Here is a 57,535-nt window from a genome sequence, read left to right on the forward strand (position 1 = left end):
CGCAAGCGGCCTCCAACAGGCCTTCGTTCGGGCGTTGCGCTGGCTTCGCCTGTTGGAGGGCGCTTGCGCGCGAACCGGTCGGGCCACCCTTCGCCTGCAAGCAGCCTCCAACAGGCCTTCGGTCGGGCGTTGCGCTGGCTTCGCCTGTTGGAGGGCGCTTGCGCGCGAACCGCCCCGGCCACCCTTCGCCCGCAAGCGGCCTCCAACAGGCCTTCGGTCGGGCGTTGCGCTGGCTTCGCCTGTTGGAGGGCGCTTGCGCGCGAACCGGTCGGGCCGCCCTTCGCCCGCAAGCGGCCTCCAACAGGCCTTCGTTCGGGCGTTACGCTGGCTTCGCCTGTTGGAGGGCGCTTGCTCGCGAACCGGTCGGGCCACCCTTCGCCCGCAAGCGGCCTCCAACAGGCCTTCGTTCGGGCGTTGCGCTGGCTTCGCCTGTTGGAGGGCGCTTGCGCGCGAACCGGTCGGGCCACCCTTCGCCCGCAAGCGGCCTCCAACAGGCCTTCGATCCGGCACCGGCGCTGATTCACCTGTTGGAGGGCGCTTGCGCGCGAACCGGTCGGGCCGCCCTTCGCCCGCAAGCGGCCTCCAACAGACCTTCGATCCGGCCCCGGCAGTGGGCTCGTCAGTCGCCGCTTCGGCTGGCCCGCTTGCGCTCGTGCTCCTTCAGCAGGCGCTTGCGGATGCGGATGTGCTCGGGCGTGACTTCCAGCAGCTCGTCGTCGGCCAGAAACTCCAGCGCCTGCTCCAGGCTCATCTTGACCGGCGGGGTCAGCAACAGGGCATCGTCCTTGCCGGCCGCTCGCACGTTCGACAGTTTCTTGGTCTTCAGCGGGTTCACGACCAGGTCGTTGTCCCGGCTGTGCAGCCCGATGACCTGGCCCTCGTAGAGCTCTTCACCGGGACCGACGAACAGCTTGCCGCGATCCTGCAGATTGAACAGCGCATAGGCATTGGTCGTGCCCTGGTCCATGCTGATCAGGGTGCCGTTGATGCGCTGGCCGATCCGGTCGGTGGCCGGGCCCCAGTGGTCGAACACGCGGAAGAACAGGCCCGTGCCGGCGGTCATCGTGCGATAGGCGCTCTGGAAGCCGATCAGGCCGCGCGCCGGCGCGATGTAGTCCAGCCGCACCCGGCCCCTGCCGTCCGGCGTCATGTTCTCGAGCTGCGCCTTGCGCTCGCCCATCGCCTGCATCACCGCGCCCTGGTACTGCTCGTCGAGGTCGAGCACGACCTGCTCCCAGGGCTCCTGGGTCTGGCCGTCGATCTGGCGCTTGCGAACGCGCGGACGCGAGACCGCCAGCTCGTAGCCCTCGCGGCGCATCGTCTCGATCAGCACCGAAAGATGCAGCTCGCCGCGGCCGGCCACGTCGAACTGGTCGGGATCGGCGGTGTCGCTGACCTGCAGCGCCACGTTGTGACTGGCCTCCTGGAACAGCCGCGAGCGGATCTGGCGGCTGGTCAGGAACTTGCCGTCCTGGCCGGCGAACGGCGAATCGTTGACCTGGAAAGTCATGTGGATGGTCGGCTCGTCGACCGTCAGCGGCGGCAGCCCCTCGACCGTGTTCGGGTCGCACAGCGTGTCGGAAATCCCGATGTCGCCGATGCCCGAGATCGCTACGATGTCGCCGGCGGCGGCCGACTCGATTTCCTCGCGCTTCAGGCCCGAGTAGCCCAGCACCTGCATCACCCGGCCGCTGCGCACCTTGCCCTCGCGGTCGACGATCTTCACCGCCTGGTTCGTCGCCACCCGGCCGCGCTTGATCCGGCCCACGCCGATCAGGCCGACGTAGCTGGAGTAGCCGAGGCTGGAGATCTGCATCTGGAACGGCCCGTCGGGGTCGACGTCCGGCGCCGGCACGTGCTGGATCAGCGCCTCGAACAGCGGCGTCATGTCGCCGTCGCGGGCCTCGGAATCCAGGTTGGCGTAGCCGTTCAGCGCCGAGGCGTAGATGACCGGGAAGTCCAGCTGCTCGTCGGTCGCGCCCAGCTTGTCGAACAGCTCGAAGGTCTGGTCCACCACCCAGTCCGGGCGCGCGCCCGGGCGGTCGACCTTGTTGACCACCACCAGCGGCTTGAAGCCCATCGCGAAGGCCTTCTGGGTGACGAAGCGCGTCTGCGGCATCGGCCCGTCGACCGCGTCGACCAGCAGCAGCACCGAGTCGACCATGGACAGCACGCGCTCGACTTCGCCGCCGAAATCGGCGTGGCCCGGGGTGTCGACGATGTTGATCCGGTAGTCCTCGTTCGACGGACCGCCGGTCCAGGTCACCGCAGTGTTCTTCGACAGGATCGTGATCCCGCGCTCGCGCTCCTGGTCGTTCGAGTCCATGACCCGCTCGCCGACCTTCTCGTGGGCGGCGAACTCGCCGGACTGACGCAGCAGTTGATCCACGAGGGTGGTCTTGCCGTGGTCGACGTGCGCGATGATGGCGACGTTGCGGAGGTTCATGGGTTCAGGCTCTCGACCGGGCACCCGGTCCGTGATGAAGGCAGCCGGGCATTATACGCCCGGGGCGAGCCCGGCGGATTTCCTGCCGAGCCCCGACCCCTGTGCGGCGAACCCCCTGGCCTGCGGGTGGTCCAGGCGCTGCACCGCTCCGACCGATCCCCCGAGCGCGGGTTTCAGCGCGGCAGCTCACCGTTGCTGCAGCCGCCCTGCACGCCGTTGTCGCAGTGGGCCTGCAGGCGCTCGGTCTCGGCCGGCGTCCAGCCCTCGGGTTCGGTGACCGCGGCCCAGGGTCCGATGTAGTCGCGGGCGTAGTAGGCATGGCCGTGCCCGGGTGGCGAGCCGAACGACAGCGCCAGGTCGACGGCGAGCTGGAACTGGGTGACCACCGGCATGAAGAAGAAGTGCTCCGACATGTCCTCGGCCGGCGGATCGCGCATCCAGCGCGGCGCGCGCCACAGCGAGGCCGGGTCGTAGAACACCACCGGGTCGCTGGAATACTGCAGGAAGACGATCCGCATGCGGCCCCAGTCGGCCTCGGCCTCGGCGGCGCTGGCGGTGTGCGAGGCGTAGCGGACCAGGGAGCCGTCACCGATCGTCGGCCGCACCCAGGGGCTGCCGGGTATCCGCTGCCGCTGGACGTGGTTCCAGAACGCCGACGGGAACGGCGGCCCGGCCCAGAACGCACCGCCGATGGGGTCGTCCAGCAGCCGGAACATGTTGGTCGCGTGCATCGACGACCAGGCGCCCAGGCTCAGGCCGTGCACGTACAGCCGCGGGCGATCGTCCTCCGGCAGGGTCTTCCAGTGGCCGTGCACTGCGTCCTGCAGCGCGGTGGCCTGCTCCAGGCCGGTCTCGGTCTCGAGGATCAGCGCCAGCGGCGACTGCAGGTAGGAGTACTGCGCGGCCACGGTGGCGATGTCGCCGTCGTGCATGTACTCGACCGGGTCGTGCGAGCCCGGGTCCATCCAGCCGGTACCGGTCGGGCTGGCGATGATCAGCACCTCGCGCTCGAACCCGCCCTGCCGCTTCAGCTCGGCCAGGGCGAGTTCGGCGCGCGCCCGCGGCGTCTCGCCGTTGGCGCGGCCGACGTAGACCCGGATCGGATCGAGCGCCGGCCGGCCGGTGAACGCAGCGATCGCCGCGGCGTCGGGGCCGGAGGTGATGAACTCGCGCCCGGGCGCGCCGATCAGGCGCCAGTCGACGAGCGACTCGGCGCTGCCGGTCATGCGCGGATCGTCCGGCGCCGGCGGCGCCTCGTCGAACAGCGCCTGGGCCGTTTCGTAGCTCTCGTCGAGGCCGGCGATCACCCGATCGAGGATGCCGTCGCGGGTCACGACCAAAAGGATCACCGCCACCGCCACCAGGCCCAGCACGTTGGCGCGACGCGGCGGCATCACGCGGTAGAAGCCGCCGCGGACCCAGCGGAACAGCCCGGCCACCAGCCGCCCGAGCGCGAACGCGCCGGCGAAGGTCACCAGCGCCACCAGGCCGATCCGGACGAGGCGCAGCGCGTCGGCCGGCGCCATGCCCATCTTCTCGCGCAAGTCGTTCTGCCAGGCCAGGCTGGAGCCGAGCACCCAGAGGAAGAAGCCGATGACCGCGATCGCGCAGATCCCGGTCAGGATCCGGGCCGGCCGGCCGGACAGGCGCGGCAGGTCGGCCGCCCGCCACAGCAGCGCGACGACCTGTCCGAGCAGGTAGCCCAGGGCCGTGACCAACCCGCCGAGCACGCCCTGGATCTCCGGCCCGCGCGGAATCAGCGAAGGCGTCAGCGAGGCGGCGAAGAACAGCAGGCCCAGCAGCAGGGACGGCACGGACACGGGGCCGACGACCCTCGACAGCACAACGCGGAATCGGCGCATGGACGACCGCTACCCGGACGAAACGTCCCGGAACGATAGCACCCCGCCCGGCGCCCGGCGAGACCCGCGGCGGGCGGCCTCACGCCCGCATCGACGAAGGACCGAACACCGGGTCGTATATTCTGCTGCGGGAGTCTCCCCGCGAACGGGTGCAACATGGACGAACAGGAACTCTCTCGGCTTTCGGACGATGAGTTCCGGGCCAGGCGCAAGGAAATGAAGACCGCCGAAATCGCGCACGCGGTGCTGATCGGTTTCATGGTCGGAATCATCGTCTACAGCGTCGCGAAGAACACCTGGGGACTGGTGACGCTCATCCCGTTGTTCTTCATCTTCAAGGTCCTGCACAGACCCGAGCGGAACCGGGCACTGAAGAAGGTGCTGGCCGAGCGGGGCCTGGACCGCTGACTCCGGCGCCGCCGAGCAATGCACGTCCGGCGTGAAACCGCGTCCGGGACCGCGATGTCGTGGCTCGAGCCCGGGGCGGGCTCCCGTCAGAACCGAAGCTGCACGCCGACCAGCGCCGTATGCAGCCAGGCGAAGCTGTAGACGTCATCGGTATCGGCGCCCCCTTCCAGCCCGCGGTAGCCGGCGATGATGCGCCATCGATCGTCGAGCGCGTAGCCGAACTTCGCGGCCAGATCGATCGCCCGACCGGGGCCGCCGGCCAGGCCGTCGACATCGAACTCGAAATGCCATCGGTCGCTCAGTCGATACTCCCCGGCCAGGTGCAGCAGGGGCACGAGGCCGAGATCGTCGTCGCTGGCCCGCGTCTCGCCCTGGCGCAGCGCGATCTCTGCATCGCGCAGCTTGAGCGTCGCGCCGGCCCACAACCTCCAGCCGTTCGCGTCGTAGTACCGGTATCGATAACCGATTCGCCACGAGTCGAAACGATAGCGCGCGTCCAGGGTTTCGCCGGCCACGAAGGTTTCACCGTCGAAGCGGGTGTCGGTGTCGAAACGTCCGGTGCCGTCGATCGTCAGCGGCGCCAGCACCACGCGAAGCCCGTGTCGCTCGTTGATGTTCCAGGTCCCGTTGAGCCGGAACGCCGCCGCAGGCCCCGAACCGAGGACGTCGGTCAGGTCGAACCGGTCCGCGGTCGCATCGTTGGGAATCTGCACGTCGTTCCGGGTCTGCCAGGTCGGCCCGACTTCGAGCTCGAGCCGGAACGCTTCTGCCTCGCCGAAACTGTCTGCCGTCAGCGCCACGCACAGCGCGGCCGGAAGCCACAGCGTCTTCCTGGTCATGGTCTGCATCCGCGGTGAATTCGAGGCGGGAAGTATGCCAGAGCCCGTTGAACGGACCCGGTGAACGCCTACGGCACCTCCCACCCCCACGGCGGCGCGGGCGCTTCGACCGTCGCGGCCAGATCGAAGTCCACCCGGAACACGCGCCCTGTCCCCAGCCGCTGCAGGTGGTAACTGAACCGCTCCCCGGGCAGAACTTCGATCCGCCAGACGTTCGCGTGGGCCGGTTCAATCAGTTCACGCGTGTGCTGGTCGGCCGGGAAGACCTGCTGGGTGGCCAGGCCGAGGTTCGTCGTCGTGCCGCCGTACATCGTGATCTCGTCGTCACTGCCGTCCTCGTGCCGGTGGTCGTGCTTCAGTTCCAGGCGCGGCTCGCCGTCGACGGTCACGCGCGTCAGCACCCAGGTCCGGGAGCGGTCCTCGCCGACGACGAACGGGATGCGGATGCGGTCGGGCGTGCATTCGCGGACGTGCATGACCAGTGTCCGGCCGGAAAACGAGTCGTCGCCTTCGGGCGCGGCGATCAGTTCACCGGCATGGGCCTTGCCGCAGAGGGCCTGGAGGTCGGCCCAGAACGCGTCGAGGGGCCCGGCGATGGCCGGCGCGGTCATGGCGAGGCCGATCGCGATCAGGGAGAAGCGAATCATCGGGCGGTTCCGGTGGCGGTCCAGGGGCGCATCGTCGCACAGGTGGCCGAGAAAACATCCGGTTTCCGTTTCTGGAATCAGGAAGCGCACAGGCAGCCCCGATCCGGCAACGGTGCAGGAGCCGATGCCGGGCCGCTCTCCGATCCGGTGCGTACGGCACGACCTGTACCTTGCCGCTGGCGGGCCGCAGGACGCGCTGGTACTCTGGCGCCGAGTCGTTGGCTCGACGACCGGCCGCCGCTTCGTCCCGACGACGTCGAGCCGAACCAGGGAGAACGGGAATGACGCTTCTGATCCGCACCTCGATCCTGGCGCTCTGCGCCGCAGCTTCCGTATCGGTGGAGGCCTCGGGCCGGGTCGACAATTTCAGGCTGCTGGATCAGGACCGCCTGGCCCACGAGCTGTACTACTACGAGGACGCTTCGGCCATCGTGCTGATGGTGCAGATGAACGGCTGCCCGATCGTGCGCAATCTGCTGAGCGATTTCCGCGCGCTGCGCGACGACTACGCCGGGCGCGGGGTCGAGTTCGCGATGATCAACCCGACACTGCAGGACACGCGCGAGGCGATCCGGCAGGAGGCCGACGAGTTCGGCATCGACGTGCCGATCCTGGTCGACGAAACGCAGCTGATCGGCGAGGGCCTGGGCATCGACCGCAGTGGCGAAGTGTTCGTCATCGACCCGAAGTCCTGGACGGTGGCCTACCGCGGCCCGTTGAATGACCGGGTCGGCTACGAGACGCAGCGTAACGATGCGAGCGAGCACTACGTGGCCGATGCGCTCGACCGGGTGCTGGCCGGCGAGCCGGTCGAACAGGCACGTCGCCGCACGCAGGGCTGCATCATCAACTTCCCGGAACGCCAGCGCCAGGAAGCGCACGCGCAGATCAGCTATTCCGAGACCATCGCACCGCTTCTGAAGAAGCGCTGCGTGACCTGCCACAGCCCCGGCGGCATCGGCCCCTGGGCGATGACCGGCTACGACATGGTGCGCGGCTTCGCGCCGATGATCCGCGAAGTCGTGCGCACCCGACGGATGCCGCCATGGGAAGTGGCGACCGACTACCCGGCGCTCCATGGCGACCGGGCGCTGACCGTCGAGGAGAAACGGACGCTGGTGCACTGGATCGAAGCCGGCGCGCCGCGCGGCGACGGCCCCGATCCGTTGACCGAGGTCGAACCGATTTCCGAAGAATGGGCGCTGGGCGAACCCGACCTGGTCGTCACCTCGCCCCCGTTCACGCTGCCGGCCACCGGCGTGGTCGACTACCAGTTCCAGGCCATCCCCAACCCGCTGGACCGCGATGTCTGGGTGCGTGCCGTCAGCATCCACCCGGGCGACCGCAAGGTGGTCCACCACGTGCTGATCGGGACCACCGAAGAGGTCATTCCGGAGGGCGACGACCGCCGCTTCAACGCCGTGTTCGACAATTATCTTTGGGGCTATGCGCCGGGCGCCGACTACTACGAGTATCCCGAGGGCGCCGGGGTCCTGGTCCGCAAGGGCGGTCAGATCCACCTGCAGATGCACTACACGACCTATGGCCGCGAGACCGTCGACGAAACCCGGATCGCGCTCTACTTCCACGACGAGCCGCCGAAGTACCACCTGCGCCAGCAGGTCGTCATGGGCACCGACCTGGCGATCCCGGCTGGCGAGGCACGCCACGAGGAGACCGGCTACTTCGAGTTCGACCGGGAGGCGGAGATCTACAGCCTGTTCCCCCACGCCCACTTCCGCGGTATCGCCACCGGGTTCGACCTGGTCTATCCGGACGGGCGCCGCGAGGGGCTGCTGCAGGTGCCGCGCTACGACTTCAACTGGCAGCACACCTATACGCTGGCCGAGCCGGTCATCGTTCCCGCGGGCACGCGCATCGTGCACACCACGATCTACGACAACAGCGCCCGCAACCCGGCCAACCCCGACCCGGAGAAGACCGTGACCTGGGGGCTGCAATCGTGGGACGAGATGCTCTACGGCGGGTTCTTCTTCCGCTGGACCGAGGGCACGGCCGAAAATCCGGCTCACGACGACCTGGCCTTCCGGATCGGCCAGTTCTTCGGCGGCTGGGACGACGATTTCGACGGCGTGCTGCAGGCTGCGGAAATGCCGGACCGTACGCGCGAAGCGTTCGAGGGCGGTCAGTTGGACCCCTTCAATGTCGACGGTGACGATGGGCTGTCGCCGGCCGAGTATCGAGCGTTCGTCGAATACCGGCGGCAGCAGCGCGCGGAACAGGAGGCTTCGGCCGCGGGCAACTGAGCGGAACCCGCCTCCCACAGGCCTTCGGTCTGACTCCGGCAATCGTTCCGACTGTGGGCGGGCGCTTGCGCGCGAACCGGCCGGACCACCCTTCGCCTGCAAGCAGCCTCCAACAGCTCTTCGATCGGGTGGCGGCGCTGGAATCGACTGTTGGAGGGCGCTCGCGCGCGAACCGGTCGGGCCACCCTTCGCCTGCAAGCAGCCTCCAACAGGCCATCGATCCGGCGCCCTGCCCACCCCGACGGTCGGAGGGCGCTTGCGCGCGAATCGGCCGGAGTTGTAGAAGGGGCTGCGCTCAATTCTCGTGTTGGAGGGCGCTTGCGCGCGAACCGGCCGGAGTTGTAGAAGGGGCTGCGCTCAATTCTCCTGTTGGAGGGCGCTTGCGCGCGAACCGGCCGGAGTTGTAGAAGGGGCTGCGCTCAATTCTCCTGTTGGAGGGCGCTTGCGCGCGAACCGGCCGGGCCACCCTTCGCCCGCAAGCAGCCTCCAGCAGGCCTTCGATCCGGCGCCGGCGATGAATTCGACTGTAGGAGGGCGGATTTCCGCGCGAACCGGTGGGGTGATTCCTTTTCCTGCCCGGGTTCAAAGGGCGATTTCGTCACGAGGTCCCGGGTTCGCCTTCGGCGCCCCGGGATGACGGAGTTGTAGAAGGGGCTGCGCTCAATTCTCCTGTTGGAGGGCGCTTGCGCGCGAACCGGCCGGAGTTGTAGAAGGGGCTGCGCTCAATTCTCCTGTTGGAGGGCGCTTGCTCGCGAACCGGCCGAGCCACCCTTCGCCCGCAAGCGGCCTCCAACAGGCCTTCGATCCGGCGCCGGCGATGAATTCGACTGTAGGAGGGCGGATTTCCGCGCGAACCGGTGGGGTGATTCCTTTTCCTGCCCGGGTTCAAAGGGCGATTTCGTCACGAGGTCCCGGGTTCGCCTTCGGCGCCCCGGGATGACGGAGTTGTAGAAGGGCTGCGCTCAATTCTCCTGTTGGAGGGCGCTTGCGCGCGAACCGGCCGGGCCACCCTTCGCCCGCAAGCGGCCTCCAACAGGCCTTCGGTCCGGCACTGACCAAACTCCGGCCAGGTTTTTTACTGAAAACTGCTCACTGAAAACTGCTCACTCCGCTCGCACCGCGAGCGGCCCGCCACCCCTCGCCCGGCATAGCCGGCCGCTCCCGGTGCCGATCCGGCTCAGTAGCCGGCGGCCTGGCCGTCCTTCCGCACTTCCGTGGCGCCGCGGTAGGTGCCGAACTCCGGGTCGACCATGATCGCCTGGTAGCCGCCGTAGGGGCCCAGCGCATACTGGATCCGGTGGCCTTTCTTCATCAGCGCGCGGACGGTGTCGTAGGAAAAGCCGGACTCCAGGTTGACGATGCCGCCGTCGGTCATCTGCAGGTTCTGGCCCGTCGGTTCGGTCGAGCCGCGGTGGTGGATGCGCGGCGCGTCGCCGGCTTCCTGCAGGCCCATGCCGAAATCGACCAGGTTCATGACGATCTGCGCATGGCCCTGCGGCTGCATGCCGCCGCCCATCAGGCCGAAGCTGACCCAAGGCTTGCCGTCCTTGGTGATGAAGGCCGGAATGATCGTCGTGAACGGGCGCTTGCCCGGCTCGAAGGCGTTCGGGTGACCTTCCTTCAGCACGAACATCTCGCCGCGGTCCTGCAGGATGAAGCCGAGGCCCGGCGGGGTCATGCCGGAGCCCATGCCGCGGTAGTTCGACTGGATCAGCGAGACCATGTTGCCGTCCTTGTCCGCCGTCGTGAGATAGATCGTATCGCCGTCGTCGAGGGCGCGCGTGCCCGGCTCGACGGCGCGGGCGGCGCGGTCCATGTCGATCGTCGCGCGGCGCTCGGCGGCGTAGTCCTCGCTGATCAGCCAGTCGACGTCGACATCGGCGAAGTCCGGGTCGGCGTAGTAGCGGGCGCGGTCCTCGAAGGCCAGCTTCTTGGCCTCGATGAACAGGTGCACATGCTCCGGCGAGCCGAAGCCGTAGGACGCCATGTCGTAGCCTTCGAGGATGTTGAGGATCTGCAGCGCGGCGATGCCCTGCCCGTTCGGCGGCAGTTCCCAGACGTCGTATCCACGATAGTTGCTGCTGACCGGCTCGACCCAGTTGCCCTCGTGGGCGGCCATGTCCTCGTAGCTGAGGAATCCGCCGTTGGCGGCCATGTACTCGCCGATGGTGCGCGCGATGTCACCCTTGTAGAAGGCGTCGCGACCGCCTTCGGCGATCTTCCCGAGCGTATCGGCCAGGTACGGGTTGCGCCAGATCTCGCCCTCGCGCGGCGCCCGGCCGTCGATCGTGAACTGCTCGGTGAAGCCCGGGAATTCCGAGAGAATCGGCACGGAGCGGTCCCAGTAGTAGGCGATGATCTCGCTGACCGGGAAGCCCTCGCGGGCGTAGTCGATGGCCGGCTGCAGGATCTCGGCCATGGCCATCTCGCCGAAGCGCTCGTGCAGCGCGAACCAGCCGTCGACGGTGCCCGGCACCGACACCGGCAGCGGGCCGTGGGACGGAATGTCCTCGTAGCCGTTGTCGATGAACCACTGCAATGTCAGCGACTGCGGCGAACGGCCGGAGCCGTTGTAGCCGTACAGCCGCTCGCTTTCGGCGTCCCAGACGATGGCGAAGAAATCGCCGCCGATGCCGTTGCCGGTCGGCTCCATCAGCCCGATCGCGGCGTTCGCGGCAATCGCCGCGTCGATCGCGTTGCCGCCGTCCTTGAGCACCTGCAGCCCGACCTGCGTGGCCAGCGGCTGCGAGGTCGCGACCATCCCGTTGGCCGCGATCACGTCCGGCCTGGAGGCATGCGTCGCCCCGACCACGCGGTCATAACTAGCCACCGGCGGCGTCCAGCCGGCCAGCAGCGCCAGGGCTGCGACGAAAAGCGCTCGAATCAACATGGGCGAAACTCCGCTCGAATCGTGTGAATTGCATTCGCCGAGGATACCAAGGGCCTGACCGACGTTTCGTCATCGATCTTCGGAGGACAGGCGCGAAGCGGGGACGGAGCGAAGAACGCAAAGCAGGATGGATCTGCCGGGCAATCGATTGCGAAACCACCCTTGCGCCAGACCTCGCCTTGGCAAAGTGGTGGTTTCATGCAACGTTCTTTTCCGGAAAACGTCCACTGCTGGTACCACAGGGCAACTCTTGGCGTTCTTCGGCCCTTTCTCCTCGCTGCGCCCACCATCCAACGGATCGGGCCACCTGCCGTTCCCACAACACCCCGGGCACGGAGCGCATGCAAGGGCGCTAAAATAGGCGGCTGATTTTCATTCCCACCGGAGAATTCCATGAAACGTCCCGTTCGCGTGGCCATTACCGGCGCTGCCGGCCAGATCGGTTACCAGCTCTGCTTCCGCATCGCCGCCGGCGACATGCTCGGCCCGGATCAGCCGGTCATCCTGCAGATGATCGAGATTCCGCCGGCCGTCGACGCGCTCAAGGGCGTGGCCATGGAGCTCGAGGACGCCGCGCTGCCGCTGCTGGCCGGCATCGAGACGACCACCGACATCAACGAAGGCTTCACCGACACCGACTACGCGATCCTGGTCGGCGCCAAGCCGCGCGGGCCCGGCATGGAGCGCGCGGACCTGCTGGCCGAGAACGGCAAGATCTTCGGCCCGCAGGGCAAGGCCCTGAACGACCATGCCTCGCGCGACGTCAAGGTGCTGGTCGTCGGCAACCCGGCCAACACCAATGCCTTGATCGCCCAGGCCAATGCGCCGGACCTGCCGGCCGAGAACTTCACCGCGATGACCCGGCTCGACCACAACCGGGCGCTGGCCCAGCTGGCCGGCAAGACCGGCACCCACCACACCCGGATCCGCAACATGACGATCTGGGGCAACCACAGCTCGACCCAGTACCCGGACCTGCACCACGCGCTGGTCGACGGGAAGGACGCGCTGGACCAGGTCGAGCAGGACTGGTACGAGAACGACTTCATCCCGACGGTGCAGCAGCGCGGCGCGGCGATCATCAAGGCGCGCGGCGCCTCCAGCGCGGCCTCGGCGGCCTCCTCGGCAATCGACCACATCCGCGACTGGGCGCTGGGCACCAGCGATTCCTGGGTGTCGATGGCGGTACCGTCCGACGGCAGCTACGGCATCGAAAAGGGCGTGATCTACTCGTTTCCCTGCACCTGCGAGGCCGGCCGCTGGAAGATCGTCCAGGGCCTGGAAATCAACGAGTTCTCGCGTGCCCGCATGGACGCCTCCGACGCCGAACTGCGCGAAGAGCGCGAGGCCGTGAGTGCGCTGCTCTGATCCAAAGCGGCGATCCCTTCGCTGTCTGCAGACGCAAAGAACCCCGCGGCCACGCGGGGTTCTTTGCATTTCAGCCGCCGAAGCGTCCGGCCCGTGCCGTGCACTTCGGCTGCGATCCGAACGATGGCAACCGGCATCGGCTTCAAGCGATTGCCGCCGGATCGTCAGCCCTCGCCCAGCACGGCACAGGCAATCCGCGCGCCGGCGCCGCCGATCGGCTGGCTGATGTGATCGTCGGGGCCTTCGTGGATGACCAGCGCCGAGCCGTCGTCGTCGAGCAGGTCCTCACCGGTCGAGCCGTCCAGGCTGACCCGGGCGTTGAAGAACTCGGCCCAGGCATAGCCGCTGTCGTGGACGTAGAAGTTCGGGAAGTCGCCGGCACCTGGTCCGTCGGGATTGAGCAGGCCGTGCGGCACGCCGTCGGGGTTGACGTGGCTGCCGGAGGCCTTGAAGCCTTCGGCGTGGTCGTGGCAGGTGCCGGTGCGATGCAGGTGGATCGCCTTCGGACCTTCCGGCAGGCCTTCGAGCTCGATCCGGACCAGCACGCCGTGCGGCCCCTGGGTCAGCGTCGCGCTGCCGATCCGCTCACCGGCGTTGTCGATGAAGCCGGCGTCGACGACGTGCTCGTCGGCCTGGGCCAGGCCGGCTGCGGCCAGCAGCGCGGCGGCCAGCAGGGTTCGATTCGGTCGGTTCATGGTTCGGGGCTCCGGGTACGGAAAGGCTGAAGGCTAACAGACCCGACGCGAATTCGGCGGTGCCGTGCTCGACGACGGCACCGATGACCCCGTGGACGATCTCATCGACGACCGCGCTGGAGTCGGCGATGCGCACCGTCGGCGTAGGCACGCGCGGCGGCCAGCAGCACCTCCGGCGCCAGGCGCACCGAATAGTCCGGGTTGACGTAGGCGAACTGGATGATGCCGTCGGTACCGACCAGGAAGGTTGCCGGAGCCGGCAGGCCGCCGTGATCGGCACCCGAGCGATCGGCCAGGTCCACGCCGAAGCCGGCATAGCGCTCCAGCGTGTCGTCGTCGAGCCGGAACGCGATGCCGAAGGCCCGCGCCGCCGCCAGCTCTGGATCGGACAGCAGACGATAGCCGGACGCTTCGGTCTCGCCCTCGGCCAGCATCTCGGGCCGGTCCGGCGAGACGAACCAGACCTCGAAGCCCAGCTCGCGCAGCTCGGCCTCGGCGGTGCGCAATTCGGCCAGGTGCAGGTTGCAGTAGGGGCACCAACCGCCGCGGTAGAACGTCAGCACCACCGGCGCGCCGTGCCGGCCGGGCGTGAAATCGATGGTCGCGCCGTCGGTCGCGGTCAGGGCCAGCGCCGGGGCCTGCATGCCGGGCAGCAGCGGCCGGACCGACTCGGCGTCGGAATGGAAGGCGGTGCGGTCGTCGGCGTGGGCCGGCGTGACGGCGGCCAGCACAAGGGCCAGCAGGACGTTCGATACGAGGGTCTTCATCGGAACTCTCCGGAGTCGGTGGACGGTCCGGAGAGCGGACCGGGCCGGGCCCGGTTCGCTTTCAGCGCAACGCGCCGGTCGCCTCAGCCGCGCAGCCGCTGGTGCTTGGCCACGATCAGCATCGACAGCTCGAGCGCCTGTTCGTAGTTCAGGCGCGGGTCCACGGTGGTCTTGTAGGCCCGCTTCAGGTCGTGCTCGCCCAGCTCGCGGGCGCCGCCGATGCACTCGGTGACGTTCTCGCCGGTCAGTTCCAGGTGCACCCCGCCCAGCCTCGAACCACAGGCAGCGTGGATGTCGAAGGCCTGCTCGAGCTCGGCCTGGATGTTGGCGAAGCGCCGGGTCTTGTAGCCCGACTCGGTCTTCTCGGTGTTGCCGTGCATCGGATCGGCGATCCACAGTACCGGTGAGCCGGTGGCCTTGACCGCCTCGATCAGAGACGGCAGCGTGTCGGCCACCTTGCCGGCGCCCATGCGATGAATCAGCACCAGGCGGCCCGGCTCGTCGTCGGGGTTCAGCGTGCGGATCAGCGACTTCAGCCAGTCCGCCGACATGCCCGGCCCGACCTTGATGCCGATCGGGTTGCGGATGCCGCGGAACATTTCCACGTGCGCGCCGTCGGCGGCCGCGGTGCGCATACCGATCCACGGGAAGTGGGTCGACAGGTTGAACCAGCCCCACTGGCGCGGCACCTGCCGGGTCAGGGCCTGCTCGTAGTGCAGGTGCAGGGCCTCGTGCGAGGTGAAGAAATCGACCCGACGCACGCTGCCCGGGGTCTGGCCGGTGACGGTTTCCATGAACCGGACCGAGTGGCCGATCGAGTCGGCGATGCGGTGGAACTGCTCGGCCAGCGGCGAGTGCTCGACCCAGCCCAGGTCCCAGTATTCGGGGTGGTGCAGGTCGGCGAAGCCGCCGTCGACCAGCGCCCGGACGAAGTTCATCGACATCGCCGAGCGGGCGTAGGCCTTGATCATGCGCTCGGGGTCGGGCCGGCGCGCCTCGGCCTCGAAGGCCGGGGCATTGACGATGTCGCCGCGGTAGCTCGGCAGCCTCACATCGCCGCGCACTTCGAAATCGTCGGAACGCGGCTTGGCGTACTGGCCGGCGAAGCGGCCGACCCGGACCACCGGCATCTCCATGCCGTGGACCATGACCAGCGACATCTGCAGCAGAACCTTCAGCCGGTTGGTGATGATCTCCGGCGCGCACTCATCGAAGACCTCGGCGCAGTCGCCGCCCTGCAGGAAGAACCGCTTGCCGGCCTGGGCCTCGGCGATCTGTTCCTTCAGGTTCAGGATCTCCCAGGAGGTGACCAGCGGCGGCAGCGTCGCGAGACGGGCCTGCGCGTCGGCCAGCGCTTCGCCGTCGTCGTACTTCGCCTGCTGCAGCGCCTCGAACTTCTGCCACGAGTCCCGCGACCAGTCCCTGGCCGGGGTGATCGATTTCAGGTTCGTCTTCAGGGTGTCGCTCATTGCTTGTTCACTCGGGCCACGGCCACGATCAGGAATACCGTCAGGGCAACATACCAGATGAGCGTCCACCACGGCATCGACAGGCCGAGGAAGGACCAGCTGATCTCGGCGCAGTCGCCGGAGCCAGCGAAGGCCGAGCGCAGCGCTTCGCCCAGGCCGAACATCTGCATGTTGTATTCGAAGCCGCCGCCGCAGTCCGGCACCTGGTCGGGCGGCAGGTTCTGGATCCAGATGTGTCGAATGGCCGTCACCGCGCCCCAGACGCTACCGAGGCCGACGCCGGCCGTCCAGACCCAGCGCATCGCGCCGCGCGCGCCGTGGATCAGACCGATCAACGCGAACAGCGCCATGACCATGAAGGCGAAGCGTTGCAGATAGCACATCGGACAGGGATCCAGGTACATCACGTACTGGGCGTAGTAGGCGAAACCGAGCAGCCCGGCGCAGGCAAGGAAGACCCCGGCAAAGCCGGCTCGGGGGTGTTCGAGGAGTTCGAGAATCTTCATGCGCATAGTCTGCCATGTCGGGTGCATCGGGGGCGTTCGACCGCAGCAGGCGATCGCGGTTCACGGCCGTGATGCGCGAGCCGGTATGCGATCATCGGCGCGGGAGATCGAAAGGAATCGAGATCATGTCGCAGTCCCCGTCGGACATCGTCCGGATCGCCACGCTTCGGACCGACCTCGACGCCCGGATGACCGGCTTGCGCGAGAACGCATCGACCGTCGCGCGGTCGCGTGCGCACGTCGAGGCCGCACTGTCGGGCGAAGCCAGCATCTACGGCATCAATACCGGCTTCGGCGCGCTGGCGCACAAGCGCATCGCGCCGGATCGCCTGGCCCAGCTGCAGAAGAACCTGCTGCTGTCGCACGCCTGCGGCACCGGTGACCCGCTGCCGATGCCGATCACGCGCTTGATGCTGCAGCTCAAGATCCACGCGCTGGGGCTGGGCCAGTCGGGCATCTCGCAGCCGGTGTTCGAGCAATTGCTGGCGCTGGACGCCGCCGGCATCGTGCCCTACGTGCCCAGCCGCGGCAGCGTCGGCGCATCCGGCGACCTGGCCCCGCTGGCCCACATGAGCCTGCCGCTGATCGGCGCCGGCCAGTGCTGGAACGCAGCCGGCAGCGGCCCGGAACCGGCCTCCGAGGCGCTGGCCCGGGCCGGGCTGCAGCCGGTCGAGCTGGCGGCCAAGGACGGCCTGGCGCTGATCAACGGGACCCAGATGATGGCCGCCTGCGGCGCTTTCGTGCTGCACCGGGCGATCGCGCTGCTGCGCAATGCCGACATCCTGGGCGCGATGAGTCTCGAGGCGCTGCAGGGTTCGGCCCGGCCGTTCGATGCGCGGATCCACGCGGTCCGCCCGCACCCCGGCCAAGTCGCGGTGGCGGCCAACATCCGCCGGCTGCTGCGCGACAGCGAGATTCTCGAGTCGCACCGCGACTGCGGCAAGGTCCAGGACCCGTATTCGCTGCGCTGCATTCCGCAGGTCCACGGCGCCAGCCGCGATGCGCTGGCCCACTGCGCCGAGGTGGTCGAACGCGAGCTGAACTCGGTCACCGACAACCCGCTGGTGTTCGACGACGGCGACATCGTCTCCGGCGGCAATTTCCACGGCCAGCCGCTGGCCCTGGTGCTCGACTACGCCGCCATCGCGCTGGCCGAGCTGGCCTCGATCTCCGAGCGCCGCACCTACCTGCTGCTGGCCGGCCACGACGGCCTGCCGACGCTGCTGATGTCGGATACCGGCATCAATTCCGGCTTCATGATTCCGCAGTACACCGCCGCGGCGCTGGTCAGCGAGAACAAGGTGCTGGCCCACCCGGCGAGCGTCGATTCCATCCCGACCAGTCTCGGGCAGGAAGACCACGTGTCGATGGGCTCGATCGGCGCGCTGAAGCTGCTGCAGGTGCTCGAGAACGTCGAGCGGGTGCTGGCCGTGGAACTGCTGACCGCGGCCCAGGCGCTGGACTTCCGCGATCCGCTGAAGCCCGGCCTCGGTGTCAGGCGAGCCCACGCGGCGGTACGCGACGCCATCGGCCACGCCGAGCAGGACTACGAGGTGGGGGCCGATATCGAGCGCTGCGCGGCGCTGCTGCGCGACCAGCGCCTGCTCGACGCGCTCGGCGAGGACCTGGTGCTGGACTGACCCGACGGGCGGTTCAGTCGTCGGCCGGGGCTTCGGTGACCGTCATCTCCACGAACAGCCGGGCGGTTTCCGGCGTGGCGATCTCGATGTCGGGCTCGACCACCGAAAAGCTGCCGGTGGCACCGCGTCGTACACCGAGCATCGAGTCGGTCAGGAAGATCCATTCCTCGCCGATGCGCTCGGAGATCCCGACCCGGACCCAGATCGCGTCGCTGGCCGCGCCCTCCTCGGCCATCGGCGGCTCGACCACCACGCTCATCCGCCAGGCCACGTCGCCCTGTTCGACTTCGATCGAGGCCGCCCGGTCGGCTTCGACCAGCAGGCGAGGCGAGCCGCTGAGCTCGCCGTCGATCCAGACCCGGGACTCGACCAGGTACTCGGTGGCGACCGCCGGCAGTGCGGCGGTCAGCAGGATCAGTAGCGGTACCCAACGAAGCATGTGACGTCCCTCCATCGATGACTCCGGACCCGATTATGCCGCGACCGACGGCTCCGCACTCAGTTGTTGCGGAACCGCGCCGGCAGCACTTCCGTGTCGGGCTGGTCTTCGCCTTCCTTGACCACCGGCATCAGGTCCTGCTTCGAAACGCCGAGCAGGATGGCGGCGTTGCTGGCCACGAAGATCGACGAGTAGGTCCCGACGATCACGCCGACGATCAGCGTGTAGGCGAAGGCATGGATGATCTCGCCGCCGAAGTAGAACAGCGCGATCAGCACCAGCAGCGTGGTCATCGAGGTCATCACCGTGCGCGACAGCATCTGGTTGATCGACAGGTTGGTCAGCTCGATCGCCGTGCCCTTGCGCTTGATCCGGAAGTTCTCGCGCAGCCGGTCGTAGACCACGATCGTGTCGTTCAGCGAATAGCCGACCACGGCCAGCAGGGCCGCGACCACGGTCAGGTCGAAGTTGATCCGGAACAGCGAGATCATGCCGACCACGATCAGCACGTCGTGGACCAGCGCGGCCACGGCCCCGACGGCGAAGCGCCACTGGAAGCGGAACGAGACGTACAGCAGGATCCCGGCCAGCGCATACAGCATGGCCAGGCCGCCCTGCTCGGCCAGCTCCTCACCGACCTGCGGGCCGACGAACTCGACCCGGCGCATCTCGATGCCCGCGGCCGATTCCGACAGCGCATCCAGGACCTGGGTCGAGATGTCGGCGCCCGCTTCGGCGGCCTGGTCGGCCGGCAGGCGCACGACGATGTCGCGCGAGGTGCCGAAGGTCTGGACGGTGTAGTCGGTGTAGCCGGCCAGGTCCAGCGCGCCGCGCACGTCGCCCAGGTCGGGCGCTTCGGGGTAGTTGACCTCGATCAGCGTACCGCCGGTGAAGTCCAGGCCGAACTCCAGCCCGCGCGTGACCAGCGAGCCGATGCTGACCAGGATCAGCACCGCGGAGAACAGCAGCGCGATTTTGCGCCGGCCCATGAAGTCGATCTTCGTGTCGTTGCGAATGATATCCATCGTCGAATCCTCAGATCGAGAGCGCGGCCAGCTTCTTCTTGCGGCCGTAGATCAGGTTGACCACACCGCGGGTTCCGAAGATGGCGGTGAACATCGACGTCACGATGCCGATCGACAGCGTGACCGCGAAGCCCTTGACCGGGCCGGTGCCGAACATGAACAGCACCAGTGCCGCGATCAGCGTGGTGACGTTGGCGTCGGCGATCGTCGAGAAGGCCTTTTCGTAGCCGGCCCGGATCGAGGACTGCGGCGAGTTGCCGAGCCTCAGTTCTTCCTTGATGCGCTCGAAGATCAGCACGTTGGCATCGACCGCCATGCCGACGGTCAGCACGATGCCGGCGATGCCGGGCAGCGTCAGCGTGGCGCCGAGCATCGACAGCATGGCGACGATCAGGACCAGGTTGACGGTCAGGGCCAGGTTGGCGACCAGGCCGAACACGCGGTAATAGATCGCCATCAGCACCAGCACCAGGCAGAAGCCGATGATCACCGAGCGGAAGCCCTGGTCGATGTTGTCGCGGCCCAGGCTCGGGCCGACCGTACGCTCCTCGATGATCTCGACCGGCGCGGCCAGCGCGCCGGCGCGCAGCAGCAGCGCGAGCTGGCTGGCTTCGCGGGCGCCGTCCAGGCCGGTGGTCTGGAAACGACGGCCGAAGGGTTCACGGACCACGGCCACCGAGATCACCTCCTGGACCTCGCGCATTTCGCGGACTTCCTCGCCGTCGACGATGCGGGTCTCGGGGCGGCGCTCGATGAACACGACGGCCATCCGGTTGCCGACGTTCTCGGTCGTGAAGTTCAGCATCCGGCGCGCAGCACCACCATCGAGCGTCACCGACACCATGGGTGAGCCGGAGGTCTGATCGAAACCGGCGGCGGCGTTCAGCAGCTCATCGCCGGTCGCGATCTTGCTGCGAGACAACAGGATCGGAGTGCCTTCGCGATCGAAGAACAGCTGCGATCGCGGTGGAATCCGCCCGGTCCGCTGCGCCTCGAAGGGGTCGTTCTCCTCGTCCACGGCGCGGTATTCCAGCGTGGCCGTCGCACCCAGGATGCGCTTGGCCTCGGCCGTGTCCTGCACGCCGGGCAGCTGGACGACGATGCGGTCGGCGCCCTGCTGCTGGATGATCGGTTCGGCCACGCCGAGCTCGTTGACGCGGTTGCGCAGCGTGGTGATGTTCTGCTGCAGCGCGGTCTGCTGCATTTCGACCATCACCTCCGGCAGCACGGTTGCGCGGATGTTGAAGGTCTCGACGCCGTCGGCCGCCTCGAGTTCCAGCTCCGGCAGCTCGCCGGTGATCTGGGCCAGGGCCTCGTCGCGGTCTTCCGGCGTGCGCAGCTCGGCGACCAGGGTCTCGCCCTCGCGGCGCACCGAGCGGTAGCGGATGCGCTCGTCGCGCAGCAGGTTGCGGATGTCGTCGACGAAGGCTTCCAGCCGCGCGCTGCGGGCGGCGTCCATATCGACTTCCATCAGGAAGTGCACGCCGCCCTGCAGGTCCAGGCCCAGCACCATCGGCTCGGCGCCGAGCGCCTCGAGCCAGCCGGGCGTGGCCGGGGCCAGGTTCAGCGCGACCACGTAGGCGTCACCGAGCCCTTCACGCAGCGCATCGGCGGCACGCAGCTGCTGTTCCGGGTCGCCGAAGCGCAACAGCAGGCGCTCCGGTTCGAAGGTGGTGTCGCGCGGGGCGATCTCCTGTTCGCCGAGCACATCGGCGGCGACCTCGGTCAGGGCCGGATCGAGCTCGAAGCCGCGCGCCGACGAAACCTGCACCGACGGGTCGTCGCCGAACAGGTTGGGCGCGGCATAGATCGCGCCGATCACCAGCACGGCGATCAACACCAGGTATTTCCAAGCGGGGTAACGATTCATCGTGGAACGAGTCCTGAACTGATGGCGAGGACCGGGCCGGCGCGACGGCGCGGCGGCGATCCGGTCAATACAGCGGGTGCGCGCTCAGGGCGCGGCATCGAAGGTGCCCTTGGGCACGACCTGGCTGACCGAGGCCCGCTGGAGCTTCACCGAGGTTCCGCTGGCCAGTTCGACGGCGATGAAGCTGTCGCCGACCTCGGTGATCTTGCCGAGCAGGCCGCCGGCGGTGACGATCTCGTCGCCGACCGCCAGGCTCGAGACCAGCTCGCGGTGCTGCTTGTTGCGCTTCATCTGCGGCCGGATGATCAACAGCCAGAAGATGACGATGATGAACACCAGCGGCAGCAGCGAGCCGAGCAGACTGGGCTGCTCGCCGGCCGCCTGGGCCATTGCCGATGGAATCAGGAATTCGGACAGGGTTTCCAGCATGGCGGCGGGACTCCTAATGGTCGACGGATTCTCTCGTGGTCGCTCGCCGGGCTCGATGCAGCGGCTCGGCAGGGCGGAAAGCGCCGGATTATCCCATATCGAATCGGTGGCTGCCGATCATGTGGCCAATCCTCCGACCAATCGTCTGGCCGGTCGGATGGCCGACGGTCCGGCAGCCCGGCGGGCCGGTCGCGTTTCGAAGAATGGGGACGATCGGCGACGAATCCCAGCCCGGACAACCGCGCGCCACCGGCTGCAGGGCGGCCGATGGCGCGGGATCCGGACGGCCGCAGCGGGTCGGCGGCAGGGGCTGCGCCCCTCAGAACGCGTACTTGCCCGAGAACTGGAGGCGATTCATCGAGCCGGACAGGCCGCTCTCGATCTCGCGCTCGGCGAGGATGTACTCGATGCCGAAGGTCAGCGGCGGTTTCGGGCTGTAGAGCAGGTTGACATGGCCGCTCCAGGCGCTTTGGCTGACCGCCTCGCCGGTCAGCGCGACCGGGTTGTCGACCTGGATGTAGCTCAATACCGCGGTCGAGCGCCAGCGCTCGTTCCACCAGTGCCGGTAGGCGGCGAAGCCACCGGTCGAGGAAATCGCCTCGAGGTCGCCGGCCGCGTCGAGCACCGCGCCGTTGGCGAAGTTGATGCCGACGTAGCGGCCCTGGCCGTCGCCGTGGTTGATCATCCAGCGCAGGTCGTTGCGGCCGAAGTTCAGCTTGCCCGACAGGCTCAGGCCCCAGCCGAGCGTCGAATCGTCGATGCCGCTGGCCGGGTCCTCGTAGTTCAGCTGGCGCAGCAGGCCGCCGAGCTGGACGTGGCCCCAGTCGCCGGTCCAGGTGTAGCGCGCAGCGAGATCGGGCACCAGGCCGTCGTCGGTGACGATCCGCCCGCCTCCGCCGAACGGCGTGACGGTGGTCTCCGGGTTCTCGAGGGCAACCGCGAAGTTGCCGTTCTGGTAGCGGATCTGGGTCTGGCGGACGAAACTGGTGCCGTCGGCCGGACCGATGAAATCGAGCACCTCGGGCAGCGTGGCGACGTCCATGTAGGTCGACCAGGTCTGCCCGACCAGCCACTCGTTCCAGGTCAGGAAGGCATGCCGCATGCGCGGCTCGTAGGAATTGCTGACCCGCTCGTCGCCGTCGGGCGTGACCAGGAAGTCCATTTCGATGTAGGCGCCGAGCCGATGATCCTCGTCGATCTGCCAGCGGCTGCCGGCGTGGATCCGGCTCTGGCGGGCGTGGAAGTCCAGGTCGCTGCTCTCGTCGAGGCCGCCGACCGGGATGGTGCCGGGAATGTAGAAGTCCCGGCCGATCGACCCGGCGGCCAGGTCGCCGTCGGAGTAGCGCGAAGCGATCACGTCGGCCTTGACGTAGCCGCCCCAGTAGAACGACGGGCCGTCGGCCTTCTCCTCGGCCGCGGCGACCAGCGGATCGATCTTCTCGACGATCTCGCGGACCTGCTGGCGGGTGGCGACGGTCTCGGCGCGGACCTCTTCGATCTCGGGCGCGATGACCGGCGCGCGGCGGGTCTCGACCAGCTGCTGGACCAGCGCTTCGAGTTCGGCGACGCGCGCTTCGAGCTCGGCCACGCGGTCGGCTTCGGCCAGCGCCGGCGTGGCGCAGAAGATCGCCACGAACAGGCTCAGTCGCCAGCCGGCGCGGCGCGGTGGGGTCGGTCGGGTCGGGTTCGAGTGCATGTCGGCTTCTCCCTGGCCGCGCTGCGCGGCATGTTCGATCACGGGGTTCGGGAGCGATCATGCGCGGCCGTGTCGAAGGCCCGCAATTCGCCTTTGGTCGAATGCAGCGGCGGCCCGGGCCACGGGCGTGCGACCAAAGTCGTAGCGCCCCGGCCGGGTTTCGTCTTTACTTGCCGGGCCGGCTTGATGGACACTGGAACAACGCTGAACCGATGTTCGAGACCAAGGAGCCGAACCATGTCCGATGCCCTTCCCCACCAGGACCGCTACCCCGTTCCCGACGCGCTTGCCGATCGGGCGCACGTCGATCCAGCGACGTACGAAGAACTGGCCGAACGGGCCCGGACCGATCCGGAAGGCTTCTGGGGCGAGGTCGGCCGGCGGCTGGACTGGATCCGGCCCTACAGCCGGGTCAAGGACGTCTCGTTCGATCTCGACGACCTGCACATCCGCTGGTACGACGACGGCACGCTGAACGTCTGCGCCAACTGCGTCGACCGTCACCTCGAAACGCGCGGCGACCAGGTCGCGATCCTGTGGGAAGGCGACGACCCGGACCGCGATGCGCGCATCACCTACCGCGAGCTGCACGATCGCGTCTGCCGCTTCGCCAACGTGCTGAAGCGGACCGGAGTCGGCAAGGGCGACCGCGTCACGCTCTACCTGCCGATGATTCCGGACGCGGCGATCGCGATGCTGGCCTGCGCCCGGATCGGCGCGGTCCATTCGGTGGTGTTCGGCGGCTTTTCGCCGGACGCGCTGGCCGGACGCATCATCGACTGCGACTCCAATGTCGTCATCACCGCCGATTTCGGCCGGCGCGGGGGCCGTTCCACGCCGCTGAAGGCGAACGTCGATGCCGCGCTGAACAACCCGGAGGCCGCCGCGCGGGTCGAGGCGGTGCTGGTGGTTCGCAATACCGGCGACGAGGTCGCCTGGAACGGCGAGCGCGACCGCTGGCTGCACGAGGAACTCGAACACGTCGACGGCGAGTGCGAACCGGAAGAAATGAATGCCGAGGACCCGCTGTTCATCCTCTACACCTCGGGCTCGACCGGCAAGCCGAAAGGCGTGCTGCACACCTCGGGCGGCTACCTGGTCTTCGCCAGCTACACCCACGAGATCGTGTTCGACTACCACGACGGCGACATCTACTGGTGCACCGCCGACGTCGGCTGGGTGACCGGCCACAGCTACATCGTCTACGGCCCGCTGGCCAACGGTGCGACCACGCTGATGTTCGAAGGCGTGCCGAACTACCCCGACCACAGCCGCTTCTGGCAGGTCTGCGACAAGCACCGGGTGAACATCTTCTACACCGCGCCGACCGCGATCCGGGCGCTGATGCGCGAAGGCGACGACCCGGTCAAGGCGACCTCGCGCGACTCGCTGCGCATCCTCGGCACGGTCGGCGAGCCGATCAACCCCGAGGCCTGGCACTGGTACCACTCGGTGGTCGGCGACGAGCGCTGCCCGATCGTCGATACCTGGTGGCAGACCGAGACCGGCGGCATCCTGATCAGCCCGCTGCCCGGCGCGACCGATCTCAAGCCCGGCTCGGCGACCCGGCCGCTGCCCGGCATCCAGCCGGCCCTGCTCGGCCCGGAAGGCGAAACCCTGGAGGGCGCCGCTGCCGGCAACCTGGTCATCACCGACAGCTGGCCCGGCCAGATGCGCACCGTCTACGGCGACCACAAGCGCTTCGGCGAGACCTATTTCGCGACCTACAAGGGCTGTTACTTCACCGGCGACGGCGCCCGGCGCGACGCCGACGGCTACTACTGGATCACCGGCCGGGTCGACGACGTGATCAACGTTTCCGGTCACCGGCTCGGCACCGCCGAGGTCGAGTCGGCGCTGGTCGCGCACGAGGCCGTGGCCGAGGCCGCCGTGGTCGGCTTCCCGCACGACATCAAGGGCCAGGGCGTGTACGCCTATGTCACCCTGATGGAAGGTCGCGAGGGCGACGATGCGCTGGCCGGGGAACTGGTGAAGTGGGTCCGCAACGAGATCGGCCCGATCGCCACCATCGACCACCTGCAGTGGGCGCCCGGGCTGCCGAAGACCCGCTCGGGCAAGATCATGCGCCGCATCCTGCGCAAGATCGCCGCCGACGAGAGCGACCAGCTCGGCGACACCTCGACACTGGCCGATCCGGACGTGGTCGACCACCTGGTGGCCAACCGGAAGAGCGCCGGCTGAACGGCTGCAACCGGCCCGGGCACGCCTCGTGTCCAGGCGTCGAAGCCGCTATCATCCGGCCATGGAGTCGATTTCCGCCGGATCCGAAGAGCGCCTCGTCGTCGTCGACGACCATCCCTTGTTCCGCGATGCGCTGAGCGCCGCGCTGGGCCGTCATCGGCCAGCGTGCCGGATCGAGGCCCTGGCCAGCTTCGATGCGCTGCAGCAACGCCTGGGCCGCGACGCCGAGTTGGACCTGATCCTGCTCGACCTCCACCTGCCCGACAGCCACGGCTTGTCGGGACTGGCCTGGCTGCGCGGCCATCACCCGGAGCTTCCGGTGCTGATGATCTCGGCCCACGACGACCCGGACATCGTCCAGCGCGCGCTCGCCGACGGCGCGGCCGGCTTCCTGTCGAAGTCCGCCGATGCCGAAACGCTGAGCCATGCCATCGACCAGGTGCTGGCCGGCGAGACCTGGGTCCCCGACGGCTTCGATCCGGCGTCCAGTGAAAGCGAAGAATCGGCCCTGGCCCAGCGCGTCGGCGAACTGACCCCGCAGCAGTACCGGATCCTGTGCATGCTCGGCGACGGCCTGCTGAACAAGCAGATCGCCTGGGAGCTCGACATCACCGAAGCCACCGTCAAGGCCCACATGACCGCGATCATGCGGAAACTGGCTGTGAACAACCGGACCCAGGCGGTGACGCTGTTCAATCGGCTGGCCGTGCGGAAGCAGGACGTGGACTGACGGTTTCCGGTTTCCGGGTTCAGGTTTCAGGGTTCAGGGTTCAGGTTTCAGGTTTCAGGTTGCAGGTTTCAGGTTTCCGAAAAACCTTTCGAATCCGCTCGCTGGCAACCGAAACGCAGGACCGCTCTACATCCTCGCAAGCCCCCTTAACCCTTAACCCTTAACCCTTAACCCTTAACCCTGAAACCGGAAACCGGAAACCGGAAACCGGAAACCGGGTTCATCATCTCCTCAGAAGATGCTTCATCACCGCCCGTAGCGCGGCCGGTTTGACCGGTTTGAACAGCCGTCGGTCGCCGCGCTCGGCGATGGCCTGGCCCAGCGCTTCGTCGCGGTCGGCGGTGACGACGAGCACCGGGACGCGGCGCCCGATGGCGTCGCGCACCGCGTCGCTGACGTCGAGTCCGTTCTCGCCGCGGCCCAGGTGGTGGTCGGCGATGATCAGGTCGGGCGGCGGGTCGCAGGCCGTCAGCGCCTCGCGGCTGCGGCTGGCGGTCGCCACGCTGCAGCCCCAGCGCTCGAGCATGGCGCGCATGCCGTCGAGGATGTCCGGGTCGTCGTCGATGCACAGCACCCGGAGCCCGTCGAAATCGGTACCGGTCGGCGCCGCGACCGCAGCCGGCGGCTCGGCGGCGACCGCGGCGGCGGCGACCGCGGCGGCGTCGACCCGGCCGACCACCGGCACTTCGACGGCGAACACGGTACCGCGGCCGGTCGCCGAGCGCAGCGTCAGCGGCGCATCGAGCATGCGGCTGATCCGCCGGCAGATCGACAGCCCCAGCCCGAGGCCCTGGTCGTAGGGATCGGACGGCTCGGGCTGGCTGGCGTCCTCGATCCGCTCGAATTCCTCGAAGATCCGGGCCTGCTCGTGCTCGGGAATGCCCGGCCCGGTGTCCCAGACCTCGATGACGACCCGCGGCGCATCCGGCCCGCCGCGCAGCCGCGCGCCGACCAGCACGCCGCCGTCGCGGGTATAGCGCAGCGCGTTGCCGACCAGGTTGAACAGCACCCGCTGCAGCAACCGGGCGTCGGAGCGGACCCGGTACCGGCCCGGCCGGACCCGCAACTTCAGGCCGCGCCGCTGGGCCAGCGCGCCGAACTGGCGTTCGACCCGGTCGAACAGCGACTGCAGCGGGAACGAGGTCCAGTTCGGCTTGAGCGCACCCTGGTCCAGGCGGCTGATGTCGAGCAGCGACGACAGCAGCTCCTCGGCCACGCCGAGGCTGTGGTCGACCCGTCGGACGAGTCGGGCTTCGTCGGCGGGCAGGCGGTCGGCCGACTGCTTCAGCGACGAGGAGAACAACCGCGCCGCGTTGAGCGGCTGCAGCAGGTCGTGGCTGGCTGCGGCCAGGAACTTCGTCTTGCCGTGATTGGCCGCCTCGGCGTCGCGCTTGGCCTCGCTCAGGGCCTCCATCGCGGCGTTGAGCTCGGCGGTCCGGTCGGCCACCTGCTGTTCCATGGTCGCGTAGGCCCGCTTCAGCGCCGCCTCGCTGGCCTTGTAGGGCGTGATGTCGGTGTAGGTCGTCACGTAGCCGCGTTTCGGCATCGGGTTGCCGCGGATCTCGATCACGCGGCCGTCGGGGTGGCGGCGTTCGAACACGTAGGGCGTGCCGCGGCGCATGTGGTACAGCCGCCGGTCGACGGCCGCGTCGATGTCGCCGGGCGCGGCAGCGGTCCAGCGCTCGAGGTTGTAGCGGATCAGCTCCTCGACCGGCCGGCCGATGTGGACCATGCCCGGCGGATAGTCGAGCAACTCGACGTAGGCCTGGTTCCAGCTGACCAGCCGGAGGTCGCCGTCGACCACGCTGACGCCCTGGCTGATGTGATCGAGCGTGGCCTCGAGCAGGTCGCGATTGAACTGGATCGCGCTGGAGGTCTGCTCGAGCAGCGCCAGCGCCTCGCCCCGGGCCATGCCGCGGCGGCGGAGACCTGCGGCCAGCACGGTGCGGGCCGAGGCCGAGCCGATGCAGCCGGCCAGCAATCGTTCGGTGAAGCCCATCAGCTCGCTGCCGGCCGGGGCATCGTCGGGCAGCGGATGTTCGCCGCCCAGCGCACCGGCGAAGGCCAGGTCGACGCGCTCGCGGCCGATGAAGCCGCCGGCCAGGCGGCGCAGGTCGCCGACCGTCAGCGCGCGCGAACCCTCGCGCCCGGCCAGCAGCATCGGCAGGATCGGCCGGTGCCGGCGCACCCAGACCGAGATCCCGACCAGCGCGGCCAGGTTCAGGCCCAGGCCGATCAGCGTGGCGGTGTTCAGCCCCGGCTGCAGCCACGCCGGCCAGGCCGGGACGATCGACGGCAGAAAGGTCAGAAGCAGCCAGGCGCCGAGCCCGAGCACCAGGCCGGCGATCGCGCCTTCGCGGCTTGCGCGGCGCCAGTACACGCCCAGCACCAGGGCCGGGGCGAACTGGATCACCGCAGCGAACGAGACCAGGCCGATCGCGGCCAGCCGGTCGGTGGACTGCAGCACCAGGTAATAGATCCAGGCCGCCAGCGCCAGCACCAGGATGGTCAGCCAGCGGCTGATCAGCAGCAGCCGGCCGAAATCACGGCCGTGATGCAGCCGAAGGCGCAGCAGCAGCGGCAGCACCAGGTCGTTGGAGACCATCGTGGCCAGCGCGACGGTGGCCACGATGACCATGCCGGTGGCGGCCGAGAACCCGCCGAGGAACGACAGCAGGGTCAGCGCCTCGTGACCGGCGGCCATCGGCAGCGACAGCACGAACAGGTCGGCGTTGGCCTCCGCGCCGCCGAAGCGATCCAGTCCGGCCAGCGCGATCGGCACGACCAGCAGCGTGAACACCAGCAGGTAGAGCGGAAACAGCCAGCGCGCGGTGGCCAGGTCCTCTGGCCGTTCGTTCTCGATGAAGGCGACCTGGAACTGCCGCGGCAGGCAGAGGATCGCCGCGCCGGCCAGCAGGGTCTGGACCCAGAACCCGGCCGGCAGCGATTCCGGCAGGAAGCGTTCGCGCCATTCGGCATTGGCGGCCAGCGCTTCGTTCATTCCGCCGAGCCCGCCGAACACCGCATACAGCGCCCAGAGCCCGACCGCGCCGAACGCGACCAGCTTGACCAGCGACTCGAAGGCCACCGCCAGCACCATGCCGCGGTGGTGCTCGCTGGCCTCGAGCCGGCGCACGCCGAACAGGATCGAGAACAGGCCCAGCGCCAGCGCCAGCAGCAGGGCCAGCGACGATTCCGACAGCCCGGCCGGCTCCTCGGCGATCGCGACCAGGCCCATGGTCACCGCCTTGAGCTGCAGCGCGATGTACGGGATCGAACCCAGCACCGCGGCCAGCGTGACCAGTGCCGCCAACGGCCGCGACTTGCCGTAACGAAACGAGATGAAATCGGCGATCGAGGTCAGGCGGTGGTCGCGGGTCAGCGAAAGAATGCGCTTCATCAGGTCGTGCGCGAACAGCACGATGAGAATCGGCCCGAGGTAGATGGCGGCGAACAGCCAGCCGTTCTCGACCGCGCTGCCGACCGCACCGAAGAAGGTCCAGGAGGTGCAGTAGACGGCCAGCGACAGCGAGTAGATCGCCGCGCGCGTCCGCGGCCCGATCCGCCCGGCCGGCAGCCGGTCACCGAACCACGCGATCGCGAACAGCAAGCCGACATAGGCCAGCGAGACCAGGGCGATGAACGGCGCGGAAAACATCGTCGGTGCGGGGTCCTCGAGCCGGCCGCTGTCCGCCGGCGGACCGGCCGTTGCCGATCATCATAGCAGCGCGCTCCGGGCCGGGGAGTCGACCAAAGTCGAAGGGCAATCCATCGGGCCCGTTGCTACATTGCCGGCGTACTGTCATCGCCGATGGAGACAACGACATGTCGCAGAACGCAAGCCGGGAGGCCTACTGGACGGCCAACCTCAAACTCATGGCGGGCTGCCTCGCCGTCTGGTTCATCGTCTCGTTCGGGCTGGGCATCCTGCTCGTCGAACCACTGAATTCCTTCCAGCTGTTCGGCTACCCGCTGGGCTTCTGGTTCGCCCAGCAGGGCGCCATCTACACCTTCATGGTCCTGATCTTCTTCTATGCCTGGCGCATGAACAAGCTCGACCGCGAACACGACGTCCACGAAGACTGAGGAGACGACCATGTCCCTGCAACTCATGACCTATCTCGTCGTCGGCTTCACCTTCGTCGTCTACATCGGAATCGCGGTGTGGTCGCGCGCCAGCACCACCGGCGACTTCTACGTCGCCGGCAAGGGCGTCCACCCGATCGCCAACGGCATGGCCACGGCGGCCGACTGGATGTCGGCGGCTTCGTTCATCTCGATGGCCGGCCTGATCGCCTTTCTCGGCTACGACGGCTCGGTCTACCTGATGGGCTGGACCGGCGGCTACGTGCTGCTGGCCCTGCTGCTCGCGCCCTACCTTCGCAAGTACGGCAAGTTCACGGTGCCGGCGTTCATCGGCGACCGGTACTACTCGAAGTCGGCCCGGATCGTGGCGGTGATCTGCCTGATCTTCATCTCCTTCACCTACGTGGCCGGCCAGATGCGCGGGGTCGGCATCGTGTTCTCGCGCTTCCTCGAGGTCGACATCCTGACCGGGCTGCTGATCGGCATGGGCATCGTGTTCATCTACGCCGTGCTCGGCGGCATGAAGGGCATCACCTACACCCAGGTGGCGCAGTACTGCGTGCTGATCTTCGCCTACACGGTGCCGGCGGTGTTCATCTCGTTCCAGCTGACCGGCAATCCGCTGCCGCAGCTCGGCCTGGGCAGCCAGGTCAGCGGCGAGTCGGTGTACATGCTCGAACGACTCAACCAGGTGATCCAGGACCTCGGCTTCGGCGCCTATACCGACGGCAGCAAGTCGATGATCGACGTGTTCTGCATCACCCTGGCGCTGATGGTCGGCACCGCCGGCCTGCCGCACGTGATCGTGCGCTTCTTCACCGTGCCGAAAGTGTCCGACGCGCGGCGCTCGGCGGGCTGGGCGCTGCTGTTCATCGCCATCCTCTACACCACCGCACCGGCGGTCGGCGCCATGGCGCGCCTGAACCTGGTCGAAACGATCTGGCCGGGCGGCTCGCCCGAGACCGCGGCGCTGGCCTACGACGAACGGCCCGACTGGTTCAGGACCTGGGAGCAGACCGGCCTGCTGGGCTTTGAGGACAAGAACGGCGATGGGCGCATCCAGTACTACAACGACGCCAACCCCGACTATGCGCCGATCGCCGAGGCCCGCGGCTGGGAAGGCAACGAGCTGAGCGTGGACCGCGACATCATCGTGCTGGCCAACCCCGAGATCGCCAACCTGCCCGACTGGGTGATCGCGCTGATCGCCGCCGGCGGCATCGCCGCGGCACTGTCGACCGCGGCCGGGTTGCTGCTGGTCATTTCCTCGGCGGTCTCGCACGACCTGGTCAAGAGCATCTTCGTACCGAACATGAGCGACAAGGGCGAGCTGATGACCGGGCGGATCGCCGCGGCGGTGGCGATCTGCGTGGCCGGCTACCTGGGCTACAACCCACCGGGCTTCGTCGCCCAGGTGGTTGCCTTCGCGTTCGGCCTGGCCGCGGCCTCGCTGTTCCCGGCGATCATCATGGGCATCTTCTCGACCCGGATCAATCGCGAAGGCGCGATCGCCGGGATGCTCTCCGGCCTGCTGTTCACCTTCGGCTACATCCTGTACTTCAAGGGCGTGTTCTTCGAGCCGCTGGCCGAGAACGTTCCGGAGAACTGGCTGTTCGGGATCTCGCCGGAAGGCATCGGCGTGGTCGGCATGCTGCTCAACTTCGGCGTCGCATTCGTGGTCAGCCGCCTGACCGCGGCGCCCCCGGCCCACATCCGGGAGATGATCGAGGACATCCGCGTGCCGCGCGGTGCCGGCGGCGCGCACAGCCACTGACCGGTCGCGCGGATCCCCGAACCGGTTCGTCCCGCGGACCGGTCCCTTTACCGGCGGCCAGGGAGTCCCTTGTGCCGCCGGTCCTTTTTTGCGGAGAATCGATGCCATGACCGATCTGCCCGACGATCTGACCCGTTTCCTGGCCGGCGTGGCGCCGTTCGAGAACCACCCCGACGCCATCGCACCGGCCGCGCGGGCAATCGAGATCCGCTACCTGCGCGAAGGCCAGGCGGCCAGGCCGGACAGCGGCACGACGTTTCCGGAAGACCCGTGGAGCCTGTACATCGTGCGCTCCGGCGCAGTGGCGCTCTGCGACAGCGACGGCCGGGTGCTGGAACGGCGAGGCGAAGGCGAGCTGTTCGGCCACCCGATCCGCTTCGGGCAGCAGGCCGCGCCCTACACCGTGCAGGCGGTCGAGGACTGCCTGCTCTGGCAGCTGTCGGCGGTCGCGGTCCGCGCGCTGGCCGAGCGGGTCCCGGAGCTCGAGGCCTTCCTGTCGTCCGACCCCGGCGCCCGACTCAGGCGGGTCGAGGCGCTGCGCACCCGGCGCGAGCGGCTGGCCGATCTCGGGCTCCGCTCCCCGGTGTCGATCGGCCCCGATGCGCCGGTGGCCGAGGCCGCCGCGCGGATGGCCGAACACCAGGTCAGCTGCCTGCCGGTGGTGGTCGACGACCGCATCGTCGGCATCCTGACCGACCGTGACCTGCGCGGCCGGGTCGTGGCCGTCCGGCTCGACCCGGACAGCCCGGTCGAAGCGGTGATGACCACGGAACCGGTCTGCGTCGACCAGGAACTGAAGATCGAGGCCGCCCTGGTCGAGATGATCCGGCGCGGCATCCACCACATGCCGGTCCTGGCCGATGGCCGGTTGGCCGGCGTGGTGTCGGCCGGCGACCTGATGCGGACCCAGTCGCCGCACCCGCTCCGGCTGGTCCGCGACCTGGCCCGGGCGAGCGATGCCGACGCCGTGGCGCGGATCGCCCGCAGCGGACCTGCGCTGCTGGCCGGCCTGGTCGAGGCCGGCACCGACGTCACGCAGCTGGGCCGGATGGCCGGCCTGATCACCGATGCCACCACCCGTCGCCTGATCGAACTGGCCGAGGCCGAGCTCGGTCCGGCGCCGGTGCGCTATGCGTGGCTGGCGTTCGGCTCGCAGGCCCGGCTGGAACAGGGCCTGATCAGCGACCAGGACAACGGGCTGCTGCTCGACGATGCGCTCGACGCCGACGGCGAAGCCTGGTTCCTGGAGCTGGCCGAACGGGTCTGCAACGGTCTCGACGCGGCCGGCTATGTGTTCTGCCCCGGCGGCGTCATGGCCAAGGGGCGCTGGCGGATGACGCGGCACCGATGGCGCGAAACCTTCTCCGGCTGGATGGCCGAGCCCGACCCGAAGTCGGTCATGCACTGCAGCATCTTCTTCGACCTGCGCGCCGTCCACGGCGATGTCGAGCTGGCCGAATCGCTGCGCCGCGACGTACTGGAGCAGGCACGATCCAGCGAGATCTTCCGCCGCTTCCTGGCCGCCGGCTCGGTGACGCACCGCCCGCCGATCGGCGTGTTCCGCCAGTTCGTGCAGGAGACCGGCGGCGATGCATCGAAGGGCCTGAACCTGAAGAAGCGCGGGGTGATCCCGATCGTCGACCTGGCCCGCGTCCACGCGCTGGAAGGCGCACTGCCCGAAGTCCACAGCGAAGAGCGGCTGCGCGCGGCCGCCAAGGCCGAGGTGATCACCGAGCGCGATGCCGACGACCTGGTCCACGCGCTGCGCTTCATTGCCGACATCCGGCTGCGCCACCAGGTCGAGCGTCTGCGCGCCGGCGAGAAACCCGATCACCTGGTCGCTCCGGACGCGCTGTCCGGCCTGCATCGTCGCTACCTGCGCTCGGCATTCGGCATCGTTCGCGAGGCCCAGCAGGCGCTGGCCCAGCGCTACGTGCTGTGAGGCTCTGGGCGCGACGCGACTGGCGCCGCCTCGAGCGCGAGCGCGCCGCGGCGCGTGCTGCCGGCGGCCCGGCAGAGCTGGCCGCCGCCCTGCCCGACCCGGACCTGCCTCTGAGCGAGGCGCCACTGCTGGCGCTGGACCTGGAGATGACCGGACTGGACGCGGGGAAGGACCGGATCGTCAGCATCGGCTGGGCGCCGATCGACCGCGGCCGGCTGCGCCCCGGCGGCGGCGGCCACCTGCTGGTCCGCGCCGACAGCGCCGACGAGCACGAGGCCGGTGTCGGTGACTCGGCCACCATCCACGGGATCCGCGACTGCGACCGGACGCCCGGGCTGGCGCTGGAGGTCGCGCTGGCCCGATTGTTCGAAGCCCTGGCCGGCCGCATTCCGCTGGTCCACCACGCCGCGCTGGATCACGCCTTCATCGATCGCGCCTGCCGGCGCCGCTGGGGTCACGGCTGGCCGACGCCGATGCTCGACACGCTGGCCTGGGAGAGGCGAATGCGCCAGCGCAGCGGCGACGACGACGCCGCACCCGGCAGCTTGAACCTGGACGCCCTGCGTCGACGCTACGAGCTGCCGCGCCGCAGCGCACACGATGCCCTGGCCGACGCGATCAGCTGCGGCGAACTGGCGCTGGTGATGATGGCGCGATCGCCGGGCCGGCTGATCGACCTGTGCCGGCGAATGCACTGAGCCCGGCCCGGTCGGGCGGGCCCGTCAGACCTCGACGCGACCCGGGCCTTCGTCCGACCCTGGCACCGGCTCGTCCCCGCCGGTGCCGCTCGAGCCGCCCCCGGACGGCGGCTGGCCACCGTCGGACCCGGCCGGAAACAGCTGGCGGAACGCGCGCCACTGGGCCGCGGCCATCAGCAGCTGGACGAACAGCGAGACCAGCACCGACAGCAGCTGGCCGACGAAATCGCCGGCCGGACCGAAGGCCAGCGCCAGCAGCCCGGCCGTGAGCAGAAAGACGAAGCCCAGCGCGAAGAACAGGCCGAGCACGACCAGCGCGAAGCCGAGGAAGGCCCGCCAGTTGACCAGCACGGCGCGGAGGCTCCACAGCAGCGCGGCCATGACCGGCCAGTTCCAGAAGAACACCAGCGGCACGGCGAAGTACAGCCCGCCCAGCACCAGCCCGATGACCACCGCACCCAGCGCCAGGCCGCCGAACAGGTTGACGCCCTCGAACAGCGCGAACAGCCGGTCCGGATCGCTCTCCATGGCCTGCGGATCGTTCATCAGCGCGCTCAGGGCCTGAAGGTCCATCTGCGGCGCCAGCCAGGCGCCGAGCGTCATCACCGCGCCCAACACGCCGAGCAGCAGGAACCCGCCGAGCACCAGCAAGCGGCTGCGCACCCTCGCCTCCCGGAAGCCGTCGAACAGCTGGTCGGGCCGACCGGCCGCGCCCTCGTCGAGCCGGCGGAAGATGCCGAGCATGCCGGCGGTCAGCGCCGGTGAGATCAGGACCAGCAGCGGCACGCCGATGACCGGCACCGCCTGCAGCAGCGTGATGACGACCAGCCAGGCCGCCACCCGCATCATCAATCCGCCGTCGCGGGCCAGCAGGTCGGCCCCACCGGTCAGCCAGCGGACACCGTCGGCGAAGTCGGCACGAAGGATTCGGGGTTCGGTGCTCATGCGCGGGTCTCCTCGTTGCGACGGTCGATGCGATGACCCAGCCACGCGCCCAGGGCCTGGGTGGCCAGGGCGAGCAGCAGGGACAGGACCAGCCCGCCGGCCACCGCCGCGATATCGGCGGCACTCCAGCCGGCGGTCCAGGTCTCGACCAGGCGGAACACGTCGTCGGATCGCCAGGCCGCCAGCGGTCGGCCGGCGGCCTCGGCGAACAGCCGGGACACGATGATCGAGGCCGATTCGTAATAGTCGCCGGTCAGCGAGATCAGCGGCGCGGCCACCACCGGCAGCAGCGCGCCGGCTGCCAGCATCGCGCCCGGGCCGGGCGCGGCGACATCCAGCGCGCGACGCCACAGCCAGAAGCCGGGAAACACCGTCAGCAGGTAGGGCATCAGCACGCAGGCCTGGTAGATCCAGTCCGACCCGCGGGTATCGAAGCCGGTCAGCTGGCCGGCGTAGTCGGAACCGCTGACGACGAACGGAAAGACCCGGGCCAGCACATCACCGCCGTACAGGGGGCTGAGCTCGAGCCGACTGACTTCGCCGCCGGCCAGCAGGCAGCCGGCCACGTGCAGCAGCTCGTGCACCGGCACATAGACCCACCAGCCGAGCAGCAGGCCGAGCATGACCCAGGCCAGCGAGGCCGGGCCGGGCAGGCGCTCCAGAAAGCGCAGCAGGGCCCGAACGTCAGCCCGAAGCGCCCGCATCATCGACGTCGACCGAAGCGAACTTCAGCGCGTCCGCGCTCCAGGGTTCCAGGGTCTCCAGCGCGTCCGGCACGTCCTCGGCCCGCTCCACGGTGTGCCACAGGTCGAGGTGGGCCTGGCTCATGAACTTCTCGCGCACGCTGTGCTCGAGGAACTCGATGAGCTTGTCGTAGTAGCCGTCGGCATTGACCAGCACGATCGGGCCGAAATACTGGCCGAGGCGCTTGAGCGTCATCGCCTCGAACACTTCCTCGAAGGTGCCGCAGCCGCCCGGCAGGGTGACCACCGCGGCGCTGTCGATCAGCATCTTCTCCTTGCGAATCCGCATGCTCGGCACCACGTCCATGGAGGTGAGCCCGGGGTGGCCCTTTTCCAGCGTGGTCAGGAATTCCGGAATCACGCCGTGGACCTCGCCGCCGGCCTCCAGCGCGGCGTCGGCCATCGCACCCATCAGTCCGGTGCCGCCGCCCCCGTAGACGATCGGGTGACCGGCTTCGGCCAGGGCACGGCCGAGGCGGGCGGCCACTTCGAAGTACTTCGACGACAGTGCGTGGCTGGAAGCCGCGTAGACTGTCACGCGTTTTCTGGAGGATGACTCGGACACCGGATGATGTTTCCTGCAATGAAGAAGAATCGACGAGCCCGCTATTGTAGACGCGCCGCAGCGCTGTCCGTGGTGCTGCTGTTCACCACGGCCTGCGCGCCGGATCCCGACGAGCTGGTCGAGGGCCAGGAGCCCTACCTGCGCTTCTGCGCCTCCTGCCACGGCAACGAGGGCGGCGGCAAGCCGCCGGCGTTTCCGCCGATCGCAGGATCGGAATGGCTGGACCTGGGCCCCGACGCGATCGCCCTGGTCGTGCTCGGCGGCTTGAGCGGCGAGATCGAGGTCGCCGGTCGCACCTATCGAGGCTACATGCCGCCGATGCGCCAGCTGTCCGACCAGGAAATCGCCGGGCTGCTCGGCTACATCGGTCGGGCCTGGACCGATTGGGAGAGGCTGCCCGAACCGGCTCGCATCGCCGAACTGCGTCCGCTGGTCGCCGGCAACCGGCCGACCCAGGGGCTGGACGGCCTCGAGGCGCTGCTCGAACAGGTGCCGGCCGAATGATTCCCCGCCGCGTATCCAATCCGCCGGCCAGCCTGGCCCTCCTCGGCATCACCGTGGTGGCCTGGCTGCTGCAGAGCATGAACCCGGTCGAAAGCCTGCGCCTGCTGGCGCTGTGGCCGGTCGCCACGCCCGAGCTGATCCGGTTTTCCGACACCGGCATCATCGAAACCGGCTTCGCGCCGTGGCAGCTGCTGACCTATGGCTTCCTGCACGGCGGGCTGGGCCACCTGTTCTTCAACATGTTCGCGCTGTACATGTTCGGGCTGCCGATCGAGCAGGCCTGGGGCACCAGGCGGTTCGTGATCTTCTACCTGGTCTGCATCATCGGCGCCGGGCTGGTCCAGCTGCTGACCGCGGCGATCAGCGGCGACATCTACCCGACCATCGGCGCCTCCGGGGGGGTGTTCGGGCTGCTGCTGGCGTTCGGGATGATGTATCCGAACCAGCGGATCATGCTGCTGATCCCGCCGGTGCCGATCAAGGCCAAGTGGTTCGTGATCGGCTACGGCGCGCTGACCCTGTTCTTCGGCGTCACCGGCACGATGGCCGGCGTGGCCCACTTCGCCCATCTCGGCGGCATGCTGTTCGGCCTGGCGCTGATCCTGTACTGGGGCCGGCAGGACTACCGCCAGCGCTATCGCTGAGGCCGGGATCCGGGACGCTCGTGCCCGCCGGAGGACCGGCGGACACGAGCCGGTTTCGCGCAGGGGCGTCGCCTCAGCCGCCGGACTCGCGCAGCCGGAATTCGCCGGAGAAGGTGCTGGCACGCACCCGCACGCTGCCGTCGCCCAGGCGCACCGTCATGCCGCTGTCGCTGAACTGCTCGATGTCGGAACGAAAGCCGTTGTCCAGGTCGCCGGAGAAGGTCTCGGCCTCGAGATCGACGGGCGTTCCGCCGGGCAGGGCCAGGTCGATCTCGCCGGAATGCGCCTGCACGTCGATCGTTGCGCGATCCAGCGGCCGCAGGGTCAGCTCGAGATCGCCGGACACCGTTTCGGCGCTGAACTCGGAAATCTCCAGGCCGTCGATCCCCGTATCGCCGCTGACCGTCGCGGCCCGAACCCGCCCGACCAGTCCGCTGGCTTCGATATCGCCGCTGACCGATCGGATGGAGCTGCTTTCCAGTCCGCCGCCATCGATCTCCATGTCGCCGCTGACGGTCTCGGCCAGCAGGCGCCCGACGGCGTTCCCGCGCAGCACCAGGTCGCCGCTGACCGCGCTCACGTCGAGACGCGGCCCGCGCAGGCCGCGGACCTCGAGATCGGCGCTGACCACGCCGGCGGTCAGGTCGGCGCCGGTCGGCACGACGAGCTCCAGCACCGTGTCGGGGCCGCTGGAGAAGCGCCAGCCGCGGTCGCGGTCGTCGTTCATTTCGACCTCGATCGTCCAGCGCGACGGATCGCCCTCGATGGTCACGGCCTCGACGCCCTTGCCGGTCCTGCCCGTGACTTCCAGCCGCTCGCCTTCGCGACCGACGATCGTGAACTCGCCGGTGACGCCGCTGAACTCGATGACCGCGTCCGGCAGGGCTTCGCGCACTTCGTTCACCTCGGCAGCCCGCGCCGGCAAGGCGGCCAGCGGAATCAGCAGCGCGAGCGCCGCGCCGCAGGTCCAGGAAATGGTCTTCATAGGGTCATCCTCGTTTGGGGGGAATGGGCCAGGCCCGCGTGGATCAGTCGCGCCTGCCGCAGGCGGGCTTCGGCCAGGAAGTCCAGCAGCAGGCGGTTGTCGGGATCGCGCCCGAGGGCGGCTTCCAGCTCGTCGATCGCGACCTGGTTGTCGGCCCAGGCCTCGGTCCACGGCCGCTCGTCGAGCCAGTCGGCGGTGACGACCGGGGCCGCGCGGCGCATCGCTTCGACCTCCGCCTGGACCAGCTGCAGGGCACGCTCCGACCCGGTCGAAGAACGCTCGCGGTCCGGCTGCAGCGCAACGATCGCGAGCGCCAGCACCACGGCCGCCGCCGCGGCCCACGGCCAGCCGGCACGCCGTACCGGGCGGATCCGCTCGGCGATGCCGGTCCAGACCCGTTGGCGGGGTTCCGCGCTGCGGGTCAGCGCCGCGATGCGCGCATCCAGTGCCGCGTCGGCGTCGTGCTTCGAATCGGGCGAGGTCATGTGAGCTTCTCCTTGAGAATCGTACGGGCCCGGTGCAGCTGGGCCTTCGAGGTGCCGACCTCGACGGCCATACGCTCGGCGATCTCGGCATGCCCCAGGTCGCAGAGATGGAACAGCACGAAGACCTGGCGGGCGCGGTCCGGAAGCGTCGCGATCGCCCGCTCCAGGTCGAGGTCGGCGCCCGGCCACGGCGGTTCCGGTGCGGCCGCATCCGGCGCCTCCGAAGCCACCCGGAAGCCGGCGCGGCGCCGATCGGACAGCGCGACGTTGATCGCCAGACGCTGGATCCAGGCCGGGAACGCGGCCGGATCCTTCAGCTGGTCGAGCCGACCCCAGGCCTGGACGAACGCGTCCTGCAGCCAGTCTTCGGCACGGCCGCGGTCGCCGCCGGCCAGCCGCCACAGCGCCGGAAACAGGCCGGTTGCATGCGCCCGGTACAGCCGCTCGAACGCGTCGCGATCGCCGCGTGCCGCAGCGGTCACGTCGGCTCGGGAACTCCGGGCAGGGGCGATCGGCACATCCATACCCTCAAGGATGCGCCAACGCGGCGAAAGGTTGGAATGCCGAACTCAGCGTGCGTCTGCAAGCCAGTCGCGCGGGACCAGATAGTCGGCAAGCTCGGCTTCCGGCGAGCCGGCCTCCGGCTGCCAGTCATAGCGCCAGTGGGCCACCGGCGGCAGCGACATCAGGATGGACTCGGTCCGGCCGTCGGACTGCAGACCGAACAGCGTGCCGCGGTCGTAGACCAGGTTGAACTCGACGTAGCGGCCGCGACGGTAACGCTGGAACTCGACTTCCCGTTCGCCGTAGGCTGTGTGCTTGCGCCGTTCGACGATCGGCACGTAGGCATCGCCGTAGCCGTGGCCGACCGCCTGCATGTAGTCGAAGCAGCGCTCGAAGCCCCATTCGTTCAGATCGTCGAAGAACAGCCCGCCGATGCCGCGGGTTTCCTTGCGGTGTTTCAGGTAGAAGTAGTCGTCGCACCAGGCCTTGTGGGCCGGGTAGACCTCATCGCCGAACGGCGCGCAGAGCGCGTGCGCGGTGCGATGCCAGTCGATGCAGTCGGCCTCGAACGGATAGACCGGGGTCAGGTCGAAACCGCCGCCGAACCACCACACCGGCGGCTCGCCGGGCTTCTCGGCGACGAAGAACCGGACATTGGCGTGACTGGTCGGCACGTAGGGATTGACCGGATGCATGACCACCGAAACGCCGAGCGCCTGGAAACTCCGCCCGGCCAGTTCCGGCCGTCGCGCACTGGCCGCAGCCGGCAGCGACGCACCGGTGACGTGCGAGAAGTTCACCCCGCCCTTGCCGAAGGTCGACCCGTTCTCGATTACCCGCGTGCGCCCGCCGCCGCCCTCTTCGCGGATCCAGGCATCCTCGCGGAACCGCGCCTGCCCGTCGCAGGCCTCGAAGTCACGACAGAGGCGGTCCTGCAGCGCGTGCAGCGCGGACTCGACGGCGGTGACCATTTCGGTGGAATCGGGCATGGCTTTGGCCAGGAATCAGGGACTAGGGAAAAGGGGAAAGGGACGAGTGGCAGGGGGCTGGAGGGGCGGTACGGGTCGGTCGGTGCAGAACGGCGCCGCCGTCCACTCGCCCCTCGTCCCTTTCCCCTCGTCCCTGCATTCAAGCCTTCTTCTTCGCCGTTTTCTTCTTTTTCGAAGCCTTTTTCTTCGACGCCTTCTTCTTCGACGTCTTCTTCGACGTCTTCTTCGACGTCTTCTTCTTCGACGTCTTCTTCGAGGCCGATTTCTTGCCGGCCTTCTTCTTGCCGAAGCGGCCGCGCTTGCCCTTCGGCGGGGCTTCGGCCAGCATCTTCTGGCATTCCTCGAGGGTCAGATCGGCCGCCTCGACATCCTTCGGCACGCTGGCGTTGCGCTTGCCGTCGGTGACGAAGGGCCCGTAGCGGCCCTTGAGGATCTCGATGCCCTCGGCCTCGAAGGTCTTGATGTTGCGTTCCTTGAGCATCTGCTTGTGCTCGGCCACCAGCTCGAGCGCCTGCTCCAGCGTGACGTCGAGCGGGTCGACGTCCTTGAGCGAGACGAAGTTGCGCTGGCCGTACCGGATGTACGGACCGAACCGACCGATGTTGGCCTGGACCGGCTCGCCTTCGGGGGTTTCGCCGAGCTTGCGCGGCAGTTTGAACAGCTCCAGCGCCTCGTCCAGCGTGATGGTTTCCATCTTCTGGCCCGGCCGCAGGCCGGCGAACTGCGGCTTCTCTTCGTCCTCGGCCTGGCCGATCTGGGCGAACGGTCCGTAGCGGCCCAGCCGGACGATCACCGGCTTGCCGGTCTTCGGATCGGTGCCGAGCTCGCGGGCCTGCTGCGCTTCCTGCCGGCTGACCGACTCTTCCTTTTCGTGCACGCGATCGATGAACGGCTGCCAGAACTCCTTGAGCAGCGGCACCCAGTCGTGCTCACCGCGCGAGATCGCATCGAGTTCGTCTTCCAGCCGGGCGGTGAAGTCGTAGTCGACGTACTGCTCGAAATGCTGGGTCAGGAACTTCCCGACCACCCGGCCGGTGGCGGTCGGGGTAAAGCGGCGGTTCTCGAGCTCGACGTACTCACGGTCCTTCAGCGTCTGGATGATCGAGGCATAGGTCGACGGGCGACCGATTCCGTGATCTTCCAGCGCCTTGACCAGGCTGGCCTCGGAAAAGCGCGGCGGCGGCTCGGTGAAGTGCTGCTCGGGCCGGATGGCCTGCAGCGGCACCCTGTCGCCTTCTTCCAGCGGCGGCAGCCGGTTGTCCTTTTCCGATTGGGCGTCGGCGTAGACCTTCAGGAAGCCGGGGCTGACCAGCGTCGAGCCGTTGGCCCGGAAGGTCGCCGCGCCGACGTCGAACTCGGCGGCCACCGTATCGTAGAGCGCCGGCACCATCTGGCTGGCGACGGCCCGGTTCCAGATCAGCTGGTACAGGCGGTACTGATCTTCGCTGAGATAGTTCTTGAGCTTGATCGGCGTCAGCGACGCCGAGGTCGGGCGGATGGCCTCGTGGGCCTCCTGCGCGTTCTTGCTCTTCGACTGGTAGAAATTCGGTTTGTCCGGCAGCGTCTCGGCCCCGTATTCCCGCTCGATCACCTGGCGGATCTCGTTGATCGCATCGCCGGCCAGCGCGACCGAGTCGGTTCGCATGTAGGTAATCAGGCCCTGCTGACCCTGGCCGATGTCGATGCCCTCGTAGAGCTGCTGGGCAATCCGCATCGTGCGCTGGGTGGTGTAGCGCAGCCGACGCGCGGCTTCCTGCTGCAGCGTCGAGGTGATGAACGGCGGCTGGGCCCGGCGGCGGCGCTGACGCTTGTTGATGCGCGCGACCTCGAAGGCGCCGGCGGCGGCTTCCTCGATCTGCTTCCGGACGGCCTCGGCGCGGGTCGCGTCGGTGATGTCGAACTGCTGGAGCTTCTCGCCGTCGAGCTGGACCAGGTTGGCCTGGAACGCGGACGCCTCGTCGGCGCCGAGGTCTGCCTCGATCGTCCAGTATTCCTGCGGATCGAACTTTTCGATCTCTTCCTCGCGCTCGACGATCATGCGCAGCGCCGGCGACTGCACCCGGCCGGCCGAAAGACCGCGTCGCACCTTCTTCCAGAGCAGGGGCGAGAGGTTGAAACCGACCAGGTAGTCCAGCGCCCGACGGGCCTGCTGGGCATCGACCAGCGAGCCGGCCAGGCCGCGCGGATTGTCCATCGCGTGCTCGATGGCTTTCTTGGTGATCTCGCTGAACACCACGCGCTGGACCGGCGTGTCGCTGTTGACGCCCTTGTCCTTGAGAATCTCGGCGATGTGCCAGGAAATCGCCTCCCCTTCGCGGTCGAGGTCGGTGGCGAGGTAGATGGCTTCGGCCTTCTTCGCGGCCTTGACGATCCGGTCGACGTGCTTCTTGTTGCGGTCGATGATCTCGTACTTCATCGAGAAATCGTGCTCGGGGTCGACCGCGCCCTCGCGCGGGACCAGATCGCGGACATGACCGTAGGAGGCCAGGACTTCGTAGTCCTTGCCGAGGTACTTGTTGATGGTCGTGGCCTTGGCCGGCGACTCCACGATGAGCAGGTTCTTCGCCATAGGATTGGGTACGAGCCGGGGCCGCGACTCCGGAAACGATCCGGCCGTCGCAGCGTTGCAGGGCAGAGCGCGGTCAGTGTCGGTACTGGCCGTCCTCCTCGAACATCATGTCTTCCATCCACGCGTAGTTCGCTTCCTGGCCGGGCTGATTGAACAGCACCATCAGAACCACCCATTTCAGGTCTTCCAGGCCGATGCCGTCGGCGTCCAGCGCCATCAGCCGATCCAGCACCAGTTCACGGCGCGTGGCATCGAGCACGCCGGCATGCTCCAGGTCGATCAGGAAGCCGCGCGCGTCGACGTCGATGCGGCGGGTCTCCTCCGGCGAGAACAGCCGGATCGAACCGGCCGGCTGAAGCTGCACGTCCTCGAGCTGGCGCTGCTCGGCCAGACCGTCGAGCCAACGGAAGGCCCGGTCGATCTCGCCGGTCGAAAAACCGGCCTGTTCCAGCGATTCGCTGAGCGAGTCGCGGTCGGGTTCGCTCTCGGGCTCGTCGTAGATGTAGTTCTCGAACAGATACATCAGCAGGTCGAGCACGTTTTCCTTCATGAGTTCCTTTCCGTATCGGTTGCGGTGCGGCTGTACCGCCCGCCCCCATGCGCTTGAACCCGGCCGTCGAGCTCGAGCGTCATCAGGATGGACGATACCGCCGAAGTCGTCAATTCGCTGCGCTGGATGATGGTGTCCACCGCGGTCGGGTCATGGCCCATCGCGTCCAGCACGGCCCGGACGTCCGGCGCATCGCCGTCAGCGGCCGGACGAGCATCGACCCGATCGTCCCCTGCCGCATCCTCGAGCAGCTCGCGCAGCGAGCCGGCCAGCTCCCCGGCCAGCGGCGCCAGCGCTTCGAGCACTTCGTCCGGTTCCTCGACCAGCCGCGCACCGTCCCGGATCAGGCGGTGACAGCCGCGCGCCACCGGGTTGTGGATCGAGCCGGGAATCGCGAACACCTCGCGCCCCTGCTCACCGGCCAGGCGGGCGGTGATCAGCGAACCGGAGCGCAGCCCGGCCTCGACCACGACGCAGCCCAGCGCCATACCGCTGATGATGCGATTGCGAGCCGGGAAATGACCGGGCCGGGGACCGACGCCGGGAGCGAATGGGGTAACCACGCAGCCATTATCCACGATTTCGTGAGCAAGGTCCCGGTGACGTGCCGGATAGACGCGGTCCGGGCCCGTGCCGGCCACTGCGATGGTCCGGCCGCCGGTCTTGATCGCGGCGCGGTGGGCCGCCGCGTCGATGCCGGCGGCCAGTCCGCTGGTCACGACCAGGCCGGCCGAGGCCAGGCGCCCGGCAAAGCGCGCCGCGATGTCGAGCCCGCCGGCGGTCGCGTTGCGACTGCCGACGATCGCGACCTGCGGAGCGACCAGGGTCTCGGGATCGCCATTGACGAACAGCGCCGCCGGGCCGTCGCCGGTGCGCTTCAGCAGCGGCGGGTAGAGCGGGTCGTCCCAGGCGACGAGGTGGTGGTTCGGCGCGTCCAGCCAGGCTTCGGACGCGGCCAGGCGCTGCTCGTCGGGATCGGACAGCGCGCGGACCAGCGAATCGGACAGGTCGAGATCGCGCAGGAACGAACGCGAACGACCCGGCAGCGTGGCCGGGTCGATGTCGCGTTCGATCAGCGCCTGCAGACCGGTGGCGCCCAGCCCGGGCGCCTGGTGCACGATCAGCCAGGCCCGTCGTCGTTCATCGGCCGTCATCCGCCGGACAATGCGCCCCGCCCCCGCAGACGCTCAGAGCCGTCGATCGGGGTGGGCGATCCGGTCGCCGCTGCTCACCGCGCGCTTGCCGTCCATGACCAGCGCGTAGCTGACCTCCTCGAAGGCGCGGAACACCATCATCACGCCGACGTACTGCTCGGGCAGGTCGACCGAACGCTTCAGGTCGCCGGCCGGCGCCGGGCGGCCGCGCAGGCCGCGATTGAAGCCGTCTTCGACGCTCTGGCCCGGCCGGAACGCCGAGAAGGTGACGCCCGGCTCGACGCCGTCGTTGCGGCCCAGGTCCAGCGTGACGATCTGGTAGTGACCGACCCCGTACTCGCCGCCGAAGGTGCCGATGACGCGGGCGCCGTCGGGAATGGCCTGCTCCGGCGGACGCGGGTAGAAGGTCAGGTCGTACAGGTACGGGTCCAGCGGCAGCAGGTAGTCGCCGGCGCGCACGTCGAGCTCGGCGTCGATGATCTCGACGGTGGCCGGATCGCCGTTCTTCGCCAGCCGCACCCGGGCGACTTCCCACAGGCCGTAGCCGACCACATCGCCGCGCTGACCGAAGCGGCTGAACGGGTTCCAGCCGCCGCGCGCACCCACTTCGACCGGTCGCTGGTCGCTCGGAACGGCGCCGCGGTTGTTGCGCAGCTGGTTCTGCCGGATCGCGCTGCCTTGGTCGGCATCGACCCGCTCGAACTGCGAGGTCAGGCGAGCCAGCATGTACTCGCTGTTGAGCGGTGCGTCCGGCAGGTTGCGCACGTAGCTGTAGTCCGGCGGGGCCGCGACGTAGCGCTCGTCCTGGTTGGCAACGACGTAGGGCAACGCGGCCAGCTCGTCCGGCCCGAGCACGCGCGGGCGGGTCAGATAGGGCTCGATCGCGCCGAGCGGAACCGTGGTGATCGGGCCGGTCACGGCCTCGCGTCGGATCTCGGGCCCGAGCCTGCGGGTGCCGTCGGCGTTGATGACCAGTCGGGGCTGGCCGTCGACGTAGATCAGCGACAGCCGGTCGCCCGGATAGATCAGGTGTGGATTCTCGATCTGCGGATTGGCCTGCCAGATGGCCGGCCACTGCCACGGCCGGGTCAGGAACCGGCCGGCGATATCCCACAAGGTATCCCCCTCCTGCACGACGTATTCGCCCGGATGATCCTCCCGGATTTCGACGTCCTGGGCCACCAGCGGCAGGGCCACCAGCAGCGCGATCATCGTGATACACAGCTTCTTCATTGAATTCCTCCCGGATACGCCGACACGCGATCAGCCCCGCATCATTGCGGTTCTTGGTCACCTTCCTGCGCTATCATACTCATAAGCGGGGGATTTTCCACCCTCCGATTCATTGTAATTCTGAGCCTTAAGTCACATTGTTCATGTCATGAGCCAGTTGACCATCCTCCAGTTTCCCGATCCGCGCCTGCGCACCGTGGCCCGCCCGCTCGACGCGGTCGACGACGAAATCCGCCAGCTGGCCGACGACATGCTCGAGACGATGTACGCCGCGCGCGGCATCGGACTGGCCGCGACCCAGGTGGATCATCACGTCCGGATGCTGGTCATGGACGTCAGCGACTCGCGCGACGAGCCGCAGGTGCTGATCAACCCCGAGATCGTCGATCGCAGCGGCAGCCAGATCTGCGAGGAAGGCTGCCTCTCGGTCCCCGGCGAGTATGCCGAAGTCGAGCGCGCCGAGGCGATCCGTGTGCGCGCGCTCGATCGCGACGGACAGCCCTACGAGCTGGAAGCCGACGGCCTGATGGCGGTCTGCATCCAGCACGAGATCGACCACCTCGACGGCAAGGTCTTCATCGATTACCTCAAGCCGATGAAGCGCCGGATGATCGAACGCCGCATGAAGAAACAGCTGCGCCAGGCGAAACGCGAACCGGCCTCGCAGGCGCTCTGACCCGCGCATGAGCCGCGCCCGACTGGTCTTTGCCGGCACCCCGGCGTTCGCCGTGCCGGCGCTGGACGTGGCCCTGGCCGACGCCGACGTGCTGGCGGTACTGACCCAGCCCGATCGGCCCGCCGGCCGCGGACGCAGTCTCCGGCCCGGCCCGGTCAAGCAGCACGCGCTGGCCGCCGGCGTCCCGGTCCTGCAGCCCGAACGACTGACCGGCGAGGCCGACCGCGCCGCGCTGCTCGAACTCGAGCCCGACCTGCTGGTCACCGCCGCCTACGGCCTGCTGCTGCCGCCGACCGTGCTCGACTGGCCGCGCGAGGGCTGCTGGAACCTGCACGCCTCGCTGCTGCCGCGCTGGCGCGGGGCCAGCCCGATCCAGCAGGCGATCCGCGCCGGCGATCACCGCAGCGGCATCTCGCTGATGCAGATGGACCCCGGCCTCGACACCGGCCCGGTCCGGCTGCACGCCGCCGTGGCGATCGAACCGGAGGACACCGCCGCCGACCTGCACGACCGGCTGGCCGTGCTGGCCGCCGAGGTGCTGCGCGAGGCGCTGGCCCGGCGCGCCGACGGCACACTGCCGGCGCCGATCGCCCAGGACGAGACGCGCGCCACCCACGCACCGCGCATCCGCAAGGACGACGCGCGCATCGACTGGACCGCCGATGCCGCCTCGATCGCTCGCCACATCCACGCCTACAACCCCTGGCCGGTCGCCTTCACCGAGCTGGTCGACCAGCCGGTCCGGATCTTCCGCGCCCGGCCGATCGAGCTCGACGTCGGCGACACAGCGCCCGGCCAGCTGCTCACCGGCCGCGGCGTCCCGGACGAGCTGCGCGTGGCCTGCGGCCGCGGCGCGCTGTCGATTCTCGAACTGCAGGCCCCCGGCAAACGCCGCATGACGGCCAGCGACTGGCTCAACGCCCGCCCCGAGTGGCGCGGCTGAGGGCGGCGCGATGGCGGCGACCGGTGCGCGACCCCGACTGGCCGCGGCGCATGCGCTGACCGAGGTGCTCGACCGCGGCCGCGCGCTGACCGACGCGCTGGACGGCCTCGGCGACCGGCTCGACGCCTCCCGCGACCGCGCCCAGGTCCGCCGACTGTGCAACCGGGTGCTGCGCAACTGGCCGGCGCTGGATGCGCGCGTGCGGGCGCGGCTGCGCAAGCCGCTGGCCCGCCGCAATCGCTGGATCCACTTCCTGCTGGCGATCGCCGTGGACGAACTCGACGACGCACGCGAACCGGCGCCGGCGGTGGTCCACGCCGCGGTCGAAGCGGTGCGCGCGGGCGGCGCCGCGCCGATGGCCGGCCTGGTCAATGCCGTGCTGCGCACCGAGCTGCGCGCGCCGCCCGGCCCGGAGCCGGGCGACGACGACGTGCTGCGCTACGGGATGCCCGGCTGGCTGGCGCGACGGATCCGGACCGACTGGCCGGACGACGCCGATGCGATCCTGGCGGCCGGCAATCGACCGCCGCCGACCTGGCTGCGGGTCAACCGGCGGCGAACCACCGTCGAGGCCGCACGCGCGGCGCTGGAAGCGGCCGGCCTGCCCTGCACCGTCGATGCCCGGCTGCCCGACGCGATCCGACTCGAGCGGCCCGCGGCGATCGGCCAGCTGCCCGGGTTTCGCGAAGGTCACCTGTCGGTCCAGGACGCCGGCGCCCAGGTCGCCGTCGACCTGCTCGACCTGGCCGCCGGCCAGCGCGTGCTGGATGCCTGCGCCGCGCCGGGCGGCAAGGCCGCCCACATCCTCGAGCGCGCCGATGTCGAGCTGCTCGCGATCGACCGCGACGCGGCCCGCACCCGGCGCATCGAGACCGGCTGGGCCCGGCTGGGCCTGAGCGGCCGGGCTGCCGTGGCCGACGCCGCACGACCCGACCCGTGGTGGGACGGTCGGCCGTTCGACCGCATCCTGGTCGATGCGCCGTGCTCGGCCACCGGCGTGCTGCGCCGCCACCCCGACGTCCGCTGGCTGCGGCGCGAGGCCGACATCGAGGCCAACGCGGCGATCCAGGACGCGATCCTCGAGGCGCTGTGGTCGCTGCTGAGGCCGGGCGGTTTGCTTGTCTACGCCACCTGTTCGATACTGCACGCGGAGAACCGAGACCGGGGCCGCAAGTTCCTTGAACGTCAATCCGATGCCGAGCCCGTCGCCTTCGAACTGCCCGAGACTCGGGCCGTCGACCCGGGTCGCCAGATCCTGCCGGGCAGCCTGGATCGTGATGGCTTCTATTACCTTGTTCTGCGCCGGCTGCCGGCCGACGGGGCCTGACGGCGGGACGCTGCAGCTCGACCCGGTCGTGCGCTGGGTCGGCGAGCAGCTGGTCGTCGAGACCGGCGTGAACTTCCAGCCCAGCCCGGCCATCCGCGAGGCGCTGGAGCACGGCGTCGAGCTGCAGATCGATCTCGAAGTGCGACTCGGCCGCCGCTACGGGCCGATCGCCCGCGAACTGGAGACCCGGACCGTTGCGCTGCAGATCCGCTACCTGCCGCTGCTCGAACAGTGGCAGCTCCAGGAAGGCGCGACGACCCGGACCTTTCCGCGTTTCTGGCTGCTGCGCGAGGCGTTGGCCGAGCCGCGCGTGCTGCCCACCGGGCTGACCGCAGCGGCTGCCCCCGAGCGTCCCCTGCAGCTGCAGATCCGGGCCCGGATCAACCGCGACGCGCTGCCGCCGCCGATGCACCTGCCCACCCTGTTCTCCGCCCAGTGGCACCCGGGCGGCAGCTGGCATACATGGCACTTCGGACCTTCCTGAAACGGCTTCTTCGCGCCCTGCCGCTGGCGGCCTTCGCCGGGCTGCTGCTGTCGGCGTTGTTCCTGGTCGCCAACGTCGAACAGGAATCGGGCCAGCTCGGCCGGATGAGCCTGTGGATCTTTCTGGTCACCGGCATCGCGCTGCTGGTGCTGCTGGCGGCGATCGCGACCCGGCTGGTGCGGCTGGTCCGCGACGTGCGCCAGGGCCGCCCCGGGGCGCGGCTTCGGGCCCGGCTGGTCTCGATCTTCACCGCACTGGCGCTGCCGCCGGTGGTCATCGTCTGGCTGTTCTCCACCGAGTTCCTGACCGAGACCATCGCCGGCTGGCTCGACGCCGGCACCGAGGCCGCGCTGGCCGACTCGATCGAGCTCGGCCAGCTGTTCCTCGACCTGCGCACCCGCGAGGCGCGCGACCGGATGCGCCGGATCGCCGACGGCCTGCCGCCGGGCGGCGACGAGGAGCGGCGGCTGGACTACCTGTTCCGGCAGGTGTCCTCGGCCGGACCGGCCGAGCTGACCCTGCTCGACCCGTCCGGCCAGGTCGAGGCGCTGGTGCACATCGATCCATCGCGCATCGTCGCCGACCTGCCGTCGTCCTTCGCCCTGTCGCAGGCCGGGCGCGGCCAGACCTGGGCGGCCGCCGAACCGAGCGAGAACGGGCTGCAGATCCGGGTGCTGCTGCCGGTCGAGGGGGCGCTGGGCGAGGCGCACGCGCTGCAGGGCATCTTCCCGCTGCCCGACGAGTTCGCCGCCCTGGCCGGTCGGATCGAGCAGGCCTACTTCCGACAGGAAAACGTGGCCTTCCTGCGTCAGCGGCTGCAGCAGAGCTTCGTGCTGATCCTGTCGCTGGTCCTGGCGATGACCGCCCTGCTGGCGATTCTGATGGCCTTCAATGCCGCCAAGCGGGTCGTGCGGCCGATCCGAGAGCTGGCCGACGCCACCGAACTGATGCGCCGCGGCGAGTTTCCCGAAACGCTGGCGGTGCCCAGCCGCGACGAGCTGGGCTTCCTGGTCGAATCGTTCAATGAAATGGCCACCGAACTGGAGGCCGCCCAGCGCGAACTGAACACCGAGCGGGCCTACCTGCAGGCGGTGCTCGGCCGGCTGTCGGCCGGCGTGCTGGCCTTCGATGCCGGGCGTCGGCTCAAGGCCATGAACGAAAGCGCCGGGGCCATCCTGGGCCTGGACCTGGCCGAGGTCCTCGGCCTGACCCCGACCGAACTGGCCGAAGGCCGGCCGGCGCTGGCGGCGATGTTCGACGAGGTCGACCGCCGGATCGACCAGGGCGGCGCGGCGTGGCGACGGGAAATCAAGCTGGAGCGGGCCGATACCGCGCTGGCGCTGGTCTGCCGAGGTTCGGTGCTGCCCGGCGACGGCGAGCGTCCAGCCGGCCACGTGGTGGTCTTCGACGACGTCACCGAACTCGATCAGGCCCAGCGCCAGGCGGCCTGGGCCGAACTGGCCCAGCGCCTGGCGCACGAGGTCAAGAATCCGCTGACGCCGATCCGGCTGGCCGCCGAGCGCCTGCAGCTGCGCCTGGAACCGGCGCTGGACGACGCCCACCGTCCGGTCCTCGACCGGGCCACGCGCACCATCATCCACCAGGTCGACGCGCTGCGCGAGCTGGTCGATGCCTTCGGCGACTACACCCGGCCGGGCGTGGTCCGGCGCGAGCCGCTCGACATCGAGGCGCTCATCCGCGACGTCGTCGAGCTGTGGACCGCCGGCGACAGCGGGGTGACCGTGGTGCTGGCGCTGGAGGCCGGCGAGGTCCGCCCGCTGGGCGATCCCGGCCAGTTCCGGCAGATCCTGAACAACCTGATCCAGAACGCCCGCGAAGCCCATCCCGACGGCGCGCCACGGCTGACCATCCGGACCGACCTCGGCAGCCACGACGACCGGGACTGGCTGGTGCTGGAACTGCGCGACGACGGCCCCGGCTTCGATCCGACGCTGCTCGACCGCGTGTTCGAACCCTACGCCTCGACCAAGCCGCGCGGCACCGGGCTGGGCCTGGCCATCGTCCATCGCATCGTCGATGCCATGGGTGGCCGGATCCGGGCCGACAATCCGCCCGGCGGCGGCGCCCGGCTGACCCTGGAGCTGCCGGTGCCTGCGCCTGCCGCAAAGTGATCTGCGCTATCCTTGGCGCGGTTTCAAGACCCCGCCGTCCACCCGCCCGATGCCCGAACGCATACTGATCGTAGATGACGAGCCGGACATCCGGGAGCTGATCGGCGAGATCCTCGACGATGAAGGCTTCCAGACCGACCTGGCCGGCGACGCCGACCAGGCGCGCCGCTGCCTGGCCGAACACCCGGTCGACCTGGTCCTGCTCGACGTCTGGATGCCGGGCTGCGACGGCGTGACCCTGCTGAAGGACTGGCGCGAGCGCGGCGAGCTGCTCTGCCCGGTGGTCATGATCTCCGGCCACGGCTCGGTCGAGGCCGCGGTCGAGGCCACCCGCCACGGCGCGTTCGATTTCATCGAAAAGCCGGTCTCGATGGCCCGCCTGCTGGCCACGATCAAGCGCGCCCTGAGCGAGGGCCGGCGCGAATCGCCGATCGGCGCGACCGGCGACGAATCCGACGGCCTGGAGCCGATCGGTCGCAGCGCCGGCATCGAGCGGGTCCGCAGCGCGATCGCCGAGGTCTGCGCCGGGGCGCCCGGCCACCTGCTGATCGAAGGCGAGCCCGGCACCGGCTGCACGACCCTGGCCCGCTGGGTGCACGCCCAGGCCGGCGGTGGGCGCTTCGCGCACGCGGTCTGCGACCCGGCCGGCGACCGGCTGGCCGTCTGGACCGACGCGCTCGACCGCGACGATCCGCCCCGCACCGTCTACCTCGACCGCCTGCACCAGCTCGACGAGGCCGGCATCGAGCGTCTCGGCGACCTGCTTGCCGCGGTCGAGAGCCGGGGCGGCCGCGCGGTGCGCGTGATCGCCTCCCGGCTGCCCGGCGCCGGCGCACCGCCGGCGGCCCTGCTGGCCAAGCTGGGTCCGTATCGAGCCCGGCTGCCGGCGCTCAGCGAGCGCGCCGAGGACATTCCCGACCTGGTCCGGCTGCTGGCCGAACGGCTGCCGGCCGAGGACGGCCTGACCTACCGGCCCATCCCGCTGCCGGCCCAGAACCGGCTGCGCCAGCACGACTGGCCCGGCAACCTGGCCGAGCTGGTCGACGTGATCCGCGGCCTGCTCGACGGCCGCGACAGCCCGGTCGACGTCGACGACGTCGAAGCCGCGCTGGCCCGGGCGGCCCGCAACGAGGCCAGCGGCGCCACGCTGACCGACTCGCCGCTGTTCCAGCTGCCGCTGCGCGAAGCCCGCGAAGCCTTCGAACGCCAGTACCTGATCGCCCGCCTGCGCCAGGTCGGCGGCAGCGTCGGGCAGCTGGCCGACGCGGTGGAAATGGAACGCACCCACCTCTATCGCAAGCTCAAGCAGCTCGGCATCGACCCGAAGAAGATCCAGGAGGACGACGCATGATCCTGTCCGAACCGCGCCCGACCGAAGACCGCGCCGCAACGGGACGCAGCTGATGCGCATCATCATTCTCGGCGCCGGCCAGGTCGGCTCCGGCATGGCCTACTCGCTGTCGCGCGAGGAAAACGACATCTCGGTCGTCGATACCGACCCCGAGCGGCTGCGCGAGCTGCAGGAAAAGCTCGATATCCGGACCGTGCTCGGCCACGCCGCGCACCCGGAAACCCTGATCCGGGCCGGCATCGAGGACGCCGACCTGCTGATCGCGCTGACCAACTCCGACGAGACCAACATGGTCGCCTGCCAGGTCGCCTATTCGCTGTTCAACACGCCGACCAAGGTGGCCCGGGTCCGCGCCGCCGACTACCTCTCGCATCCCGAACTGTTCACCCGCGAGCATGCGCCGATCGACGTGCTGATCAGCCCCGAGAAGCTGGTCACCGACCACATCCAGCGCCTGATCGAATACCCCGGCGCGCTGCAGGTGCTGGACTTCGCCGACGGCCGCGCGCAGCTGGTCGCGACCCGCGCCATCCGCGAGGGCAAGCTGGTCGGACGGGCGCTGAAGAGCCTGCCCGAAGAACTGCCGCCCGGCGTCGACGCCCGGGTCGCGGCGATCTTCCGACGCGACGAGGCGATCATGCCGGAAGGCGACACCGTCATCGAAGTCGACGACATGGTGTTCTTCCTTGCCCCCACCCACAAGATCCGCGACGTCATGGGCACCTTCGGCGCGACCTCCGGCCCGGCCCGACGCGTGCTGCTGGCCGGCGGCGGCAACATCGGTGCCGCGCTGGCCCGGCGGCTGGAGCGCGACCACCACGTCAAACTGATCGAGCGCGATCCGAAGCGCGCCGAGCGGATCGCCGAGGACGTCGACACCACCATCGTGCTGGTCGGCGACGCGGCCAACGAGGACCTGCTGCGCGAGGAAGGCATCGACGAAATGGACGTCTACTGCGCGCTGACCAATGACGACGAGGCCAACATCCTGTCGTCGATGCTGGCCAAGCGGATGGGTGCGAAGAAGGTCATCACCCTGATCAATCGCCCGGCCTACGTCGACCTGGTCGAGTCCGACCGGATCGACGTGGCCGTCAGCCCCCAGCAGATCACGATCGGCGCGCTGCTGACGCTGATGCGCAAGGGCCACATGGTCCGGGTCCACTCGCTGCGGCGCGGCGCGGCCGAGGCGATCGAAGTGGTCGCCCACGGCGACCCCGGCCGGTCGCGGATCGTCGGCCGCGAGATCGGCTCGATCCCGCTCCCCGAATCGACCTCGATCGGCGCCATCGTGCGCGGCGACGAGGTGGTCATCGCCCACCACGACGTGGTCATCGAGCCGGAGGACCACGTCATCCTGTTCGTCGCCGACAAGCGCGAGGTCGCCGAGGTCGAGCGGCTGTTCGCGGTCGAAGCCGTGTTCGTCTGATGCGCAGCTACGCGCCGGTCCTGCGGGTCGTCGGGCTGCTGCTGATGTTCCTGTCGGCCGGCTTCGTGCCGCCGCTGGTCTTCGCCCTGGCCAGCAACGACGGCGGCGCCGTGCCGTTCCTGATCAGCCTGGTCACCGTCGCGCTGATCGGTGCGCTGCTGTACGTGCCGCTGCGGACCAACCGCCGCGAGCTGCGGGTGGCCGACGGCTTCCTGGTCGTCGTCGCCTGCTGGGGCGCGGTGGCGCTGGCCGGCGCGCTGCCGCTGTACCTGGTGCTGGACATCGGCCTGGCCGACGCGGTGTTCGAGTCGACCTCGGGCATCACCACCACCGGCGCCACCGTGCTGTCGGGGCTCGACGACATGCCGATCTCGATCCTCTGGTACCGCCAGCAGCTGCAGTGGATGGGCGGACTGGGCATCATCGTCCTGGCCGTGGCGATCCTGCCGATGCTCCGGATCGGCGGAATGGAGATCTACAAGGCCGAAGTCACCGGCCCGGTCAAGGAAAACCGGCTCACCCCGCGCATCGCCGAGACCGCCAAGGCGCTGTGGCTGATCTACATCGGCCTGACCCTGGTCTGTACGCTGGCGCTGTGGGCGGCCGGCATGACCTTCTTCGACGCCATCACCCACGCCTTCACGACCATTTCCACGGCCGGGTTCTCGACCCACGACGCCTCGGTGGCCGAGTTCGACAGCGCGCTGATCGAGTGGCTGCTGGTGCTGTTCATGTTCGTTGCCTCGATGAACTTCGCGCTGCACTTCCTGGCGCTGCGGCGGGCCACCGCCCAGGTCTACTTCAACGACCCGGAGCTGAAGCTGTTCGGCATCCTGCTGCTCGGCATCTCGATCCTGATCACCGTGCTGCTGTGGCGCCAGGGCGTCTACGGCGACGTCTGGGAATCGCTGCGCTACGCCGTGTTCCATGCCGTGTCCTACACCACCACCACCGGCTTCACGACCGCCGACGTGTATCTGTGGCCCGGCACGCTGCCGCTGCTGATGATCCTGATTTCGGGGCTGGGCGGCTGCGCCGGCTCGACCACCGGCGGGTTCAAGATCGTGCGCGTCTACCTGGTGTCCAAGCAGGGCCTGCGCGAACTCAAGCGGCTGATCCACCCGCGCTCCGTGGTGCCGCTGAAGTTCGGCAGCCGCACCCTGAAGCCGGAGGTCGCCAACGCGGTCTGGGGCTTCGTGTCGCTGTACATCGTCTGCATCGTCATCCTGACCCTGATCGTCTCGAGCCTGGAAGAGGACCTGGTCACCTCGGTGTCGGTGGTGTTCTCGGCGATGAACAACCTGGGCCCGGCGCTCGGCGAGGCCGGCGCCAACTGGGGCGGGCTGACCGATGCGACCAAGTGGCTGATGAGCTTCGCCATGCTGCTCGGCCGACTCGAGATCTTCACCGTGCTGGTCCTGCTGACACCGACCTACTGGAAACACTGAGCAGGCACTGAACAATCGGCCTGCGCGGCGGTATGCTTGTCGCCATGGGACCGGCCACCAACTACTACGTGCACCGCCACACCTTCGGGCTGTACCGAGGCGGGCGGTTGTCCAGCCTGCAGCTGGGCTGGGAAAGCTGGGGCACGCTGAACGCCGAGCGCAGCAACGCGGTGCTGCTGTTCACCGGGCTGTCGCCGGGCGCGCACGCCGCGTCCAGCGAGCGCGACCCCGATCCGGGCTGGTGGGAGGACATGATCGGCCCCGGCAAGCCGATCGACACCGACCGCTACTTCGTGCTCTGCGTCAACTCGCTGGGCTCGTGCAAGGGCTCGACCGGCCCGGCCAGCATCAACCCCGAGACCGGTCGGCCATGGCGCCTGCGCTTTCCCGAACTGACCATCGACGACGTGGCCCGCGCCGCGCGGCTGGTCGTCGATCACCTCGGCATCGACCACCTGGCCGCCGTCGTCGGCCCGTCCATGGGCGGCCTGACCGCGCTGGCCTGGATCAAGCATTTTCCGAACTCCACCGACCGGCTGGCGCTGATCTCGACGGCCTGTTCGGCCACGCCCTTCGCGATCGCCATCCGCTCGCTGCAGCGCGAGGCCATCGTCACCGACCGCAACTTCCGCGAAGGCCACTACACGGAAGACGACTGGCCGGAAGTCGGCATGCGCATCGCCCGCAAGCTGGGCATGATCAGCTACCGCTCGGCCAGCGAGTGGCAGGACCGCTTCGGCCGCCGGCACCAGGACTACTTCCCGGCCACCCAGTTCGGCATGCGCTTCGAGGTCGAGTCGTACCTGGAATCGCACGCGCGGAAGTTCGTCGGCAGCTTCGACCCCTGCTGCTACCTGTACCTGTCGCGCGCCATGGACCTGTTCGACGCCTGCGACACCGACCACGGCCTGCGCGCCCTGTTCAAGCGCAGCTTCACCGGCAAGGCGCTGGTGCTGGGCGTGGAATCCGACCTGCTGTTCCCGCTCTGGCAGCAGCAGGACCTGGCCGCGGCGCTGGAGGCCGAGGAGGCCGACGTGGCCTTCCAGGCCCTGCCCTCGGCCAAGGGACACGATGCCTTTCTGGTAGACTTCGACCAGTTCGGCCCACCGATCGCGACCTGGCTGGAATAACCCAAGTGACTGAAATGACGCTGGAATTCGACGGCAAGCAGGAACTGATC

At 69.1% G+C, this 57,535-nt stretch carries 48 protein-coding genes (1 of these 48 cut by a window edge); 22 read left to right on the forward strand and 26 right to left on the reverse strand.

The annotated features are described in order from the left end of the window. Positions 1 to 619 precede the first annotated feature (619 nt). Positions 620 to 2,446: a translational GTPase TypA gene (gene typA, locus HFP89_RS11640; protein ID WP_168717829.1), complete on the reverse strand. Its 1,827-nt coding sequence runs from the start codon at positions 2,444 to 2,446 to the stop codon at positions 620 to 622. Positions 2,447 to 2,619: 173 nt separating this feature from the next. Continuing rightward, positions 2,620 to 4,266 (reverse strand): alpha/beta-hydrolase family protein, encoded by a 1,647-nt coding sequence (locus HFP89_RS11645; RefSeq protein WP_206212342.1) that lies wholly within the window; start codon positions 4,264 to 4,266, stop codon positions 2,620 to 2,622. A gap of 198 nt (positions 4,267 to 4,464) precedes the next feature. On the opposite strand from HFP89_RS11645, the gene HFP89_RS11650 reads away from it, so the two are divergent. After that, entirely contained in the window at positions 4,465 to 4,716 is a 252-nt protein-coding gene (locus tag HFP89_RS11650) for an FUSC family protein (protein ID WP_168717831.1), read from the forward strand. 86 nt (positions 4,717 to 4,802) lie between these two features. On the opposite strand, the gene HFP89_RS11655 is transcribed toward HFP89_RS11650, so the two are convergent. Then, complete coding sequence (locus HFP89_RS11655; RefSeq protein ID WP_168717832.1) at positions 4,803 to 5,555, reverse strand: hypothetical protein; 753 nt, start codon at positions 5,553 to 5,555, stop codon at positions 4,803 to 4,805. Between the two features lie 68 nt (positions 5,556 to 5,623). Beyond that, a complete protein-coding gene (locus HFP89_RS11660) occupies positions 5,624 to 6,202 on the reverse strand; it encodes a hypothetical protein (protein ID WP_168717833.1) in 579 nt (192 codons plus the stop codon). A gap of 281 nt (positions 6,203 to 6,483) precedes the next feature. On the opposite strand from HFP89_RS11660, the gene HFP89_RS11665 reads away from it, so the two are divergent. After that, positions 6,484 to 8,469, forward strand: coding sequence for a redoxin domain-containing protein (locus tag HFP89_RS11665; protein ID WP_168717834.1), 1,986 nt, complete (start codon positions 6,484 to 6,486; stop codon positions 8,467 to 8,469). A gap of 1,177 nt (positions 8,470 to 9,646) precedes the next feature. On the opposite strand, the gene ggt is transcribed toward HFP89_RS11665, so the two are convergent. After that, complete coding sequence (gene ggt / locus HFP89_RS11670) at positions 9,647 to 11,359, reverse strand: gamma-glutamyltransferase (RefSeq protein ID WP_168717835.1); 1,713 nt, start codon at positions 11,357 to 11,359, stop codon at positions 9,647 to 9,649. A gap of 393 nt (positions 11,360 to 11,752) precedes the next feature. Between ggt and HFP89_RS11675 the strand changes: the two genes are divergently transcribed. Continuing rightward, complete coding sequence (locus tag HFP89_RS11675; RefSeq protein WP_168717836.1) at positions 11,753 to 12,727, forward strand: malate dehydrogenase; 975 nt, start codon at positions 11,753 to 11,755, stop codon at positions 12,725 to 12,727. A gap of 164 nt (positions 12,728 to 12,891) precedes the next feature. Here HFP89_RS11675 and HFP89_RS11680 read toward each other — a convergent pair whose 3' ends face one another. The 4 genes from HFP89_RS11680 to HFP89_RS11695 form a co-directional block, all read right to left on the reverse strand. Beyond that, a complete protein-coding gene (locus HFP89_RS11680; protein ID WP_168717837.1) occupies positions 12,892 to 13,422 on the reverse strand; it encodes a superoxide dismutase family protein in 531 nt (176 codons plus the stop codon). 101 nt (positions 13,423 to 13,523) lie between these two features. Beyond that, positions 13,524 to 14,189 carry a peroxiredoxin-like family protein gene (locus HFP89_RS11685; RefSeq protein WP_168717838.1) on the reverse strand — a complete coding sequence of 222 codons (666 nt, stop codon included), beginning with the start codon at positions 14,187 to 14,189 and terminating at the stop codon, positions 13,524 to 13,526. Positions 14,190 to 14,272: 83 nt separating this feature from the next. After that, complete coding sequence (locus tag HFP89_RS11690; protein WP_168717839.1) at positions 14,273 to 15,658, reverse strand: 3-deoxy-7-phosphoheptulonate synthase class II; 1,386 nt, start codon at positions 15,656 to 15,658, stop codon at positions 14,273 to 14,275. Further along, on the reverse strand, positions 15,655 to 16,164 hold the full coding sequence (locus HFP89_RS11695) for a disulfide bond formation protein B (protein ID WP_168717840.1): 510 nt from the start codon (positions 16,162 to 16,164) through the stop codon (positions 15,655 to 15,657). The genes HFP89_RS11690 and HFP89_RS11695 overlap by 4 nt, the downstream gene beginning before the upstream one ends. 125 nt (positions 16,165 to 16,289) lie before the next feature. Between HFP89_RS11695 and hutH the strand changes: the two genes are divergently transcribed. Next, entirely contained in the window at positions 16,290 to 17,804 is a 1,515-nt protein-coding gene (gene hutH, locus HFP89_RS11700) for a histidine ammonia-lyase (protein ID WP_168717841.1), read from the forward strand. A 13-nt stretch (positions 17,805 to 17,817) separates the two neighbouring features. Here the strand turns inward: hutH and HFP89_RS11705 are convergent, their stop codons facing one another. The 5 genes from HFP89_RS11705 to HFP89_RS11725 all read right to left on the reverse strand — a co-directional run bounded on the left by HFP89_RS11705 (position 17,818) and on the right by HFP89_RS11725 (position 23,263). Further along, positions 17,818 to 18,243, reverse strand: coding sequence for a hypothetical protein (locus tag HFP89_RS11705; protein WP_168717842.1), 426 nt, complete (start codon positions 18,241 to 18,243; stop codon positions 17,818 to 17,820). A 59-nt stretch (positions 18,244 to 18,302) separates the two neighbouring features. Then, a complete protein-coding gene (gene secF, locus HFP89_RS11710) occupies positions 18,303 to 19,268 on the reverse strand; it encodes a protein translocase subunit SecF (protein ID WP_168717843.1) in 966 nt (321 codons plus the stop codon). A 10-nt stretch (positions 19,269 to 19,278) separates the two neighbouring features. After that, positions 19,279 to 21,138 (reverse strand): protein translocase subunit SecD, encoded by a 1,860-nt coding sequence (gene secD, locus HFP89_RS11715; protein WP_168717844.1) that lies wholly within the window; start codon positions 21,136 to 21,138, stop codon positions 19,279 to 19,281. An 84-nt stretch (positions 21,139 to 21,222) separates the two neighbouring features. After that, entirely contained in the window at positions 21,223 to 21,567 is a 345-nt protein-coding gene (yajC, locus tag HFP89_RS11720) for a preprotein translocase subunit YajC (protein WP_168717845.1), read from the reverse strand. 319 nt (positions 21,568 to 21,886) lie between these two features. Next, entirely contained in the window at positions 21,887 to 23,263 is a 1,377-nt protein-coding gene (locus HFP89_RS11725; protein ID WP_206212343.1) for a DcaP family trimeric outer membrane transporter, read from the reverse strand. Positions 23,264 to 23,500: 237 nt separating this feature from the next. On the opposite strand from HFP89_RS11725, the gene acs reads away from it, so the two are divergent. Next, a complete protein-coding gene (gene acs / locus HFP89_RS11730) occupies positions 23,501 to 25,465 on the forward strand; it encodes an acetate--CoA ligase (protein WP_168717846.1) in 1,965 nt (654 codons plus the stop codon). A gap of 61 nt (positions 25,466 to 25,526) precedes the next feature. Next, the gene (locus HFP89_RS11735) at positions 25,527 to 26,195 is read left to right on the forward strand and encodes a response regulator transcription factor (RefSeq protein WP_168717847.1); all 669 of its coding nucleotides are present in this window, start codon (positions 25,527 to 25,529) and stop codon (positions 26,193 to 26,195) included. A gap of 223 nt (positions 26,196 to 26,418) precedes the next feature. Here HFP89_RS11735 and HFP89_RS11740 read toward each other — a convergent pair whose 3' ends face one another. Beyond that, positions 26,419 to 29,853, reverse strand: a complete 3,435-nt coding sequence (locus HFP89_RS11740) for a PAS domain-containing hybrid sensor histidine kinase/response regulator (protein ID WP_168717848.1) — start codon at positions 29,851 to 29,853, stop codon at positions 26,419 to 26,421. A 167-nt stretch (positions 29,854 to 30,020) separates the two neighbouring features. Here HFP89_RS11740 and HFP89_RS11745 point away from each other — a divergent pair, with 167 nt between their 5' ends. From HFP89_RS11745 to HFP89_RS11760, 4 genes are all read left to right on the forward strand, one after another. Beyond that, on the forward strand, positions 30,021 to 30,281 hold the full coding sequence (locus HFP89_RS11745; RefSeq protein WP_168717849.1) for a DUF4212 domain-containing protein: 261 nt from the start codon (positions 30,021 to 30,023) through the stop codon (positions 30,279 to 30,281). A 10-nt stretch (positions 30,282 to 30,291) separates the two neighbouring features. After that, positions 30,292 to 32,055 (forward strand): sodium:solute symporter family protein, encoded by a 1,764-nt coding sequence (locus HFP89_RS11750; protein ID WP_168717850.1) that lies wholly within the window; start codon positions 30,292 to 30,294, stop codon positions 32,053 to 32,055. A gap of 106 nt (positions 32,056 to 32,161) precedes the next feature. Next, entirely contained in the window at positions 32,162 to 33,997 is a 1,836-nt protein-coding gene (locus HFP89_RS11755) for a DUF294 nucleotidyltransferase-like domain-containing protein (RefSeq protein ID WP_168717851.1), read from the forward strand. Beyond that, positions 33,994 to 34,695, forward strand: coding sequence for an exonuclease domain-containing protein (locus HFP89_RS11760; RefSeq protein ID WP_168717852.1), 702 nt, complete (start codon positions 33,994 to 33,996; stop codon positions 34,693 to 34,695). The genes HFP89_RS11755 and HFP89_RS11760 overlap by 4 nt, the downstream gene beginning before the upstream one ends. Before the next feature lie 24 nt (positions 34,696 to 34,719). On the opposite strand, the gene HFP89_RS11765 is transcribed toward HFP89_RS11760, so the two are convergent. From HFP89_RS11765 to HFP89_RS11775, 3 genes are read right to left on the reverse strand one after another with little or no spacing between them, the layout of a single operon-like run. Then, the gene (locus tag HFP89_RS11765) at positions 34,720 to 35,640 is read right to left on the reverse strand and encodes a BPSS1780 family membrane protein (RefSeq protein ID WP_168717853.1); all 921 of its coding nucleotides are present in this window, start codon (positions 35,638 to 35,640) and stop codon (positions 34,720 to 34,722) included. Beyond that, positions 35,637 to 36,347, reverse strand: a complete 711-nt coding sequence (locus HFP89_RS11770) for a hypothetical protein (protein ID WP_168717854.1) — start codon at positions 36,345 to 36,347, stop codon at positions 35,637 to 35,639. The genes HFP89_RS11765 and HFP89_RS11770 overlap by 4 nt, the downstream gene beginning before the upstream one ends. Further along, the gene (locus HFP89_RS11775; protein ID WP_168717855.1) at positions 36,325 to 36,921 is read right to left on the reverse strand and encodes a TIGR00730 family Rossman fold protein; all 597 of its coding nucleotides are present in this window, start codon (positions 36,919 to 36,921) and stop codon (positions 36,325 to 36,327) included. Before HFP89_RS11775 ends, HFP89_RS11770 begins: the two co-directional genes overlap by 23 nt. 45 nt (positions 36,922 to 36,966) lie before the next feature. Here HFP89_RS11775 and HFP89_RS11780 point away from each other — a divergent pair, with 45 nt between their 5' ends. Together HFP89_RS11780 and HFP89_RS11785 are read left to right on the forward strand one after the other, a co-directional pair. Continuing rightward, positions 36,967 to 37,452: a cytochrome c gene (locus tag HFP89_RS11780; protein ID WP_168717856.1), complete on the forward strand. Its 486-nt coding sequence runs from the start codon at positions 36,967 to 36,969 to the stop codon at positions 37,450 to 37,452. Then, the gene (locus HFP89_RS11785) at positions 37,449 to 38,096 is read left to right on the forward strand and encodes a rhomboid family intramembrane serine protease (protein ID WP_168717857.1); all 648 of its coding nucleotides are present in this window, start codon (positions 37,449 to 37,451) and stop codon (positions 38,094 to 38,096) included. The genes HFP89_RS11780 and HFP89_RS11785 overlap by 4 nt, the downstream gene beginning before the upstream one ends. A 73-nt stretch (positions 38,097 to 38,169) precedes the next feature. On the opposite strand, the gene HFP89_RS11790 is transcribed toward HFP89_RS11785, so the two are convergent. The 8 genes from HFP89_RS11790 to HFP89_RS11825 all read right to left on the reverse strand — a co-directional run bounded on the left by HFP89_RS11790 (position 38,170) and on the right by HFP89_RS11825 (position 46,565). Further along, positions 38,170 to 39,081, reverse strand: a complete 912-nt coding sequence (locus HFP89_RS11790) for a DUF4097 family beta strand repeat-containing protein (RefSeq protein ID WP_168717858.1) — start codon at positions 39,079 to 39,081, stop codon at positions 38,170 to 38,172. Further along, positions 39,078 to 39,566 carry a hypothetical protein gene (locus HFP89_RS11795; protein ID WP_168717859.1) on the reverse strand — a complete coding sequence of 163 codons (489 nt, stop codon included), beginning with the start codon at positions 39,564 to 39,566 and terminating at the stop codon, positions 39,078 to 39,080. Before HFP89_RS11795 ends, HFP89_RS11790 begins: the two co-directional genes overlap by 4 nt. Then, complete coding sequence (locus HFP89_RS11800; RefSeq protein WP_206212344.1) at positions 39,563 to 40,048, reverse strand: sigma-70 family RNA polymerase sigma factor; 486 nt, start codon at positions 40,046 to 40,048, stop codon at positions 39,563 to 39,565. Before HFP89_RS11800 ends, HFP89_RS11795 begins: the two co-directional genes overlap by 4 nt. A gap of 87 nt (positions 40,049 to 40,135) precedes the next feature. Then, a complete protein-coding gene (hemF, locus tag HFP89_RS11805) occupies positions 40,136 to 41,059 on the reverse strand; it encodes an oxygen-dependent coproporphyrinogen oxidase (RefSeq protein ID WP_168717860.1) in 924 nt (307 codons plus the stop codon). A 139-nt stretch (positions 41,060 to 41,198) separates the two neighbouring features. Beyond that, complete coding sequence (locus HFP89_RS11810; RefSeq protein WP_168717861.1) at positions 41,199 to 43,628, reverse strand: DNA topoisomerase I; 2,430 nt, start codon at positions 43,626 to 43,628, stop codon at positions 41,199 to 41,201. A 73-nt stretch (positions 43,629 to 43,701) separates the two neighbouring features. After that, positions 43,702 to 44,178 (reverse strand): DUF494 domain-containing protein, encoded by a 477-nt coding sequence (locus HFP89_RS11815; protein ID WP_168717862.1) that lies wholly within the window; start codon positions 44,176 to 44,178, stop codon positions 43,702 to 43,704. Continuing rightward, positions 44,175 to 45,332 (reverse strand): DNA-processing protein DprA, encoded by a 1,158-nt coding sequence (dprA, locus tag HFP89_RS11820; protein ID WP_168717863.1) that lies wholly within the window; start codon positions 45,330 to 45,332, stop codon positions 44,175 to 44,177. Before dprA ends, HFP89_RS11815 begins: the two co-directional genes overlap by 4 nt. Before the next feature lie 33 nt (positions 45,333 to 45,365). Continuing rightward, positions 45,366 to 46,565 carry a LysM domain-containing protein gene (locus HFP89_RS11825; RefSeq protein WP_168717864.1) on the reverse strand — a complete coding sequence of 400 codons (1,200 nt, stop codon included), beginning with the start codon at positions 46,563 to 46,565 and terminating at the stop codon, positions 45,366 to 45,368. A gap of 148 nt (positions 46,566 to 46,713) precedes the next feature. Here HFP89_RS11825 and def point away from each other — a divergent pair, with 148 nt between their 5' ends. The 10 genes in view from def to HFP89_RS11875 are tightly spaced (at most 52 nt apart) and all read left to right on the forward strand, a layout consistent with a single transcriptional unit that may run on beyond the window. Further along, the gene (gene def, locus HFP89_RS11830; protein WP_168717865.1) at positions 46,714 to 47,241 is read left to right on the forward strand and encodes a peptide deformylase; all 528 of its coding nucleotides are present in this window, start codon (positions 46,714 to 46,716) and stop codon (positions 47,239 to 47,241) included. Between the two features lie 7 nt (positions 47,242 to 47,248). Continuing rightward, positions 47,249 to 48,184, forward strand: coding sequence for a methionyl-tRNA formyltransferase (gene fmt / locus HFP89_RS11835; RefSeq protein WP_168717866.1), 936 nt, complete (start codon positions 47,249 to 47,251; stop codon positions 48,182 to 48,184). A 10-nt stretch (positions 48,185 to 48,194) separates the two neighbouring features. After that, the gene (rsmB, locus tag HFP89_RS11840; RefSeq protein WP_168717867.1) at positions 48,195 to 49,511 is read left to right on the forward strand and encodes a 16S rRNA (cytosine(967)-C(5))-methyltransferase RsmB; all 1,317 of its coding nucleotides are present in this window, start codon (positions 48,195 to 48,197) and stop codon (positions 49,509 to 49,511) included. After that, entirely contained in the window at positions 49,462 to 49,995 is a 534-nt protein-coding gene (locus HFP89_RS11845) for a DUF4390 domain-containing protein (protein WP_168717868.1), read from the forward strand. Before rsmB ends, HFP89_RS11845 begins: the two co-directional genes overlap by 50 nt. Continuing rightward, positions 49,974 to 52,127 (forward strand): ATP-binding protein, encoded by a 2,154-nt coding sequence (locus HFP89_RS11850; protein WP_168717869.1) that lies wholly within the window; start codon positions 49,974 to 49,976, stop codon positions 52,125 to 52,127. Before HFP89_RS11845 ends, HFP89_RS11850 begins: the two co-directional genes overlap by 22 nt. Positions 52,128 to 52,176: 49 nt before the next feature. Beyond that, entirely contained in the window at positions 52,177 to 53,478 is a 1,302-nt protein-coding gene (locus HFP89_RS11855; RefSeq protein WP_168717870.1) for a response regulator, read from the forward strand. Positions 53,479 to 53,530: 52 nt separating this feature from the next. Next, the gene (trkA, locus tag HFP89_RS11860) at positions 53,531 to 54,907 is read left to right on the forward strand and encodes a Trk system potassium transporter TrkA (RefSeq protein WP_168717871.1); all 1,377 of its coding nucleotides are present in this window, start codon (positions 53,531 to 53,533) and stop codon (positions 54,905 to 54,907) included. Further along, complete coding sequence (locus HFP89_RS11865; RefSeq protein ID WP_168717872.1) at positions 54,907 to 56,355, forward strand: TrkH family potassium uptake protein; 1,449 nt, start codon at positions 54,907 to 54,909, stop codon at positions 56,353 to 56,355. Before trkA ends, HFP89_RS11865 begins: the two co-directional genes overlap by 1 nt. A 44-nt stretch (positions 56,356 to 56,399) precedes the next feature. Next, positions 56,400 to 57,485 (forward strand): homoserine O-acetyltransferase, encoded by a 1,086-nt coding sequence (locus tag HFP89_RS11870; RefSeq protein ID WP_206212345.1) that lies wholly within the window; start codon positions 56,400 to 56,402, stop codon positions 57,483 to 57,485. Between the two features lie 14 nt (positions 57,486 to 57,499). Continuing rightward, on the forward strand, positions 57,500 to 57,535 hold the start of the coding sequence (locus HFP89_RS11875; RefSeq protein WP_168717890.1) for a cysteine dioxygenase family protein. The gene runs 537 nt beyond the window's last position; the window shows 36 of its 573 coding nt (coding positions 1-36); its start codon is at positions 57,500 to 57,502; the stop codon falls past the right edge of the window.

Source organism: Wenzhouxiangella sp. XN79A (genome assembly GCF_012272825.1).
Classification (GTDB): domain Bacteria; phylum Pseudomonadota; class Gammaproteobacteria; order Xanthomonadales; family Wenzhouxiangellaceae.

Coding starts and splice junctions, on each gene's coding strand:
- dprA (WP_168717863.1), bottom strand. CDS start 45,332: ATGACGGCCGATGAACGACGACGGGCCTGGCTGATCGTGCACCAGGCG.
- HFP89_RS11740 (WP_168717848.1), bottom strand. CDS start 29,853: ATGTTTTCCGCGCCGTTCATCGCCCTGGTCTCGCTGGCCTATGTCGGC.
- HFP89_RS11845 (WP_168717868.1), top strand. CDS start 49,462: ATGGCTTCTATTACCTTGTTCTGCGCCGGCTGCCGGCCGACGGGGCCT.
- HFP89_RS11790 (WP_168717858.1), bottom strand. CDS start 39,081: ATGAAGACCATTTCCTGGACCTGCGGCGCGGCGCTCGCGCTGCTGATT.
- HFP89_RS11765 (WP_168717853.1), bottom strand. CDS start 35,640: ATGAGCACCGAACCCCGAATCCTTCGTGCCGACTTCGCCGACGGTGTC.
- HFP89_RS11755 (WP_168717851.1), top strand. CDS start 32,162: ATGACCGATCTGCCCGACGATCTGACCCGTTTCCTGGCCGGCGTGGCG.
- HFP89_RS11750 (WP_168717850.1), top strand. CDS start 30,292: ATGTCCCTGCAACTCATGACCTATCTCGTCGTCGGCTTCACCTTCGTC.
- HFP89_RS11735 (WP_168717847.1), top strand. CDS start 25,527: ATGGAGTCGATTTCCGCCGGATCCGAAGAGCGCCTCGTCGTCGTCGAC.
- HFP89_RS11650 (WP_168717831.1), top strand. CDS start 4,465: ATGGACGAACAGGAACTCTCTCGGCTTTCGGACGATGAGTTCCGGGCC.
- secF (WP_168717843.1), bottom strand. CDS start 19,268: ATGGATATCATTCGCAACGACACGAAGATCGACTTCATGGGCCGGCGC.
- HFP89_RS11825 (WP_168717864.1), bottom strand. CDS start 46,565: ATGAAGAAGCTGTGTATCACGATGATCGCGCTGCTGGTGGCCCTGCCG.
- hemF (WP_168717860.1), bottom strand. CDS start 41,059: ATGCCCGATTCCACCGAAATGGTCACCGCCGTCGAGTCCGCGCTGCAC.
- HFP89_RS11675 (WP_168717836.1), top strand. CDS start 11,753: ATGAAACGTCCCGTTCGCGTGGCCATTACCGGCGCTGCCGGCCAGATC.
- HFP89_RS11810 (WP_168717861.1), bottom strand. CDS start 43,628: ATGGCGAAGAACCTGCTCATCGTGGAGTCGCCGGCCAAGGCCACGACC.
- HFP89_RS11725 (WP_206212343.1), bottom strand. CDS start 23,263: ATGCACTCGAACCCGACCCGACCGACCCCACCGCGCCGCGCCGGCTGG.
- typA (WP_168717829.1), bottom strand. CDS start 2,446: ATGAACCTCCGCAACGTCGCCATCATCGCGCACGTCGACCACGGCAAG.
- HFP89_RS11655 (WP_168717832.1), bottom strand. CDS start 5,555: ATGACCAGGAAGACGCTGTGGCTTCCGGCCGCGCTGTGCGTGGCGCTG.
- HFP89_RS11660 (WP_168717833.1), bottom strand. CDS start 6,202: ATGATTCGCTTCTCCCTGATCGCGATCGGCCTCGCCATGACCGCGCCG.
- HFP89_RS11695 (WP_168717840.1), bottom strand. CDS start 16,164: ATGAAGATTCTCGAACTCCTCGAACACCCCCGAGCCGGCTTTGCCGGG.
- HFP89_RS11865 (WP_168717872.1), top strand. CDS start 54,907: ATGCGCAGCTACGCGCCGGTCCTGCGGGTCGTCGGGCTGCTGCTGATG.
- HFP89_RS11870 (WP_206212345.1), top strand. CDS start 56,400: ATGGGACCGGCCACCAACTACTACGTGCACCGCCACACCTTCGGGCTG.
- HFP89_RS11685 (WP_168717838.1), bottom strand. CDS start 14,189: ATGAAGACCCTCGTATCGAACGTCCTGCTGGCCCTTGTGCTGGCCGCC.
- rsmB (WP_168717867.1), top strand. CDS start 48,195: ATGGCGGCGACCGGTGCGCGACCCCGACTGGCCGCGGCGCATGCGCTG.
- HFP89_RS11770 (WP_168717854.1), bottom strand. CDS start 36,347: ATGATGCGGGCGCTTCGGGCTGACGTTCGGGCCCTGCTGCGCTTTCTG.
- HFP89_RS11850 (WP_168717869.1), top strand. CDS start 49,974: ATGGCACTTCGGACCTTCCTGAAACGGCTTCTTCGCGCCCTGCCGCTG.
- def (WP_168717865.1), top strand. CDS start 46,714: ATGAGCCAGTTGACCATCCTCCAGTTTCCCGATCCGCGCCTGCGCACC.
- acs (WP_168717846.1), top strand. CDS start 23,501: ATGTCCGATGCCCTTCCCCACCAGGACCGCTACCCCGTTCCCGACGCG.
- HFP89_RS11815 (WP_168717862.1), bottom strand. CDS start 44,178: ATGAAGGAAAACGTGCTCGACCTGCTGATGTATCTGTTCGAGAACTAC.
- ggt (WP_168717835.1), bottom strand. CDS start 11,359: ATGTTGATTCGAGCGCTTTTCGTCGCAGCCCTGGCGCTGCTGGCCGGC.
- HFP89_RS11705 (WP_168717842.1), bottom strand. CDS start 18,243: ATGCTTCGTTGGGTACCGCTACTGATCCTGCTGACCGCCGCACTGCCG.
- HFP89_RS11780 (WP_168717856.1), top strand. CDS start 36,967: ATGAAGAAGAATCGACGAGCCCGCTATTGTAGACGCGCCGCAGCGCTG.
- HFP89_RS11785 (WP_168717857.1), top strand. CDS start 37,449: ATGATTCCCCGCCGCGTATCCAATCCGCCGGCCAGCCTGGCCCTCCTC.
- HFP89_RS11745 (WP_168717849.1), top strand. CDS start 30,021: ATGTCGCAGAACGCAAGCCGGGAGGCCTACTGGACGGCCAACCTCAAA.
- secD (WP_168717844.1), bottom strand. CDS start 21,138: ATGAATCGTTACCCCGCTTGGAAATACCTGGTGTTGATCGCCGTGCTG.
- trkA (WP_168717871.1), top strand. CDS start 53,531: ATGCGCATCATCATTCTCGGCGCCGGCCAGGTCGGCTCCGGCATGGCC.
- HFP89_RS11680 (WP_168717837.1), bottom strand. CDS start 13,422: ATGAACCGACCGAATCGAACCCTGCTGGCCGCCGCGCTGCTGGCCGCA.
- hutH (WP_168717841.1), top strand. CDS start 16,290: ATGTCGCAGTCCCCGTCGGACATCGTCCGGATCGCCACGCTTCGGACC.
- HFP89_RS11855 (WP_168717870.1), top strand. CDS start 52,177: ATGCCCGAACGCATACTGATCGTAGATGACGAGCCGGACATCCGGGAG.
- yajC (WP_168717845.1), bottom strand. CDS start 21,567: ATGCTGGAAACCCTGTCCGAATTCCTGATTCCATCGGCAATGGCCCAG.
- HFP89_RS11690 (WP_168717839.1), bottom strand. CDS start 15,658: ATGAGCGACACCCTGAAGACGAACCTGAAATCGATCACCCCGGCCAGG.
- fmt (WP_168717866.1), top strand. CDS start 47,249: ATGAGCCGCGCCCGACTGGTCTTTGCCGGCACCCCGGCGTTCGCCGTG.
- HFP89_RS11665 (WP_168717834.1), top strand. CDS start 6,484: ATGACGCTTCTGATCCGCACCTCGATCCTGGCGCTCTGCGCCGCAGCT.
- HFP89_RS11795 (WP_168717859.1), bottom strand. CDS start 39,566: ATGACCTCGCCCGATTCGAAGCACGACGCCGACGCGGCACTGGATGCG.